Source organism: Bradyrhizobium sp. 2TAF36 (genome assembly GCF_052114925.1).
Lineage (GTDB): Bacteria > Pseudomonadota > Alphaproteobacteria > Rhizobiales > Xanthobacteraceae > Bradyrhizobium > Bradyrhizobium barranii.
Map to the genome: position 1 here is coordinate 1 of NZ_JBFRFR010000037.1, position 57,671 is coordinate 57,671.

Annotated in this window: 49 protein-coding genes and 1 tRNA gene (1 of these 50 running past the window's edge); 27 read left to right on the forward strand and 23 right to left on the reverse strand. The window is 64.3% G+C overall.

Annotation, left to right across the window (positions count from 1 at the left end):
- Positions 1-293 precede the first annotated feature (293 nt).
- Positions 294-827, forward strand: a complete 534-nt coding sequence (locus AB4Z51_RS21835) for a DUF2971 domain-containing protein (RefSeq protein WP_441497967.1) — start codon at positions 294-296, stop codon at positions 825-827.
- Positions 828-893: 66 nt separating this feature from the next.
- Here AB4Z51_RS21835 and AB4Z51_RS21840 read toward each other — a convergent pair whose 3' ends face one another.
- The 3 genes from AB4Z51_RS21840 to AB4Z51_RS21850 form a co-directional block, all read right to left on the reverse strand.
- Positions 894-1,658, reverse strand: coding sequence for an 8-oxoguanine DNA glycosylase OGG fold protein (locus AB4Z51_RS21840; RefSeq protein WP_441497953.1), 765 nt, complete (start codon positions 1,656-1,658; stop codon positions 894-896).
- Between the two features lie 165 nt (positions 1,659-1,823).
- Entirely contained in the window at positions 1,824-2,933 is a 1,110-nt protein-coding gene (locus AB4Z51_RS21845) for a hypothetical protein (RefSeq protein ID WP_441497954.1), read from the reverse strand.
- 762 nt (positions 2,934-3,695) lie between these two features.
- Positions 3,696-3,785, reverse strand: a tRNA-Ser gene (locus AB4Z51_RS21850).
- A gap of 196 nt (positions 3,786-3,981) precedes the next feature.
- Between AB4Z51_RS21850 and AB4Z51_RS21855 the strand changes: the two genes are divergently transcribed.
- Positions 3,982-4,323: a hypothetical protein gene (locus AB4Z51_RS21855; protein ID WP_071908548.1), complete on the forward strand. Its 342-nt coding sequence runs from the start codon at positions 3,982-3,984 to the stop codon at positions 4,321-4,323.
- A 37-nt stretch (positions 4,324-4,360) separates the two neighbouring features.
- Here AB4Z51_RS21855 and AB4Z51_RS21860 read toward each other — a convergent pair whose 3' ends face one another.
- The 5 genes from AB4Z51_RS21860 to AB4Z51_RS21880 form a co-directional block, all read right to left on the reverse strand.
- Positions 4,361-5,824, reverse strand: a complete 1,464-nt coding sequence (locus AB4Z51_RS21860) for a trehalose-6-phosphate synthase (protein ID WP_085403638.1) — start codon at positions 5,822-5,824, stop codon at positions 4,361-4,363.
- A gap of 235 nt (positions 5,825-6,059) precedes the next feature.
- Positions 6,060-6,881: a trehalose-phosphatase gene (otsB, locus tag AB4Z51_RS21865; RefSeq protein WP_063980508.1), complete on the reverse strand. Its 822-nt coding sequence runs from the start codon at positions 6,879-6,881 to the stop codon at positions 6,060-6,062.
- A gap of 3 nt (positions 6,882-6,884) precedes the next feature.
- On the reverse strand, positions 6,885-8,372 hold the full coding sequence (locus AB4Z51_RS21870) for an MFS transporter (protein ID WP_439035692.1): 1,488 nt from the start codon (positions 8,370-8,372) through the stop codon (positions 6,885-6,887).
- 502 nt (positions 8,373-8,874) lie between these two features.
- Entirely contained in the window at positions 8,875-10,908 is a 2,034-nt protein-coding gene (locus AB4Z51_RS21875) for a methyl-accepting chemotaxis protein (RefSeq protein WP_439033858.1), read from the reverse strand.
- A 237-nt stretch (positions 10,909-11,145) separates the two neighbouring features.
- Complete coding sequence (locus tag AB4Z51_RS21880; protein ID WP_439033857.1) at positions 11,146-13,185, reverse strand: methyl-accepting chemotaxis protein; 2,040 nt, start codon at positions 13,183-13,185, stop codon at positions 11,146-11,148.
- 341 nt (positions 13,186-13,526) lie between these two features.
- Here AB4Z51_RS21880 and AB4Z51_RS21885 point away from each other — a divergent pair, with 341 nt between their 5' ends.
- From AB4Z51_RS21885 to AB4Z51_RS21900, 4 genes are all read left to right on the forward strand, one after another.
- Positions 13,527-14,012, forward strand: a complete 486-nt coding sequence (locus AB4Z51_RS21885) for a (2Fe-2S)-binding protein (RefSeq protein ID WP_071908555.1) — start codon at positions 13,527-13,529, stop codon at positions 14,010-14,012.
- An 85-nt stretch (positions 14,013-14,097) separates the two neighbouring features.
- Positions 14,098-16,440 (forward strand): xanthine dehydrogenase family protein molybdopterin-binding subunit, encoded by a 2,343-nt coding sequence (locus AB4Z51_RS21890; protein ID WP_071908556.1) that lies wholly within the window; start codon positions 14,098-14,100, stop codon positions 16,438-16,440.
- A 13-nt stretch (positions 16,441-16,453) separates the two neighbouring features.
- Positions 16,454-17,254, forward strand: coding sequence for an FAD binding domain-containing protein (locus AB4Z51_RS21895; RefSeq protein ID WP_028149283.1), 801 nt, complete (start codon positions 16,454-16,456; stop codon positions 17,252-17,254).
- Positions 17,255-17,485: 231 nt separating this feature from the next.
- Positions 17,486-18,592 (forward strand): CaiB/BaiF CoA transferase family protein, encoded by a 1,107-nt coding sequence (locus AB4Z51_RS21900; RefSeq protein WP_441497955.1) that lies wholly within the window; start codon positions 17,486-17,488, stop codon positions 18,590-18,592.
- A 138-nt stretch (positions 18,593-18,730) separates the two neighbouring features.
- On the opposite strand, the gene hppD is transcribed toward AB4Z51_RS21900, so the two are convergent.
- Positions 18,731-19,849, reverse strand: coding sequence for a 4-hydroxyphenylpyruvate dioxygenase (hppD, locus tag AB4Z51_RS21905; protein WP_071908557.1), 1,119 nt, complete (start codon positions 19,847-19,849; stop codon positions 18,731-18,733).
- 119 nt (positions 19,850-19,968) lie between these two features.
- On the opposite strand from hppD, the gene AB4Z51_RS21910 reads away from it, so the two are divergent.
- Together AB4Z51_RS21910 and AB4Z51_RS21915 are read left to right on the forward strand one after the other, a co-directional pair.
- The gene (locus tag AB4Z51_RS21910) at positions 19,969-20,448 is read left to right on the forward strand and encodes an Lrp/AsnC family transcriptional regulator (RefSeq protein WP_071908558.1); all 480 of its coding nucleotides are present in this window, start codon (positions 19,969-19,971) and stop codon (positions 20,446-20,448) included.
- A gap of 73 nt (positions 20,449-20,521) precedes the next feature.
- Complete coding sequence (locus AB4Z51_RS21915) at positions 20,522-20,833, forward strand: DUF1272 domain-containing protein (RefSeq protein WP_071908559.1); 312 nt, start codon at positions 20,522-20,524, stop codon at positions 20,831-20,833.
- A 113-nt stretch (positions 20,834-20,946) separates the two neighbouring features.
- Here AB4Z51_RS21915 and fahA read toward each other — a convergent pair whose 3' ends face one another.
- From fahA to AB4Z51_RS21940, 5 genes are all read right to left on the reverse strand, one after another.
- A complete protein-coding gene (gene fahA / locus AB4Z51_RS21920; RefSeq protein ID WP_071916986.1) occupies positions 20,947-22,218 on the reverse strand; it encodes a fumarylacetoacetase in 1,272 nt (423 codons plus the stop codon).
- Between the two features lie 217 nt (positions 22,219-22,435).
- Entirely contained in the window at positions 22,436-23,782 is a 1,347-nt protein-coding gene (gene hmgA, locus AB4Z51_RS21925; RefSeq protein ID WP_259259876.1) for a homogentisate 1,2-dioxygenase, read from the reverse strand.
- 2 nt (positions 23,783-23,784) lie between these two features.
- On the reverse strand, positions 23,785-24,741 hold the full coding sequence (locus tag AB4Z51_RS21930; RefSeq protein ID WP_439033856.1) for an MBL fold metallo-hydrolase: 957 nt from the start codon (positions 24,739-24,741) through the stop codon (positions 23,785-23,787).
- A 23-nt stretch (positions 24,742-24,764) separates the two neighbouring features.
- Positions 24,765-24,989: a DUF2783 domain-containing protein gene (locus AB4Z51_RS21935; protein WP_071908562.1), complete on the reverse strand. Its 225-nt coding sequence runs from the start codon at positions 24,987-24,989 to the stop codon at positions 24,765-24,767.
- 8 nt (positions 24,990-24,997) lie between these two features.
- Positions 24,998-26,614: an FAD-dependent oxidoreductase gene (locus AB4Z51_RS21940; RefSeq protein WP_071908563.1), complete on the reverse strand. Its 1,617-nt coding sequence runs from the start codon at positions 26,612-26,614 to the stop codon at positions 24,998-25,000.
- Positions 26,615-26,724: 110 nt separating this feature from the next.
- Here AB4Z51_RS21940 and AB4Z51_RS21945 point away from each other — a divergent pair, with 110 nt between their 5' ends.
- Both AB4Z51_RS21945 and AB4Z51_RS21950 read left to right on the forward strand, forming a co-directional pair.
- Positions 26,725-27,267 carry a MarR family winged helix-turn-helix transcriptional regulator gene (locus tag AB4Z51_RS21945; protein WP_071908564.1) on the forward strand — a complete coding sequence of 181 codons (543 nt, stop codon included), beginning with the start codon at positions 26,725-26,727 and terminating at the stop codon, positions 27,265-27,267.
- A 45-nt stretch (positions 27,268-27,312) separates the two neighbouring features.
- Positions 27,313-28,077: a class I SAM-dependent methyltransferase gene (locus tag AB4Z51_RS21950; protein WP_439033855.1), complete on the forward strand. Its 765-nt coding sequence runs from the start codon at positions 27,313-27,315 to the stop codon at positions 28,075-28,077.
- A gap of 19 nt (positions 28,078-28,096) precedes the next feature.
- Here the strand turns inward: AB4Z51_RS21950 and AB4Z51_RS21955 are convergent, their stop codons facing one another.
- On the reverse strand, positions 28,097-28,903 hold the full coding sequence (locus AB4Z51_RS21955) for an N-acyl homoserine lactonase family protein (protein ID WP_085403652.1): 807 nt from the start codon (positions 28,901-28,903) through the stop codon (positions 28,097-28,099).
- Between the two features lie 367 nt (positions 28,904-29,270).
- On the opposite strand from AB4Z51_RS21955, the gene AB4Z51_RS21960 reads away from it, so the two are divergent.
- The 4 genes from AB4Z51_RS21960 to AB4Z51_RS21975 all read left to right on the forward strand — a co-directional run bounded on the left by AB4Z51_RS21960 (position 29,271) and on the right by AB4Z51_RS21975 (position 35,838).
- Positions 29,271-30,779: a caspase family protein gene (locus AB4Z51_RS21960; RefSeq protein ID WP_085403653.1), complete on the forward strand. Its 1,509-nt coding sequence runs from the start codon at positions 29,271-29,273 to the stop codon at positions 30,777-30,779.
- Positions 30,780-30,925: 146 nt separating this feature from the next.
- Positions 30,926-31,597 carry an OmpA family protein gene (locus AB4Z51_RS21965; RefSeq protein WP_085403654.1) on the forward strand — a complete coding sequence of 224 codons (672 nt, stop codon included), beginning with the start codon at positions 30,926-30,928 and terminating at the stop codon, positions 31,595-31,597.
- Between the two features lie 177 nt (positions 31,598-31,774).
- The gene (locus AB4Z51_RS21970) at positions 31,775-32,704 is read left to right on the forward strand and encodes an efflux RND transporter periplasmic adaptor subunit (RefSeq protein ID WP_085403655.1); all 930 of its coding nucleotides are present in this window, start codon (positions 31,775-31,777) and stop codon (positions 32,702-32,704) included.
- Positions 32,704-35,838, forward strand: a complete 3,135-nt coding sequence (locus AB4Z51_RS21975) for an efflux RND transporter permease subunit (protein WP_208084007.1) — start codon at positions 32,704-32,706, stop codon at positions 35,836-35,838. The genes AB4Z51_RS21970 and AB4Z51_RS21975 overlap by 1 nt, the downstream gene beginning before the upstream one ends.
- Positions 35,839-35,979: 141 nt before the next feature.
- On the opposite strand, the gene AB4Z51_RS21980 is transcribed toward AB4Z51_RS21975, so the two are convergent.
- The gene (locus AB4Z51_RS21980; protein ID WP_028149299.1) at positions 35,980-36,654 is read right to left on the reverse strand and encodes a Crp/Fnr family transcriptional regulator; all 675 of its coding nucleotides are present in this window, start codon (positions 36,652-36,654) and stop codon (positions 35,980-35,982) included.
- 247 nt (positions 36,655-36,901) lie between these two features.
- Between AB4Z51_RS21980 and AB4Z51_RS21985 the strand changes: the two genes are divergently transcribed.
- The 3 genes from AB4Z51_RS21985 to AB4Z51_RS21995 all read left to right on the forward strand — a co-directional run bounded on the left by AB4Z51_RS21985 (position 36,902) and on the right by AB4Z51_RS21995 (position 42,716).
- Positions 36,902-38,944: an AsmA family protein gene (locus tag AB4Z51_RS21985; protein WP_085403657.1), complete on the forward strand. Its 2,043-nt coding sequence runs from the start codon at positions 36,902-36,904 to the stop codon at positions 38,942-38,944.
- A gap of 247 nt (positions 38,945-39,191) precedes the next feature.
- A complete protein-coding gene (locus AB4Z51_RS21990; RefSeq protein WP_441497956.1) occupies positions 39,192-41,639 on the forward strand; it encodes an adenylate/guanylate cyclase domain-containing protein in 2,448 nt (815 codons plus the stop codon).
- A 210-nt stretch (positions 41,640-41,849) separates the two neighbouring features.
- Entirely contained in the window at positions 41,850-42,716 is an 867-nt protein-coding gene (locus AB4Z51_RS21995; protein WP_085403707.1) for a hypothetical protein, read from the forward strand.
- Here the strand turns inward: AB4Z51_RS21995 and AB4Z51_RS22000 are convergent, their stop codons facing one another.
- Both AB4Z51_RS22000 and AB4Z51_RS22005 read right to left on the reverse strand, forming a co-directional pair.
- Positions 42,717-43,985: a Spy/CpxP family protein refolding chaperone gene (locus AB4Z51_RS22000; RefSeq protein ID WP_085403659.1), complete on the reverse strand. Its 1,269-nt coding sequence runs from the start codon at positions 43,983-43,985 to the stop codon at positions 42,717-42,719.
- 142 nt (positions 43,986-44,127) lie between these two features.
- Entirely contained in the window at positions 44,128-45,141 is a 1,014-nt protein-coding gene (locus AB4Z51_RS22005; RefSeq protein WP_085403660.1) for a LysM peptidoglycan-binding domain-containing protein, read from the reverse strand.
- Positions 45,142-45,328: 187 nt separating this feature from the next.
- Between AB4Z51_RS22005 and AB4Z51_RS22010 the strand changes: the two genes are divergently transcribed.
- Positions 45,329-46,024 (forward strand): hypothetical protein, encoded by a 696-nt coding sequence (locus tag AB4Z51_RS22010; protein WP_085403661.1) that lies wholly within the window; start codon positions 45,329-45,331, stop codon positions 46,022-46,024.
- Between the two features lie 158 nt (positions 46,025-46,182).
- Positions 46,183-48,846 carry a bifunctional diguanylate cyclase/phosphodiesterase gene (locus AB4Z51_RS22015; protein WP_085403662.1) on the forward strand — a complete coding sequence of 888 codons (2,664 nt, stop codon included), beginning with the start codon at positions 46,183-46,185 and terminating at the stop codon, positions 48,844-48,846.
- Positions 48,847-48,881: 35 nt separating this feature from the next.
- On the opposite strand, the gene AB4Z51_RS22020 is transcribed toward AB4Z51_RS22015, so the two are convergent.
- Positions 48,882-49,205, reverse strand: a complete 324-nt coding sequence (locus AB4Z51_RS22020) for a hypothetical protein (protein WP_085403663.1) — start codon at positions 49,203-49,205, stop codon at positions 48,882-48,884.
- 370 nt (positions 49,206-49,575) lie between these two features.
- Between AB4Z51_RS22020 and AB4Z51_RS22025 the strand changes: the two genes are divergently transcribed.
- From AB4Z51_RS22025 to AB4Z51_RS22035, 3 genes are all read left to right on the forward strand, one after another.
- Positions 49,576-49,842: a hypothetical protein gene (locus AB4Z51_RS22025; protein ID WP_085403708.1), complete on the forward strand. Its 267-nt coding sequence runs from the start codon at positions 49,576-49,578 to the stop codon at positions 49,840-49,842.
- Positions 49,835-50,131: a hypothetical protein gene (locus AB4Z51_RS22030; protein ID WP_028149307.1), complete on the forward strand. Its 297-nt coding sequence runs from the start codon at positions 49,835-49,837 to the stop codon at positions 50,129-50,131. The genes AB4Z51_RS22025 and AB4Z51_RS22030 overlap by 8 nt, the downstream gene beginning before the upstream one ends.
- Positions 50,132-50,248: 117 nt before the next feature.
- On the forward strand, positions 50,249-50,527 hold the full coding sequence (locus tag AB4Z51_RS22035) for a DUF1488 domain-containing protein (protein ID WP_028149308.1): 279 nt from the start codon (positions 50,249-50,251) through the stop codon (positions 50,525-50,527).
- Here AB4Z51_RS22035 and rpsU read toward each other — a convergent pair.
- The gene (rpsU, locus tag AB4Z51_RS22040; RefSeq protein WP_063980487.1) at positions 50,517-50,798 is read right to left on the reverse strand and encodes a 30S ribosomal protein S21; all 282 of its coding nucleotides are present in this window, start codon (positions 50,796-50,798) and stop codon (positions 50,517-50,519) included. The genes AB4Z51_RS22035 and rpsU overlap by 11 nt on opposite strands.
- A gap of 472 nt (positions 50,799-51,270) precedes the next feature.
- On the opposite strand from rpsU, the gene AB4Z51_RS22045 reads away from it, so the two are divergent.
- Complete coding sequence (locus AB4Z51_RS22045; protein WP_085403665.1) at positions 51,271-51,567, forward strand: transcriptional regulator; 297 nt, start codon at positions 51,271-51,273, stop codon at positions 51,565-51,567.
- Between the two features lie 30 nt (positions 51,568-51,597).
- On the opposite strand, the gene AB4Z51_RS22050 is transcribed toward AB4Z51_RS22045, so the two are convergent.
- Positions 51,598-51,720 carry a hypothetical protein gene (locus AB4Z51_RS22050; RefSeq protein ID WP_256376446.1) on the reverse strand — a complete coding sequence of 41 codons (123 nt, stop codon included), beginning with the start codon at positions 51,718-51,720 and terminating at the stop codon, positions 51,598-51,600.
- 86 nt (positions 51,721-51,806) lie between these two features.
- Positions 51,807-51,983 carry a hypothetical protein gene (locus tag AB4Z51_RS22055; RefSeq protein WP_155794778.1) on the reverse strand — a complete coding sequence of 59 codons (177 nt, stop codon included), beginning with the start codon at positions 51,981-51,983 and terminating at the stop codon, positions 51,807-51,809.
- Positions 51,984-52,126: 143 nt separating this feature from the next.
- Here AB4Z51_RS22055 and AB4Z51_RS22060 point away from each other — a divergent pair, with 143 nt between their 5' ends.
- From AB4Z51_RS22060 to AB4Z51_RS22070, 3 genes are all read left to right on the forward strand, one after another.
- A complete protein-coding gene (locus tag AB4Z51_RS22060) occupies positions 52,127-52,264 on the forward strand; it encodes a hypothetical protein (protein ID WP_175627410.1) in 138 nt (45 codons plus the stop codon).
- Between the two features lie 123 nt (positions 52,265-52,387).
- Complete coding sequence (locus AB4Z51_RS22065) at positions 52,388-53,503, forward strand: lactonase family protein (protein ID WP_085403667.1); 1,116 nt, start codon at positions 52,388-52,390, stop codon at positions 53,501-53,503.
- Between the two features lie 273 nt (positions 53,504-53,776).
- Positions 53,777-54,664, forward strand: a complete 888-nt coding sequence (locus AB4Z51_RS22070; protein WP_441497957.1) for an efflux RND transporter periplasmic adaptor subunit — start codon at positions 53,777-53,779, stop codon at positions 54,662-54,664.
- A 260-nt stretch (positions 54,665-54,924) separates the two neighbouring features.
- Here AB4Z51_RS22070 and AB4Z51_RS22075 read toward each other — a convergent pair whose 3' ends face one another.
- Positions 54,925-55,776, reverse strand: coding sequence for a caspase family protein (locus AB4Z51_RS22075; protein WP_063980483.1), 852 nt, complete (start codon positions 55,774-55,776; stop codon positions 54,925-54,927).
- Between the two features lie 421 nt (positions 55,777-56,197).
- Between AB4Z51_RS22075 and AB4Z51_RS22080 the strand changes: the two genes are divergently transcribed.
- Positions 56,198-57,671 carry the 5' portion of a hypothetical protein gene (locus AB4Z51_RS22080; RefSeq protein ID WP_085403670.1) on the forward strand. It continues 254 nt past the right edge of the window, so only the first 1,474 of its 1,728 coding nucleotides appear in the window; it begins with the start codon at positions 56,198-56,200; its stop codon lies beyond the right edge, outside the window.

Consider the following 57,671-nt stretch of genomic DNA (forward strand, 5'->3'; position numbering starts at 1 on the left):
GCTCCCCGTCTCCGCAACCTGACCAGCTCCGACGGAGCAATCGCTACCGGCGTGTCACTGGAGAGAGGAAGAATGGTAGCTTGACAACAAACCGCAATTAAAGGGCCGATTGACAGATATGCAAGGAGGACTCGAAAGACATTCTTCTCGGGAGACGAGACTTCGAGCCGAGCATCGGGCTCGGCAATGTGCTGGCTCGATTGCAGAGGCTATCCCCCAACCTTCCGGCGTCGGTACTTGACCAAGTCTTGGAGCAAGCATTTCGCACAGCAATAGATAATTTGCCCGTGAACATGCCGCAGATGCATTCAAACCTTCGCGATCACTTTAAAAAATACAATGTACTATGCCTCTCGGCAGTGAATGACAGCCTGCTAATGTGGTCGCACTATGCGGACAGTCATCGCGGCATCGTGATACGCTTAGCCTGCCTCGAGGAAACGGACAGCTCTTGGTCTGTTGCTGAGCCAATTGTTTACTCGGAGATGATGCCGCGATTTTGCAACCAAGAGGATCTTCGGGGCTTGTTTACAGGGACGACCGATTTGGCTCGCGACAGTATTGTCAAGCGCACCATTCTGTCGAAGGCGGTCGATTGGAGCTATGAGCAAGAGTGGCGCGTTTATAATTTCTCGCAAACTCACGCAGCCCAATTCTTGAAATTTAACGTTCCCGAGCTTTCCGCCATCTATTTCGGCTGCCGTGCTAACCAAGAAGATCGAGAAACGATCATGGAGGCCGCGAGCGCCATCAATCCAAAAGTAGAATTCTATATCGCAGCAAAAGCGGAGCGCGCGTTCGCCCTCGAATTCCGGCGTTTTGATTGAGCGATGTCGCCGCATCTTCGGAGTTCTGACGGGCCATTCATCGCGCAGCCACACGGTCAGGCCTGGTCAGCGGCCGAGCGCATAGAAGGCTCTCTCTGCGTCAACCGCGCGCCACGCATTGTCAGCCCCATTCCAATCTCGCCATAGTGCCCCTGCCGCATTGAGAGCACGAGCCTTCTCGAGACACCAACCACACCATTCTGCGTAGAGATTTGCTTGATCTACTTTGCGTGTAAGTTTCACACCGTTGGCCAGCCTGCTCAGCGCTCCGTTGGAGTGCTCCTCCAGTCGCAAGCTGATAACTTCGTCGTATACTGCTGCAACCTTACTGTTCATGAACGCCAGGACTTTCGACCCGAACGCCATTCCTAGAAACTTAATGCGCATCGCTTCAATGAGCGCATCGCCTATCTGGTTTTTTTCCAATAGAGCGCGAGCGTTCTTTAGGTGAAAGATGATTTCCTGCGGCATTTGAGGAGACGAATTGGCCCTTCCACGAAGGTGCCACCAAGTTCGCTTCAAAGCCCTCGCTTCACGTATATTGCCGTCTGTTCCAGAAACGTAGCCCCAGAAGACAACCGATAGTAGCCCATGAAGAAGCTCCAGAGGGGCATCGCTTGCCAGCAACGCAGAGTGGAAGTTGTCCAGCTCCAAGGATGAAAAGCTCTGTCTTTTCGTCACGTCCGAGTACCAGTTTGACGGCGGGACGCTAGGCGAAAGCCGGAGGTCTTCCCATCGTATGTCGCTATCTCCGCCCTCACGGGCTCGGGTCAGTTTGGCCGGGATGTAGGCGTAAGCCTCCCGTGCGCGTTTCAATTCAGCATCATTCATCGCAGTCCCCGCTCCTGTCTTCAACGGCGCCATCAAGTGGCCTCCCCTGCCTAAATTCGGCTCCGACCTCGCACCCACTGCCGCATGCCATAGCCGAATCGGAGCCACCTTTCCTGTACGCAAAGGGCTTGCTGACATCGTTGCCAAGGCGCACCCCAGACAGCATCAATCTTGGAAGCAGTTGCCGAAAGCCAAGCGAACCGTCGGCTCAAAATTGGTTTTGCTTCCTTCATATTGATCGGACATGCATGCAGATGGGTAGGCTGGCGAACCGAAGCTGAATAGCGCAGGAGACGTTAGACTCGGCGCGGCGGTTGAGAGACGGAATCGTATAATGGCACCGCCTTCTTTTCTTTTGAGCACCTGAACGTGAGTAGGATCAACTTGAGCGCCGAACACCGGATGAGCGCCGCCAAAGAGATTTGTTTGACACTGCCCAAACCAATAAGCGACATCCCATGAAGCATCAAAATTGGTTAGCACTACTTGTGGTCCGAGGYGGCGAGTGCACGATGCGACCATGCGCTTAGTGCCGTCATTCGTTTCGGAGATAGCAATTGCACCTCCGTGGAATGGCTCAAGTCGCCAAGGCTTCCACGCTCGAGGCTCATATGTCACGCGGAGATCACGAGCTTCTTCGAGGTTAATCCAGTACATTTCTTCGGGGCCAGCGGTCGCAGCGAGGCTCACCACTTTTGCGTCGACGCCCATGTTTACGAGATACAGAACGAGTGCAGCCGTAATTTTTTGCGTATCGTCGAGGTCGTGACCGGAAAAAATCTTCTCTGCTGGCTGGGCTAGGGCATTTTTGCTATAGAAACGATGGACTCCGAGCTTCGAGCCCTCATCAAGAACGCGCTCAATGCCACCCAAGAATGCATAGGCGCAAGCCGACGCGCAAACTCCGGGAGTTCTCAGCGATGCGCGGCCCCCAAAATATGGCCTCCCTTCGGGATCGGCTCTGTCGGAACCAACCTCTGTCGTAAAACCGCGTGCGCGAAACATCTCACCCAATCTAATTCCGGCCTGCAGACTGCCACCGAGTGAGTTCAGCCGAATCCGCTTCGGAACGTAGTCTGGCGCTGAATCAAGAAAGCGCTCAAACGCTTGCGGCGTACCATCTGCAATCTCCCCTGAAGCTTCTATGAAGCCGCATTCGCGACAGCGCGTGTCGTTTCCGCCTGGTTGAAACTTCATCGGCTCCGCAGAGGCAACTGCCGTGGCAAACGAGAATATCGCGAGCAATATCCCCGTCGTCGTCCCGCCCTTAATCATTTTCGTTGAACCAGTTCCGGATGCTCAAAATTGAAGATCGGTAGCGGACATACGCGGCCTTTCTAGTTCACTCAAGGTCGTGGCGCGTTTGGATGGCCTTCAGACCGTCTTTCAAGACAGGCAGTTGCCTTCGGGTCTGATGCGAAAGGCAAACCGCGCCCCTAACCGGCACTCGCATTGAACGAGCCGCGATATGCAAAACGGAATCCCTGTGATTCCAAAACGCGCGTTGTATATACCCTAAATGGACTATTGGGCTCTTGCGCCGCTGGTCTGCTTGGCTTGCCCCTGCAGCCTAGCCTCGTGCTTTCCCGGTAGCTCCGTGCAGAAATGAATCCTGGGCTTCCATAAGCGGCGTTTTCCTGGCGGGCCGTATCTAATACTGAAGGAAGGGCCTCTCGGAGAGTGCGGAAGCGATGCGACACCCAGAGAAATCTGTGGGCGCCCAGTCGCGCTGACGCCATCATTGGACAGAATCTGTTGATATATTTCGCTTCGACCACAGGCTGTAGAGCTAGATCGAGACCTTCTTGCTTGAGCGAGAGGGATCCAAACCGCCTCGCAGCCAAGCCATTGATTTTCTAAGAAATGCCGTACTAGACCAATTTTGCGGGTTCAAAGATTCGGAGAAAATTCGGTTCTCCGGCTTTATTCGGGCCCTTGTTGGATGACCGCCGGGAGTTCTCCGCCCGCGGAAATGCAGGAAAACGGCCGAGTTTCTGGCCTGTCTGCAGCTCCAAGTACGGAATAATATCGATGGGGTGGCGGAGAGAGTGGGATTCGAACCCACGGTACGGTTTCCCGCACACACGCTTTCCAAGCGTGCGCCTTAAGCCACTCGGCCATCTCTCCGGAGCGCCCTCTCTTGAAGGGGAGCCGATGATTTTGCAAGAGACCGCGGGTAAATCGGGTGAATTTTCCGTAAGATATTGTATTTGAAAGACAATATCTGGCGCCGGCTGGCGCCTCGGAACCGCCCAATGGCTGAACCGGAAGCGGGTTTGGCGCGACGATTCACTCAAGACCGCCAAACACGACCGGGGACGCCATGACCATCCAAAAGACCATCGTCGCGCTGGGCCTGATTTCGGCCCTTGGCTCCGCCTTCGCCGTGCCGGCCGCCGCACAGGTCTGCACCCGGCAGGGCGTCGACGTGAGTTGCGACGACGGGCGGCGCGGCGTGCTTTCGGGCGATGCCATCATCTGGCCGGACGGGACGCGCTCGAGCGCCTCGCCGCATCCGAGCGTGATCATCGGCAACAAGAGCTCGGTGCATGTCGGACCCGGCGTGTTCGTCGGCCAGGGCAAGGGCATGGTGCCGCTGGACGATCCCAACGCGCCGAACAAGCGGCAATGCGCGATTCTGGACGGGGTGTCGTATTGTTATTGAGCGCCTCTCCCCGCGAGAACGGGGAGAGCAAGAGAGCTTAAATCAACCTTACACCTGATATCGCCGACTTCAGCCAGCGTAGCGCCTGCGGCGGCTGGGTCTCGAGCGGCGCGACGACGGCCTTCTCGGTCCGGCACTTCTCCAGCTCGGCAACGAAGTCGGCGGACCACTGCTGGATGGTGTGGCCGCGCAGCGTCTTCATCATCGCGTCCCAGCGCATCTTGCGCTCGGTGAGCGACATCGCGGCCGCGACCGCGATCGCGCGGGCCATGCCGTCGATATCGTGCGGATTGACCAGCAGCGCCGTTTCGAGCTCGTTGGCGGCGCCGGCGAACTTCGACAGCACCAGCACGCCGGGATCGGCCGGGTTCTGCGCGGCGACATATTCCTTGGCGACGAGATTCATGCCGTCATGCAGCGGCGTCACCACGCCGATCTGCGCGGTGCGGTAGAGACCCGCAAGCACGGCCTGGCTGAAACCCTTGTTCAGGTAGCGGATCGGCGTCCAGTCGACCTCGCCGTGGCGGCCGTTGACGTCGCTGACGAGACGCGCGACCTCGTTCTGGAGATTGCCATAGGCCTCGATCGCACCGCGCGAGGGGTTGGCGATCTGGAGCAGCGAGATGCTGCGCGCAAACTGCGGATGCTCGGTCCAGAGCCGGTCGAACGCGCTGATGCGATTGACGAGACCCTTGGAATAGTCGAGCCGGTCGACGCCGATCGCGAGCCGCTCGCCGTTGAGACTGCGGCGCAGCCGCGACACGTCGGGATGCGAGGCCGATTTCGCCGCGTAAGCCGCGAACTTTTCCGCATCGATGCCGATCGGAAAGACCTCGCAACGCGTACGGCCATGCTGCGAGATCGCGACGCCGTCTTCGACGGCGAGACCGAGTTCACTCGCGACATAGCCGAGGAAATTCTGGCAATCCTCATTGGTCTGGAAGCCGAGCAGATCGTAGGCCAGCATCGCCGTGATCAGTTCGCGATGATTGGGCACGCCCTGCATCACCGCGACGACCGGCCACGGCGTGTGCAGGAAGAAGCCGATCGGATCATCGACGCCGAGATCGCGCAGCTCCGCGCCGAGCGCGAGGAAATGATAATCCTGCACCCAGAACGCCGTTTTCGCTTTCCGGAAGCGCATCAAGGCGCGCGCCATGAAGGCGTTGACCTCGCGATAGCTGACATAGTCGTCGCGCGAGACGCGGATCAGATCGCTGCGCGAATGCAGCGCCGGCCACAGCGCCGAATTGGCAAAACCTTCGTAATAGCCGCCGTAATGCGCCGCCGGCAGATCCAGCGTCGCTATCGCACCCGACCCAAGCGCTTCGATCTCGGCGAACGGTTCCTTCTGATGGCCGTCGCGCACACGGCCCGACGAACCCACCCAGATAGCACCCGAATGTTCCACCACGGGAAGCAATGCCGCAGCCAAGCCGCCCGTCATCGGCTCGTTGGGTTTACCGCGCGCAACTCGATTTGAAACGACGACTAAATTCACAGGTCGTCCCCTCCTTCATTCCAACCCGTTTAACTGCTGTTCATCAATATGGTTCCTGTCCATCATTTGTACGAAATGAAACCAAAATCAGGCACATGCGTTGGAACCAGTTTTTCTGCTGGGAACCCGGCGGTTTCGCTCAACAAAGTCAGTTTTCGTGACTGTGTTGCCCAGCATGAATTGCGCGCGCAAGCGAACGACGCGAGCGACAATGTGGCCCCGAGGTGTCGGTGCCTTATTCCAACCTTGTGTCGTCGAGCAGACGCGCGAGGAACGCGCGCACATCCTTCGGCTCATCGAAATGGCCGTTGACGCCGATGGCGCGGCGACCGACCGAGAAGGACAGCCCGTTCATGTCGGGCATGATCGCGAACACGGTCTCATCGGTAACGTCGTCGCCAATGAAGATCGGACGGCGCCCTTTGAAGGGCTCATGCTTCATCAATTCGCGCACGCCGGTGGCCTTGGTGAAGCCGGAATGCTTGATCTCGCAAACGAACTTGCCGGGCAGCACCTCGATCGGCGCATTGGGCAGATCGGCGCGGATCAGCGAGACGGCTTCGAAGATCGCCTTCTCCGCATGCGGCGCGAGACGATAATGCAGCGCCAGCGAATAGCCCTTGTCCTCGAGTAGAATGCCGGGGCTGAGCTTTGCAATCGCAGCCAGGCGACGCTTCAGCTCCTTGTCCATCGGCGGCGCATGCACGTCGTCGGCCTCATTGCCCACCGACAGGCGCATTTCCGCGCCGTGACCGGCGACCGCGCGAAACACGTCGGGTGCGAAGATCAGGTCGATGTCGTTGAGCGAACGGCCGCTGACCATCGCCAGCGCGCCGGACGTGCGCTCGGTCAACAGGTTCAGCGTTTCCGACAGGCCCGGCGGCACCCACACCTCGCGCGGCGTCGGCATCAGGTCGAGCAGCGTGCCGTCGATGTCGAGCAGGATCGCGGTCTCGCCGAGATGCGGCACGAGCGCATGCGGCACCGGCACCGCGTCGGGCGCTTCTTCGTCAACCATGGGGCGCTTCTGATCCAATTCCGCGAGCTCCGATTTCATAGTCTACTCCATAAAGGCAAGCGGCCGCGCGATTTGTTCGAGCGATTTGCGTTCCGCGGCGACGGCGTAGCGCCACGCCACGATCGCAGCCACGATCATCAGGAAGGCCCCCAGCAAATAGCCCGCGAACACGCTGGTGCGTGATCCCGTGTCGATCAGCGCGCCGAACAGCGCGGGCCCGATCACGCCGCCGATGCCGGTGCCGATTGCGTAGAACACCGCAATCGCCAGCGCGCGCACTTCCAGAGGGAACGTCTCGCTGACGGTCAGGTAGGCGGCGCTCGCGGCGGGCGAGGCAAAGAAGAAGATCACCATCCAGGCAATGGTCTGCCCCTGCGCGCTCAGCGCGCCGATCGAGAACAGATAGCCCGAGAGCGCCAGCAGCACGCCCGATACGCCGTAGGTAAACGTGATCATGACGCGGCGGCCGAGCGTGTCGAACAGGCGGCCGAGCAGCAGCGGCCCGAGGAAGTTGCCGGCGGCGAACGGCAGGAGATACCAGCCGACATGCTCGGCGCTGATGCCGTAGAAGTCGGTCAGCACCAGCGCGAAGGTGAAGAAGATCGCGTTGTAGAAGAACGCCTGCGCGCTCATCAGCACGAGGCCGACCAGGGAGCGCTGACGATAGACGAAGAACAGCGTGTGCACGACCTCCCTGATCGGAGTGTGGTCGCGCATCTTCAGGCGTATTTTCGTGAAGCGGCCATCGCTCGCATGCCGGTCATGCCCGATCACAGAGCGCTCGATCTCGTCCACGATGGCGTGGGCCTGGTCGGGCCGGCCGTGGATCATCAGCCAGCGCGGGCTCTCCGGAATCCACATCCGCATCAACAGCACGACGAGGCCAAGGGTCGCGCCGATGAGATAGGCGAGGCGCCAGCCGAGATCGGGACCGATCAATGCGGGATCGAGCAGCACGATGGCCGCCACCGCGCCCATCGCCGCGCCGATCCAGAAACTGCCGTTGATGACGAGGTCGGTCCAGCCGCGATAGCGCGCCGGCACCAGTTCCTGGATCGTCGAGTTGATCGCAGTGTATTCGCCGCCGATGCCGGCGCCGGTGAGAAAACGAAACAGCGCGTAACTCGCGACATTCCACGACAAGGCGGTCGCGGCGGTCGCGGAGAGATAAAGCGCCAGTGTGATGAAGAACAGCTTCTTGCGGCCGATGCGGTCGGTGAGCCAGCCGAAGCCGAGCGCGCCGAGCACCGCACCGGCAAGATACGCGGAATTGGCGATACCGAGATCGAGATTGGAGAATTGCAGCGACGGACTCTGCTTCAACGCGCCGGAGAGCGCGCCGGCCAGCGTCACCTCGAGCCCGTCGAGGATCCAGGTGATCCCGAGCGCCAGCACGACGCGGGTATGAAAGCCGCTCCACGGCAGCGCATCGAGCCGCGCGGGAATGCTGGTCTCGATGATGCGGTCATCCGCGACCGCCGCAGAGACTGCAGGTCCATAATTCAGCGCTGGGCTTTGCTGCAATTCCATCGCGTTGCTGGGTCTAACCAATGGAAGCGGCCCCGGTTCACATGGTGTGGACGGGGGCGTTCCGATCATGGAGGTGCGGCATTCCGCCTGCCACCTGCGACAACGCCTGCGGCAAAGGCGGGTTCCCGCGGGAACAGCGCTTGGGATCGTCCGTTTCCGATGGAGCCGCTGGGAGTTGACGCATGGCTCACGTCAGAAAGACGACACATTCGCGCAAAACCTGGAGCGCGCGAAGGTGGAGTTGAAGCGGACGTTCGGGAGGGAGTGAGACTCGCGCTCTTTACCCCCCGTCGTCCCGGACAAGCGAAGCGCAGATCCGGGACCATAACCACAGGGAGTGGTTTGGCGAAGACTTGGAGTTACCACCGTCCGTCTCAACTATCCGCTGGGAGTATGGATCCCGGATCGGCGCGCGCCTAAGGGCGCGCTTGTCCGGGACGACAGCGGAGTATGAGGCGATAGCGAGGTCTTCAAGCGCCAAGCGCCTGACGCGCGGCGAGCCTTACGCGGCCCTGATATTGCCCATGAAGCGATCGAGCTCGGCGCGCAGGCGCGTGCTTTCGGATGACAGCGTTTTGGCCGAGTTCAGCACCTCTTCCGAGGCTGAACCGGTTTCGGCGGCGCCGCGGTTGACCTGGCCGATGTCGGTGGCTGCGGTCTGGGTGCCCTGCGCAACGGTCTGGACGCTGCGCGCGATTTCCTGCGTTGCGGCGCCCTGCTGCTCGACGGCGCTCGCAATCGACGTCGAGATCGACGAGATCTGGCCGATGGTCGCGCCGATCTCCTTGATCGCGGCGACCGACTCGGCGGTCGCGCCCTGCATCCCCGTAATGTGGGAGGAGATTTCGTCGGTCGCCTTCGCGGTCTGGCTGGCCAGCGACTTCACTTCGCTGGCGACCACTGCGAAGCCGCGGCCGGCCTCACCCGCGCGCGCCGCCTCGATGGTGGCGTTGAGCGCAAGAAGATTGGTCTGCTCGGCAATCGCCGTGATCAGCTTGACGACTTCGCCGATCTGCTGCGCGGCATGGGAGAGTTTTCCGATGCGGCCGTCGGTTTCCTTCGCCTGCACCACGGCATTTTCTGCGATTCGGCTGGAATCGCGGACTTGGCGGCCGATCTCCTCGACCGAGGCCGAGAGCTCTTCGGTGGCGGTTGCGACCGACTGCATGTTGCTGGAGGCCTGCTCGGAGACACCGGCGACCTGGCTCGACAGGCTCTGCGTGGTCTCGGCGGTGCGGGTCAGCGTGGAGGCCGCCGATTCGAGCTGCACGGCCGAGGCCGAGACGTTGGAGACGATGGCGCCGACGGCGCTCTCGAAATCGTCGGCAAAGCGAATCAGCTCGGAGCGGCGGCTTGCGGCCTGCTCCCGGTTCTGGGCTTCGCTGGCGGCGGCGTCGCGCTCGGCTTTCGCGACGGCCTGAACCTTGAATTCCTCGACCGCGCCAGCCATCTCGCCGATCTCGTCCTTGCGGCCCAGGCCCGGCAGCACGACGTCGAAATTGCCGGACGCAAGCTCGCGCATCGCCTTGCACATCGCGATCATCGGACGCGAGATGCCGTTGCCGAGCATCAGGGCCAGCACGGCGCCAATGGCGAGGCCGCCGAGCGCCATCATCAGCATCAGCCGTTCGGTCTCGGTGATGGTGGAGTTGGCGCTCGCTTCGATGCGCTGCTGATCCGAGGTCAGATCGGACCGCAACTCGGCCGAGAGCTTGAGAATGCCCGCCGCCGTCTTGGTCATCTCGCCGTTCAACTTGACGATGATCTTCACGTTCTCAGTCAGCTTCGAGAAAGAGGTGCGGTACTGCTTCAGCAGGTTGCCGATCTCGGTGACGCGGTCGGTGATCTTCTGGTCATTGGCATAGATCGAGACCAGCAGGGTCTCCAAAAACTTGATGCGGGCGATCACGCCGTCGGCGGTCTTCGGCTCCGGCTTGGCGACGAAGGCGCTGACCGAGGTGGAGACCGCGAGATATTGCGAGGTGACGTCCTTGGCGGTGGTCTGAACCGAGTTCAGGCCCGCCAGCGCGGCCGTATCGGCGAGATCGTCGAACTTGAAACGGATCTTGTTGCCGACGCTGTTGAGCTCGTCGGCGGCGATCTTGTTGTTCTCGCGCGTCAGCGTGATGATCTCACCGAACACCTTGGTGAAGCGCTGGAATTCGGCCTCGAGCTTGCCGACCTGCTCGCGGCGCGCCGCGCTGGTCGTGGCCGCCACCGACTTGGCGATCGCGCCCTTCAGATTCTCTTCGGCGGCCTTGGCCGCGGTCTCGTCATCGGTCGCGCCCGTCAGCGTATAGGCCCGCGCCAGTCCCTGATAGGCGATCAGCTCGCGGTCCACGGTCCGCGCGAGGTCCGCTTCCGACACGCTGGCCCGGTAGGAGGCCACGGCGGCCTGGATCCGCTCGAAGCCGAAATAGGCGAAAGCCATGCTGACGGCGAGGATGGCCAGCACCGCCACGAAGCCGAGGATGATTTTTGCACGAAAACGCAGGGTGAAGAGCTTCGATGTGTTCGGCGTCGACTTGACGGGCATTCCCCACCCCATTCCATTCGCGGAAAACTAGGCGCAGCCCGGAAGCAGCCCGCTTCCTGACTCGTGAGCACGGTAGAGTGCAAAGGATAAGCGGCGGTAAATGTGGGGCACCGCAACTTGCGGTTCGGTGACGCGGGCCCAGGTCCTCTCCGCTCGTCATCCCGCACAAGCGTAGCGAGGTTCGCCGGGACGACAGCGGAGGATGGCGCGGCCGCGAGGGCCTCAGGCGTAGCGCAGCTACGCCGCCCGGATATTCCCCATGAAGCGATCGAGCTCGGCGCGCAGGCGGGTGCTTTCGCTGGACAGGGTTTTGGCCGAATTCAGGACCTCCTCCGAGGCCGAGCCGGTTTCGGCGGCGCCACGGTTGACCTGGCCGATGTCGGTGGCGGCGGTCTGGGTGCCCTGCGCGACGGTCTGGACGCTGCGGGCAATCTCCTGCGTCGCGGCGCCCTGCTCTTCCACCGCGCTCGCGATCGAGGTCGAGATCGACGAGATCTTGCCGATGGTGGCGCCGATCTCCTTGATCGCGGCGACCGACTCGGCCGTCGCACCCTGCATGCCCGCGATGTGCGAGGAAATCTCGTCGGTGGCCTTCGCGGTCTGGCTGGCCAGCGACTTCACTTCGCTGGCGACCACGGCAAAGCCGCGGCCGGCCTCGCCCGCGCGCGCCGCCTCGATGGTGGCGTTGAGCGCCAGAAGATTGGTCTGCTCGGCGATCGCGGTGATCAGCTTAACCACTTCGCCGATCTGCTGGGCGGCGTGCGAGAGCTTGCCGATCCGGCCGTCGGTTTCCTTGGCCTGGACCACCGCAGCTTCGGCAATGCGGCTGGAATCGCGGACCTGGCGGCCGATCTCCTCGACGGAGGCCGAAAGCTCTTCCGTCGCGGTTGCGACCGACTGCATGTTGCTGGAGGCCTGCTCGGACACGCCGGCAACCTGGCTCGACAGGGTCTGCGTGGTTTCGGCGGTTCGGGTCAGTGTGGAAGCCGCCGATTCGAGCTGCACGGCGGAAGCCGACACGTTCGACACGATGGCACCGACCGCGCTTTCAAAATCATCGGCGAAGCGAATCAGCTCGGAACGGCGTGCGGTGGCCAGTTCCTTGTTCTGGGCTTCGCTGGCGGCGGCGTCGCGCTCGGCCTTGGCCACGGCCTGAACCTTGAATTCCTCGACCGCGCCGGCCATCTCGCCGATCTCGTCCTTGCGGCCGAGGCCCGGCAGCACGACGTCGAAATTGCCCGACGCGAGCTCGCGCATCGCCTTGCACATCGCGATCATCGGACGCGAGATGCCGGTGCCGAGCAGGAAGGCGAGGATCGCGCCGAGCAGCGTGCCGCCGACGGCCAGCATCAGCACCAGATGCTCGGTCTGCCCGATGGTCGCTTCCGACTCCGATTCCAGCCGCTGCTGTTCGGCGACGAGGTCCGCCTTCATGGCGGTGGCGCCTTGCAGGATCGCGCCGGCCGAACCGCTCATCTCGGTGACGAGTTCGTCGACCATCTTGGCATTCGCGATCAGCTTCTCCAGCGCTTCGCGATAGGCCACGAGGATGGTCTTGGCGTCCTTCAGGCCGGCGACGATCTTGTCGTCCATGGAATAGACCGCGCCGAGCGAGTTCTCGACGAATTTCAGCCGCGCCAGCGCGCTGGTCGCGATCGCCTGGTCGGACGTCAGCACGAAATTGGTGGCTGCGGCGCTCGCGGTCTGGAACTGGGCGTTGACCTGCTTGGTGCCGAACTCGATCGACTGCGCCTCGGAATCGGAGGCGTTGTTGCCGATATCGTCAAGCTTGTACTTCAGGAGATTGGCTTGGCGCGTCAGCTGGTTCTGCACCAGCAGCGCGCTGTCGCGCTTGGCCTGGAGGACCTTTGCGAAGGTCGCAGAGAAGTTGGAGAATTCCTTGGCGAGCTTGTTGAGGCCCTCCTGCCGCGCCGGCTTCTGGGCACTCTTGACCGCCTGATCGATGGCGCTCTTCAGGCCGGTCTCGGCGTCCAGCGCTGCCTTGGCATCGTCCTCCTTGCCGGTGACGACGAAATAACGGACGGCCGAGCGGTAGGCGAGCAGCTCGCGGTCGATGTTGCGGGCGAGATCGGCCTCGGTGACGCTGCTGCGGTAGGACCCGACCCCGGCCGAGACCCGCTCGAAGCCGAAATAAGAGAAAGCCATGCTGCCGGCGGAGATCACCAGCACCGCGGCGAAGCCGAGGATGATCTTGGCGCGGAACCGGAGGGTCGGAAATATTGTACGCTTCGACGGCGACGCGATACGCCCGGACATTCCAACCCCCATTTTCTATTCAGCCGTGATCCGGAGGCGCCCCGCCTCCAGACCCGGATGCGCAAAACTAGGGCAGAATGGATAAAGGGCGGTAAATTCGCCGCACCTGCGCAATTTCCGGCTTTGTCGGCCAAAAGCCGGCCGGATGGGATGACGGCTGGCATCCCACTTGGGCCGACCATTTTGCGGCGGTCGACCCGCTTCGCCGGCCCAAGTCATTGCCCGCTCGTCAGGATCGATGACTTTTCCATGACCGGCGTGACCAAAATCCTAGTTGCAATGTCAGGGGGCGGCGGTCTCTAATTAGAAACAATCAAAATCAATCCGGGGAGGTATGTTCCGTGTCTACAGTCAAACTGACGGTGAACGGCAAGGCCGTTGCCGTCGACGTCGAGGACCGCACGCTGCTGGTCCAGCTCCTGCGGGATCACCTCAATCTCACCGGGACCCATGTCGGCTGCGACACCAGCCAGTGCGGCGCCTGCGTCGTACACGTGGACGGCCGGGCGGTGAAATCCTGCACCATGCTGGTGGGCCAGGCCGACGGCGCCAGCGTCACCACCATCGAAGGCATCGCCAAGGGCGACGAGCTGCACCCTATGCAGGCCGCCTTCCGCGACAATCACGGCCTGCAATGCGGCTATTGCACGCCGGGCATGATCATGTCGGCGATCGACATCGTGCACCGCCATGGCGGCCAGCTCGACGAGCCCACCGTGCGCCAAGAGCTCGAAGGCAATATCTGCCGCTGCACCGGCTACCACAACATCGTCAAGGCCGTGCTGGACGCAGCCGGGCGCATGAAGGTCTCGCAGGCGGCCGAGTAAATCGGCGCGCCTCGAATAAAGAACCACCGCTGCCGCTTTCGAGGGAAAGCGCAGTCAAAGAAACTTCCGGTCGGGAGGACCAGACATGGGTGTTGAAGGCATCGGTGCGCGCGTCGTGCGCAAGGAAGACAAGCGTTTCATTACCGGCAAAGGCCGTTACGTCGACGACATCAAATTGCAGGGCATGACCCATGCCCATTTCATCAGAAGCCCGCATGCGCATGCCAAGGTGAAGAAGATCGATTCATCCGCCGCGCTCAACATGCCGGGCGTGGTCGCCGTGCTCACGGGACAGCAGATCGTCGACGACAAGGTCGGCAATCTCATCTGCGGCTGGGCCATCACCTCCAAGGACGGCAGCCCGATGAAGATGGGCGCATGGCCGGCGATGGCGCCGGAAACCGTGCGCTTCGTCGGTCAGGCCGTCGCGGTCGTGATCGCCGACAGCAAGAACCTCGCGCGCGACGCGGCCGAAGCCGTGGTCGTGGATTATCAAGAGCTGCCGGCAGTCGCCGATATCCATGCCGCGATCAAGGCCGGCGCAGCCCAGCTTCACCCCGAAGCCCCCGGCAACCAGGTCTATGACTGGGTGATCGGCGACGAGGGCGCGACGGATGCCGCCTTCGCCAAGGCCGCCAATGTGGTCAAGCTCGACGTCACCAACAACCGCCTCGCCCCGAACGCGATGGAGCCGCGCGCGGCGATCGCCGACTATGACGCGGCGGAAGAGCACTTCACGCTCTATACGACCTCGCAGAACCCTCACGTCGCCCGCCTCGTGCTGTCGGCGTTCTACAACATCGCTCCCGAGCACAAGCTGCGCGTGATCGCCCCCGACGTCGGCGGCGGCTTCGGCTCAAAAATCTTCATCTATCCCGAGGAGATGGTGGCGCTGTGGGCCTCGAAGAAGGTCGGCCGTCCGGTAAAATGGACCGGCGACCGCACCGAGGCCTTCCTCACCGATGCGCATGGCCGCGACCACGTCACCCATGCTGAGATGGCGTTCGATGCCAACAACAAGATCACCGGCTTGAAGGTGAAGACCTACGCCAATTTCGGCGCCTACATGTCGCTGTTTTCCTCGTCGGTCCCGACCTATCTCTACGCCACGCTGCTGTCGGGCCAGTACAACATCCCGGCGATCCATGCCGAGGTGGTCGGGGTCTACACCAACACCACGCCGGTCGACGCCTATCGCGGCGCAGGCCGCCCCGAGGCGAGCTATTTGATCGAACGGTTGATGGAGACGGCGGCGCGGCAGCTCAAGGTCGATCCGGCAGCACTGCGCCGGAGCAACTTCATCACCCAGTTCCCGCACCAGACGCCTGTCATCATGGCCTATGACACCGGCGACTTTAACGCCTCGCTCGACGCCGCGATGAAGGCGATCGACTATGCCGGCTTCGCAGCCCGCAAGGCCAAGGCGAAGGCGGACGGCAAGCTGCGCGGCATCGGCGTGTCCTGCTACATCGAGGCCTGCGGCATCGCGCCGTCGAAGGCCGTCGGCAGCCTCGGCGCCGGCGTCGGCTTATGGGAATCCGCCGAAGTGCGGGTCAACCCGGTCGGCACCATCGAGATCCTGACGGGCTCGCACAGCCACGGCCAGGGTCACGAGACCACGTTCTGCCAGCTCGTCGCGGAGCGCCTGGGCGTTCCCATCAGCCAGGTCTCGATCGTCCATGGCGACACCGACAAGGTGCAGTTCGGCATGGGCACCTACGGCTCGCGCTCCGCGGCCGTCGGTCTCACCGCGATCCTGAAGGCGATGGAGAAGATGGAGTCCAAGGCCAAGAAGATTGCAGCGCATGCGCTCGAAGCGTCCGAGGGTGACATCGTCATCGAGAACGGCGAGTTCAAGGTCGCCGGCACCGACAAGGCGATCGCCTTCCCGATGGTCGCGCTCGCGGCCTACACCGCGCACAATCTGCCTGACGGGATGGAGCCGGGCCTGAAGGAAAGCGCCTTCTACGATCCGACCAACTTCACCTTCCCGGCCGGCGCCTACATCTGCGAGCTCGAGGTCGATCCCGGCACGGGCAAGACCTCCTTCATCAACTTCGTCGCGGCTGACGATTTCGGCCGGCTGATCAACCCGATGATCGTCGAGGGACAGGTCCATGGCGGCCTTGCCCAGGGCATCGGGCAGGCGCTGCTCGAGCACGCCATCTACGATGCCAACGGCCAGCCCGTCACGGCCTCGTTCATGGACTACTCCATGCCGCGCGCCGACGACCTGCCCTCGTTCAATCTCTCCCACACCACGACGCTGTGCCCGGGCAATCCCCTGGGCATCAAGGGCTGCGGTGAGGCCGGCGCGATCGGCGCCTCTGCGGCCGTGATCAATGCGATCACGGATGCGATCGGCAAGAACAACCTGGAAATGCCCGCAACCCCGGATCGGGTGTGGCGCACGATCCACGCGGCCTGAGAGGAGCAACAAGATGTACCAGACCACTTATCATCGCCCCTCCTCGGTCGACGAGGCCGTCGCCCTGTTCGGCAAGAGCAGTGAGGCGAAATTCCTCGCCGGCGGCCAGACCTTGCTGCCGGTCATGAAGCAGCGGCTCGCCAGCCCGTCCGACGTGATCGACCTCGGCAAGATCAAGGAGCTGCAGGGCGTCGAGCTCTCGGGCGACGTGCTGACCATCAAGGCCGGCACGACCTATTTCGACATCATGCAGAATGCCGATGTGAAGAAGGCGATCCCCGCGATCGCCTATCTCACCTCGGTGCTCGGCGATCCCGCCGTGCGTTATCGCGGCACGATCGGCGGCTCGATCGCCAACAACGATCCCGCCGCGGATTATCCGGCCGCGCTGCTGGCGCTCGGTGCCACCGTCAAGACCAACAAGCGGTCGATCTCGGCCGAGGACTTCTTCCAGGGCCTGTTCACGACGGCGCTGGAAGACGGCGAGATCATCACCGCAGTGTCGTTCCCGGTGCCGGCGAAGGCGGGCTACGAAAAGATGCGGCATCCGGCCTCACGCTTCGCGCTGACCGCCGTGTTCGTCGCGCAGACGAAGTCGGGCGAGATCCGTGTTGCCGCCACCGGCGCCTCGCAGAGCGGCGTGATGCGGGTCCCCGCGATCGAAGCCGCGCTGAAGGCGAACTGGTCGCCGTCGGCGCTCGACAATGTCAGCATTCCGGCGAGCGGATTGCTGGCCGATATCCACGGCACGGCCGAATACCGCGCCAACCTCGTCAAGGTGATGGCGCAGCGCGCGGTGGCCGCCGCGGGCTGATCGCGTCGATAAAGCGCGACAGCGCGTCGCGCCTTAGCGCCTCAACACAAATCTTCCGCGGCGCGCAGCAATGCGCGCCGCTTTTATTATGCGCCCATGCATGAAAACCGCTTGCCTCGCGGACATGAAGGCGAGAAAAGTTAATCAGCCAATTAACTCGCCCCCAAAGAGGAACGTCAAAGGCGATTGCCGGACCACCGGAATTCGCCGGCGACCCGAGGAAACAACAACGTGCTCGATAAACCAGCGCCCACCTCCTCCGTCCGCACCTCCGGCCCGCTCTCGGGTTTCCGTGTCGTCGAATTCGCCGGCATCGGACCCGGCCCATTCGCCTGCATGATGCTCGCCGACATGGGCGCCGATGTCGTCACGCTCGATCGCGTCGGTGCGAAGAAGAGCATGAAGTCGGTCGCGGGCCGCGGCCGCAAGGTGATCGAGCTCGACCTCAAGGACAAGGCGGCGATCGCAGAGGTGCTCGACCTGCTTGCCAGCGCCGACACGCTGGTCGAGGGCTTTCGTCCCGGCGTGATGGAGCGGCTTGGACTCGGGCCCGACGTCGTGCTCGCGCGCAATCCCAAACTCGTCTACGGCCGCATGACCGGCTGGGGCCAGGAAGGCCCGCTCGCCAACGCCGCCGGCCACGACATCAATTACATCTCGATCACCGGCGCGCTGGCCGCGATCGGCACCAAGGAAGCCCCGGTGCCGCCGCTCAATTTGGTCGGCGATTTCGGCGGTGGCGCGCTCTATCTCGTCGTCGGCGTTCTCGCCGCCCTCCTCGAAGCGCAAAGGTCCGGCAAGGGCCAGGTCGTGGACGCCGCGATGTGCGACGGCGCGGCATCGCTGATGTCGTTCTTCTTCGACATGAAGACGATCGGCCGCTGGAGCGAGGGGCGCAACCAGAACTTCCTCGACGGCGGCGCACATTTCTACGGCGTCTATGAATGTGCCTGCGGGCACTTCGTCTCGATCGGCTCGATCGAACCGCAGTTCTACGCGCTGCTGCGCGAGCACGCGGGCCTGACCGATGCCGACTTCGACGCGCAGATGAACCCCAAGGCCTGGCCCGCGCTGAAGCAGAAATTGCAGGCCGTGTTTAGGAGCAAGACCCGCGAGGACTGGTGCAGGATCATGGAAGGCACCGACATCTGCTTCGCGCCGGTGCTCACCATGTCGGAAGCGACCGAGCATCCGCACATGGTCGCCCGCAACGTCTTCCTCGAACGCCACGGCGTGAAGCAGCCCGCGCCCGCGCCGCGGTTCTCACGCACGCCGTCGGCGGTGCGGGAGCCGGAGGGCGCGGAGATTGGTGCGGTGATGGCTGCGTGGAAGAGGTAGATCTAGCCTCGGCAAAGATCGCGTAGGGTGGGCAAAGGCGCGAAGCGCCGTGCCCACCATCTCTCCACAATCCTGATAAAAGTGGTGGGCACGCTTGCGCTTTGCCCACCCTACGGCAGTGTGCCCGAACGCAGCGACCTACGCCGCCGTATCCACCTTCAACACGCCGCGCCGGATCTGATCCTCCTCGATCGATTCGAACAGGGCCTTGAAGTTGCCCTCGCCAAAACCATCGTCACCCTTGCGCTGGATGAACTCGAAGAAGATCGGGCCGATCGCGTTGGCGGAGAAGATCTGCAGCAGCACCTTGGTCTGACCGCCATCGACCACGCCCTCACCATCGATCAGGATGCCGTTGGTCCGGAGCCGCGCGACGTCCTCGCCGTGCTTCGGCAGGCGCGCATCGATCCGCTCGAAATAGGTCTCCGGCGGTGACGGCATGAAGGGCAGGCCGGCTTCGCGCAGGCCTTCGATGGCGGCGTGGATATCGCGGCAGCCGCAGGCGATGTGCTGGATGCCCTCGCCGCGATAGATATTGAGATATTCCTCGATCTGGCCGGACTCGCCGGCGTCCTCGTTGATCGGAATCCGGATCTTGCCGTCCGGGCTCGTCAGCGCGCGCGAGAACAGGCCGGAGGCGCGGCCCTCGATGTCGAAGAAGCGGATCTGGCGGAAGTTGAACAGCTTTTGGTAGAAGCCCGTCCACACATCCATGCGGCCGCGATGGACGTTGTGGGTGAGATGATCGAGATAGAACAGGCCGGCGCCGACCGGCTTGGGATCGCGTGCCCCCAACCACTCGAACTCGGCATCATAAGCCGAGCCCTTGGCGCCGTAGCAATCGACGAAATAGAGCAGGCTGCCGCCGATGCCCTTGATCGCGGGTACATCAAGCGTCTTCTGCACCGACGACACATCGGCAGGTTCGGCGCCGAGCGCGATCGCACGGTCATAGGCCGCCTTCGCATCGACCATGCGAAACGCCATCGACGGCGCGCAGGGGCCGTGCGCGGCGACGAAGTCGAAGCCGTGGGTGCCGGGCTCCTCGTTGACGAGATAGTTGATGTCGCCCTGGCGGTAGACCGTGATCTTCTTGCTCTTGTGGCGGGCGACGGGCGCATAGCCCATCAACTTGAACAACGCGTGCAGCTCTTCCGGATTGGGATGCGCATATTCGACGAACTCGAACCCGTCGGTGCCCATCGGATTGTCGGCGGTGACGGTGGCCGGCGGTGCATCGTGCGGAAACGGACCCATGGTGCTCTCCAATTGCTGCTGCCATGAACTATCCTTCATCGGGCGTGCAATGAGCGTGCAAACGGGGCGCATTTTGGCTATCATATGCACGGTCTGTGCATGAAATGGATAAATGACGCATGATCTCCGTAGACGCATTCGACCTCAAGATCCTGGACGCGCTCCAGGACGACGGCCGCCTCACCAACCAGGAGCTCGCCGATCTCGCGGGTCTCTCGGCCTCGCAATGCTCGCGGCGGCGGATGCGGCTGGAGGAGGAGAAGGTGATCTCGGGCTATCACGCCGATCTCTCCAGCGAAGCGCTGGGCTTCGGTGTGATCGCCTTTATCCAGGTGGGGCTCGCGACCCACTCGCCGGACAATTCGAAACGCTTCCGCGCCTTGGTCAACCGCATCGACGAGATCCAGGAAGCTTATTCGCTGACGGGCGACGCCGATTACGTGCTCAAAGCCGTGCTGCGCGATCTCAAGGGTCTCTCCAATCTCGTCAACGACGTGCTGATGCCGCACCAGAGCGTGGCGCATGTGCGCTCCTCGATCGTGCTCGACAGGCTCAAGGAAAGCTCGCGGCTGCCGCTGAAGGATTTGAAGGCTGGCTGAAATCGAGGGAACTACGGCATTCGCGCTTCACGCGCCGTCTGCGATGATCAAGCCAATCTGCGGAGATTCTGCCATGGCCCTCCAGCTTCGACCGAACTGCGAATATTGCGACCGCGACCTGCCGCCTAATGCAACGGACGCGCGGATCTGCTCCTATGAATGCACGTTCTGTGCGGATTGCGTCGAGACGAAACTCTCCAACGTCTGCCCGAATTGCGGCGGCGGCTTTGCGCCGCGCCCGATCAGGCCGACGCAGGAATGGCGGCCGGGCGTGTGCGTCACCAAACACGTGCCGTCCGACAAGCGGGTGCATTTGAAATACAGCCCGGAGGATGTCGCGGCGCATTGCGCGCGGGTGCGGGATGTGCCGCCGGAGAGGCGGTGACTTCGTAGGGTGGGCAAAGGCGCCCTTGCGCCGTGCCCACCATGTCTCCGCAAGCGCGATCGTGATGGTGGGCACGCTTCGCTTTGCCCACCCTACGACACCGGAACGCGCGGCTACTCCGCCGCCAAAATCGTCCCCTCGACCTCCCCGAACCCGACCCGGTAGCCACTGCCCTGGCACCAGCCGCGCATGACGAGGCTGTCGCCGTCTTCCAAAAACGAGCGCTTGGCGCCGCCGGGCAATTCCACCGGCTCGGTGCCGTTCCAGCTGATCTCCAACAGGCTGCCGCGCTGGTTCTTCTCCGGGCCGGAGATCGTGCCGGACCCAAGGAGATCGCCGACATTCATCGCGCAACCGCTGGAGGCGTGGTGCATGAGCTGCTGCACCGAGGACCAGTACATGTATTTGAAATTGGTGCGGCTGATGCCGGCGTGCGCATTGGCGCCGGCCGCGCGCAAGGAGACGTCGAGTTCGAGATCATAGTTCTGCGGCTTCGCCTGCTTGAGATAATCCAGCGGCACCGGCTCCTGCTCCGGCCCCCCCAGCCGGAACGGCTCCAGCGCCTCGCGCGTCACCACCCACGGGCTGATCGAGGTCGCGAACGCCTTTGCCAGGAACGGGCCGAGCGGCACATATTCCCATTGCTGGATGTCGCGCGCGCTCCAGTCGTTGAGCAGCACGAGACCGAAGATCATCTCCTCGGCCTGTTGCTCGGTCAGCATACCGCCCATCGGCGATGGCTGGCCGACCACGACGCCCATCTCCAGCTCGAAATCGAGCCGCTTGCACGGCCCGAAGCTCGGCAGCTCGACATTCGGCGGCTTCAACTGCCCGCGCGGCCGCTTCACCTTCGTTCCCGAGACCACGACGGTCGAGGCACGGCCGTTATAGGCGATCGGCATGTGCAGCCAGTTCGGCTGCAGCGCGTTGTCCTTGCCGCGGAACATCACGCCGACATTGGTAGCGTGCTCCTTCGACGAATAGAAATCGGTATAGCCGGACACTGCGAACGGCAGATGCAATTTTGCATCGCGCATCAGCACCAGGGCCTGCTTGCGCAGCTCCTCATTGTCACGCAGCTCCGGATGATCATGACGCAGTAGCTCGCTGATCCGCGCGCGTGTCTTCGTCCAGATCTTCGGTCCCAGCGTCATGAACGGATTGAGCGAGGGGCCGGAGAACACCCCGAGCGGGCCGACGTCGAGACGGCAATCCTGCTCGAGCGCCCAGAGATCGAACACGTAGTTACCGATCGCGACACCGACGCGCGGCGTCGGATTGGCCGAGGTCGAGAACACGCCATAGGGCAGGTTCTGGATCGGGAAGTCGGAGGCGGGATCGACCTCGATGAAGGAGCGGAGGCTGGGGTCGTTGGGGTGGGGCATGTTTCCTGCCATACGAATTCTGGTGCTGAACTTCTGTCACCCTCCCCTGGAGGGGGAGGGTCGGCTCATATTGAGCGCAGCGAAATATGAGACGGGGAGGGGTGATCTCTCAACACGGGCAGTGTTCCTTGCGGAGAGACCATCACCCCACCCCGCTACGCATTCCGCTTCGCTGCATGCGTAGCGACCCTCCCCCTCCAGGGGAGGGTAAGCAAGACTACCGCTTGTTCGGATCGAACCGCTTCTCCAGTCCCGTCCAGCAATCCGCGTAATTGTCCTGCAGCGTCGACGACTTCGCGGCGTGCGCTGTCACGCGCTGCGGGTAGCGGGTCTCGAACATGAAGGCCATGGTGCCGGTCAGCTTCACCGGCTTCAGCTCGCCGTTGCTGGCATGCTCGAAGGCATCGCGGTCGGGGCCGTGCGGCAGCATGCAATTGTGCAGGCTGATTCCGCCCGGGACAAAACCCTGCGGCTTGGCATCGTAGACGCCGTAGATCAGGCCCATGAACTCGCTCATGATGTTCATGTGATACCAGGGCGGGCGGAAGGTGTTGTCGGCCACCATCCAGCGCTCGGGGAAGATCACGAAGTCGATGTTCGCGGTGCCCGCGGTCTCCGACGGCGAGGTCAGCACTGTGAAGATCGAGGGATCGGGATGATCGAAGCCGATCGCGCCGACCGGAGAGAAGGTGCGCAGATCGTATTTGTAAGGCGCGTAATTGCCGTGCCACGCCACGACGTCGATCGGCGAATGTGGCAACGTGGTCTTGAACAGCGATCCGCCCCATTTCACGTAGAGTTCGGTCGGCGTGTCCTTGTCCTCGTAATGCGCGACCGGGGTGAGAAAGTCGCGCGCGTTGGCGAGGCAATTGGCGCCGATCGGCCCGCGCTCCGGCAGCGTGAAGGCGCCGCCGTAATTTTCGCAGAGATAGCCGCGCGCAGGACCGTTCGGAATCTCGACGCGGAATTTGACGCCGCGCGGGATCACCACGATCTCGCCGGGCTCGGCGTCGATACGGCCAAACTCGGTGACGACGCGCAGGTTGCCCTGCTGGAGCACGAACATCAGCTCGCCGTCGGCATTGTAGAAGTGCTGGTCCACCATCGAACTGGTGATGAGGTAGACATGCGCGGCCATGCCGGCCTGCGTGTTGACGTCGCCGGCGGTCGTCATGGTCTGCACGCCCTGAAGGAAGGTCATGTCCTCCTTCGGGATCGGCGCCGGGTCCCAGCGCAGCTGCGCGATCGGTAAATCGTATTCATGGCAGGGCGCCGAGCGCCACAGGCCGGCATCGGCCTTCTCGAACCGGCCGGAATGCTTCACCGAGGGACGGATGCGATAGAGCCAGGAGCGCTCATTGGTGCCGCGCGGCGCGGTGAATGGCGAGCCGGAAAGCTGCTCGGCATAGAGCCCGTAGGCGCAGCGCTGCGGCGAGTTGCGCCCGATCGGCAGCGCGCCCGGCAGCGCCTCGGTCTCGAAGCTGTTGCCGAAGCCGGACATGTAGCCCGGCGTGACCTGCGCCGAGCTGCGAATGATCTGATCAGGCGAGGTGTTGACGTTCATGACTATCCTCCTCCTTGCAGGGCGGCCCACATTTCCTGGTCGCGCTTATCGGTCCAGATCACGGGGTCGTCGATCCCCGACGCCTCGTCATAGGCGCGCGAGACGTTGAACGGCAGGCAGTGCTCGTAGATGGCGAAGCTGTGGAATTTCGGATCCATGACTTCGCGCGTCGCCGCCATCGATTCCTTCAGCGTGCGCCCCCTGGCGACGGAGATTTCGGCCGCGCCGTAGAGCGAGGTGACGAAGTCGCGCGTCATCGCGATGGCTTCGCGCACCGTGGCTGTGCCCTTCAGCGCATCGCCGCGGCCCGGCGCGATCGCCTTGGGATTGAAGTTGCGGATCTCGTTCAGCGTCAGCGGCCATTCGCGCAAATGCGCGTCACCGCAATAGCAGGCCGAGTGATATTCGATGAGGTCGCCGGAGAACATCACTTCGGCATCCGGCACCCAGGCGACGATGTCGCCGGAGGTGTGGCCGGCCCCTAACTGCATCAGGCGCACTTCGCGTTTTCCCAGATAGATCGACATCTCGCCTTCGAAGGTCAGCGTCGGCCAGGTCAGGCCGGGAATGCTCGCGGCATCCTGGAACAGGCGCGGGAAGCGGCCATATTCGGAATCCCAATCCTGCTGGCCGCGTTCCTCGATGAGGCGATAGGTCTCCTGCGAGGCCACGATGCCCTGCGCCTTGTAGGCGGAGGCGCCCAGCACGCGCACGGCGTGATAGTGCGACAGCACGACATATTTGACCGGCTTGTCGGTGACGGTCTTGACGCGCTCGATCACCTTGTTGGCCATCGCCGGCGTCGACTGCGCGTCGAACACCAGACAGCCGTCGTCACCGACGATGATCGCGGTGTTCGGATCGCCCTCCGCGGTGAAGGCATAGAGATCGGTGCCGATCTCGGAGAAGGTGATCTTCTTTTCGGAGAGATCGCCGGTGGATGCGAAGTTCTTCGCCATCAATTCATCCTCAGGTCTTTGGGTTATTGTTGTTGCTGTTGTTGCTGCTGGCCGTCGGTCATGCGCCGCTTCGCGAGCACGATCGCTTCCCGCAACACGTCGATGTCGCCGATATGGTTGGCGAGGATCAGGACCAGTGCCGCGTCGAAATCGGCGCTCTGCTCCTCGGTGAAGCCGCGGTGCGCCTCGACGATGGCGCGAAAGGCATCGTCGGGCCGCGCGAAGTTGGAGCTGGTTGAAAGCGGCATGCGAATCCTCAATTCAAACCTTCGGCCCGCGACAGCGCGGCGGCAATGGCCTTGCGCGTCGGGTGGCGGAAGCGCGCCGCGACGTAGCCGTCGGGCCTGAGCAGATAAGCCGCACCGGGCTCGGCGTCATAGCGCTTTGCGACGAGGCCCGAGGGATCGGCAAGCCCGCCCTCGCCACCGATGCGGATATCCTTCACGCCATCGGGCGCGTCGATCGCCGCGCCATTGCTGAACGACAGCAAGGTGAAGCCTGTTCCACCGCGGCGGAATGCATCCGTCAGATAGGCCTGCTCGCCAGCGGGGGCGTCGAGCATTGAACAGCCGGGCGCCGGTCCGCCGCGCCACGCATCCGCATCGGGCGATGACAGCGGCGAGTCGTAGCTGCACGGCACCGAGAGCCGGCCGCCATTGACCATGCGCTTGCCGAACTCCGTCTCCTTGGCCAACGACAGCACCGCCTTGCGCAGCCGCGCCTCCTGATGCGAGTTCGGCGCCATGAAGTCCGTCGAGCGGGTCGACTCGCGAATGTTCTCGTCGGCAGCCCCGCTGCGCTCGACATGGTAGCTTTCGAGCAGGCTCGCGGGCGAGGCGCCGCGCAGCACGCGATCGAGCTTCCAGGACAGGTTCTCGGCGTCTTCGAGGCCCGAGTTCGCACCACGCGCACCGAAGGGCGAGACCTGATGCGCGGAATCGCCCGCAAAAATCACCCGGCCGTGGAGGAAGCGATCCATCCGCCGGCACTGGAATTTGTAGAGCGAGATCCACTCGAACTCGAACTTGTCGTGACCGAGCATGCGCGCGATCCGCGGCCGCACGTTCTCCGGCTTCTTCTCGACGACGGGATCGGCATAGCGATTGAGCTGGAGATCGATGCGCCAGACGTCGTCGGGCTGACGGTGCAGCAGCGCGGAGCGGCCGGCATGAAACGGCGGATCGAACCAGAACCAGCGCTCGGTCGGGAACTCCGCGGTCATCTTGACGTCGGCGATCAGGAACTGGTCCTCGAACACCTGGCCGGCGAAGTCGGCGCCAACCATCTGCCGCAGCGAGGAGCGCGCGCCGTCGCAGGCGACGACATATTGCGCGTGCAGGCGATAGGCGCCCTCCGGCGTTTCGATTGTCAGCGCGACGGAATCGTTGCGACTCTCCAGCGCCGTCACCTTGTTGCGCCAGCGGAGGTCGATCGCAGGCAGATCGCTGATGCGATCGACCAGATAGGCCTCGGCGTAATATTGCTGGAGGTTGATGAAGGCCGGCCGCTTGTGACCGTCTTCCGGCAGCAGGTTAAACTGGTAAAGCTGCGACTCGCCATGAAAAATGCGGCCGACGCTCCAGACCACGCCCTTGTCGACCATGCGGTCGCCGACGCCGAGCCGGTCCCAATATTCGAGCGACCGCTTGGAGAAGCAGATCGCGCGCGAGCCTTCGCCGATCCGGTCGGCATCATCCAGAAGGACGACGCGCTGGCCGCGCTGGGCAAGGTCAATCGCGAGCGACAGCCCCACCGGCCCCGCGCCGACGACCACCACGGGATGCTCGGCCGCACTCTGGCCGGGACGATCCTGGTCGGGGTGGCGGCGATAGCCGAACTGGGTTTTGGCCTGCTGCGTATTGGCCTGCGCCATGCGCTAACCTCGGCTCTGGTCAAGAGAGGACTGATCTGCTAGATAGTCTCACGTGCAACTATTTTGGACCGGAGCCGGCCGGCCGTCAACTGGAATTCGGAGCGCAAGCCTTGGCGAGGACATCCAGCGACATCGCGCTGAAGGCACGTGAGGCTGACGAGGCTTCATTGCGGCCGAAGGCGCGGCTCGATTTGTTCAAGTTCGTGCCGTTCCGCCTCAACCGGCTAGCGGCTGAGGTGAGTTCCGCGCTTGCGGTCGAATATCAGGAGCGTCACGGCCTCGACATTCCGGCCTGGCGCGTGATCGCCACGCTCGGCTTCCGCAACGATGCCTGTAGCGCGCAGTACGTCTCGCAATGCACCCGCACGCACAAATCCACCATCAGCCGCGCCGTGACCACGCTGCTGCACCAGGGGCTGATCGAGCGGGTCGAGAACGAAGCCGACCGCCGCGAATTCCGCCTGCAACTGACGAAGAAAGGTCGCGCGCTGTACGAAGAGCTGTTCCCGCAATTGCTGCGGCGGGAAGACGAGATCCTCGCCTGCCTCTCCGCGCAGGAGCGCAAGCAGCTCTCGGCCCTGCTCGGCAAGATCGAACAGAGCCTCGACCTGATCCAGACCAGCGAAGAGGCCGACGCGAAAGAGGCGTATTAGGGCGCGTACTCATAGAGGTGCAGACGTCGGCTTTTGGGAGGCCGATTGAGAAAGCTTGGCAGGTCCGTGACGGCACTGGCTTATATAACGGCGCTACTTGCGGCGTTTGCCGCAACTCGCGCATACGCCGCTGACATAGGTTATCTGGCTTCCCCCGGAGTCGCTGCAAACGAGTTTCCCTCACCACAGCGCCCTGTTGCACGGATCGTCAGCCCGCGCCGCGCCGCCGAAGAGCGCCGAGACGCCCTCAATGAGGCCGGTCAAATCGCACGTGCTCTTGAACTGAAACCAGGTATGACAGTGGGCGACATTGGAGCAGGCAGCGGCTACCACACGGTCAGGCTCTCGCACCTCGTCGGCCCCGCCGGCTCTGTCGTTGCCCAGGACGTCACGCGGGATTACCTCATCGAGCTCGCCAGGCGAACAGAACGTCTGAAGTTGACGAACGTGCAATTCGCGCTCGGCGAACCACACGACCCGCGTCTGCCCGCTTCCTCGCTGGATGCCGCAATCCTCGTGCACATGTATCACGAGATAGCCCAACCCTATGCCTTCCTCTACAATCTCGCGCCCGCCTTGAAGCAGGGTGCGCGGGTCGGAATTGTCGATCTTGAGCTTCCGACGTCGAAGCATGGCACGCCAATTGAGCTCTTGCGCTGCGAATTGACCGCCGTCGGCTATCGCGAGGTTGCCACATATAAGCTCGCAGGGGACGGAGGATACCTGGCGGTATTCTCTCCGCCGGAGGCAGCGGCTCTAGAATCTCCCCGCGATATCGTTGCTTGTGCGGATCCTGCCGGCACTCGCTGACACCACGCCCCGGATTCCGTCACTTCGCAAACGACCGCGACGGCGGCAAATGCAGCGCCCAGGCATCGACCTTGTCGCTGGCACGCGGATAGATCTCCGTCACGATCGGATCGTGGCCGGGAATGAACCTGTCAGGATGACCGGCGAGGCGTTCGATCGTCTCCCAGCCCTGCGCCATGTCGCCGATATTGTAGACGATGGGGAACGGACTCCTGCGCTGCAGATTGGCGTAGTAGTGTGCGGCATCGGACGCCAGCACCACCGGCCCGCGCGCGGTCTCGACCTTGACCACCTGCAAGCCATCGGAATGGCCGCCGACACGATGCACGGTGACGCCGGGCGCCACCTCGCCGTCGCCGGAATAGAAATTGACGCGCTCGCCATAGACATGACGCACCATCTGCGTGACGTGCTCGACCGAGAACGGATGTCGCAGCAGTCCGTTACACATGCAGCGTCCCGTCGCGTAAGCCATCTCGCGCTCCTGGAGATGGAAGCGCGCGTTCGGGAAGCGATCGAGATTGCCGGCGTGGTCGTAATGCAGATGCGTCACGATAATGTCGCGAACGCTCGACGCCGCGACGCCAAAGCGCTCCAGCGCATCGACCGGATTGAGCGTCAGCTTGCGCGCCCGCGCGCTCGCCTCCTCGGCGTTGAAACCGGTGTCCACCAGGATGTCGCGGCCGCCGCCGCGGATCAGCCAGACGAAATAGTCGAGATCCTGTGCCGCGCTGTCATGCGGGTCGGGCTGAAGGAAGTTCATGTTGGGGGTGCGTGGCGACATCGTCGCATAACGCAGGGCGTAGATTTCGTAGGCGTTTCCCATGGTTTTCTTTTCTGAGTTGGACCTTCGGGGACGATCAAGCGCACCAAGCCATTGTCGGCCGCAAAGGTCAAACACCGGAGGGCTGCGACAGCGTCCAGCCTGCTATGTGAGACCCCTCACATCTTCTTTGTCGCGGCTGCTCCAGCATCCTGCCGCAGAGTCGAACCAGATGGCGCCGAGCACAACCGTGATAGTCCGTTTATTCCCCTCCCGGCGCGCCCATGCATCGCGGTCAATTGTCGCGATAATGCCGAATCTCCAAGCGGTTGACGCCCCCCTTCCGCGGTTTGATAATGCACATTGCGTAAGTTAAGGTCGCCGCGGCGCAAGCTGGGAACGGCGCCTTTTTGGCTGGACCGCGCTGATTATGAAAATTCGCTTCCTTTTTCTTCTGCCCYTGCTCGTTTCGCTCGTCCCGGTTGCGCCATCCCTGGCCGCCGGCGACCGTTATGCGTTGGTCATCGGCAACGCCAAATATCCGGACGCGGACGCCCCGCTGAAGGAACCGCTCAACGACGCGCGCGACGTCGCCGACGAGCTAAAGCGCGACGGCTTTTCCGTTGAAATCGGCGAGAACCTGACCGGCGACGGCATGCGCCGCGCCTTCGACAAGCTCTATGGCAAGATCAAGCCGGGCTCGGTGGCGCTGATCTTCTTCAGCGGTTTCGGCATCCAGTCAGCGCGCCAGAGCTACATGCTGCCGATCGACGCGCAGATCTGGACCGAATCCGACGTGCGCCGCGACGGTTTCAGCCTGGAGACCGTGCTCGGCGAGCTCAATACCCGCGGCGCGGGCGTCAAGATCGCGCTGGTCGACGCCTCCAGGCGCAATCCCTTCGAGCGCCGGTTCCGCAGCTTCTCGGCCGGCCTGACGCCGGTCATCGCGCCGAACGGCACGCTGGTGATGTACTCGGCGGCACTGGCCTCGGTGGTCTCGGACGCGGGCGGCGATCACAGCCTGTTCGTCCAGGAGCTCCTGAAGGAGATCCGCGTCCCCGACCTGATGGCCGAGGAGACGCTGAACCGCACCAAGATGGGCGTCACCCGCGCCTCGCGCGGCGAACAGGTGCCGTGGATCTCCTCTTCCCTCGCCGAGGATTTTTCCTTCATTCCGGGCGCCGGCGGATCGCGTCCGTCGATGACGGCACCACCGCCATCGCCGCCGGTCGTCGCCAACAACCCGCCGCCGGCTCCGCCCGCACCGCCTCCGCCGCCGAAGCCGGCGGACACGGCAGCGGCACCTGCTCCGGCACCAGCACCGGCGCCCTCACCGAAACCGCAGGTCGAGGCCGCCTTGCCGCCGGCGCCACCGCCGGTGAAACCAGCCGAGACCACCCCCGCACCGAGCATGGATAGCGGGCCGAGCGCGGCCGCGCTGGCGGAGGATCCGACCATCAAGGGCCTGACGGCCAAGATCGCCGCCAATCCTGATGACGTGAACGCGCTGTACCGGCGCGGTCAGGTCTATGCCAGCAAGGGCGCCTACAATTTGGCCATCAAGGATTTCGACGAGACGCTTCGGATCAACGCGAAGGACGTCGAGGCGTTGAACAACCGCTGCTGGACCCGCACCGTGGTCGGCGACCTCCAGGGCGCGCTGAAGGATTGCAACGAGGCGCTGCGGCTGAGGCCGAATTTCGTCGATGCGCTGGACAGCCGGGGGCTCGTCAATCTGAAATCGGGAGCGGTCAAGAACGCCATCGCCGATTTCGACGCAGCCCTGAAGATCAACCCGCGCCTGACCTCCTCGCTCTTTGGCCGCGGGATTGCCAAGCAGCGCAACGGCTCGGCGCAGGAAGGCGCGCTCGACATCGCCAATGCCAAGGCGATGGACCCGAACATTGTTCAAGAGTTCGCAAGCTACGGAGTACGCTAGTATTTTTTTGAATTGAGGCGGCAGACGCCTCGAACCCTCGGCGGCCCAGGGAAGACTAACGGACGGATGCCGCAGGYGGCCTTTCCCGGGGGCCCATTGCAGGAATTTTTGGAACCGCGCGGTCAGCTGCGCAGGAGGGACTGGCAATGAGATTGGCTGCAAAGGGATTTACCGCGATCCTGTCCATCATCACGGTCGGCGCCGCTCTGTCGCTGACGACTCCGCTCGCATTCGCGGGCGACGACGGCAACAGCAAGAACGTTACCGAGGACGAGATCGTCCGCGCACTCGCGCCGCCGCCGAAGAAGCCGTTGACCCGCGGCCTCTCGATCGCCCCGCAGGCCGATCCCGCACCCAGTGCGGCGGAAACCAAGCTGATCCAGTCCGTGCGCGGCCGCTCGACGCGCTCGCTTTCGTCGACCGAGCGCGAAGAGATCGCGTCGGTGGCCAAGGACAAGCCGAATATCGATCTTGAAATCACGTTCGACTACAACTCGGCCAATATCAGCGCCAAGTCGCTCGGCTCGGTACAGGCGCTCGGTCGCGCGCTGACCAGCCCCGACCTGAAGGGCTCGACCTTCGTGGTTGCCGGCCACACCGACGCCGCCGGCGGCGAGGGCTATAATCAGGACCTGTCGGAGCGCCGCGCGGATTCGATCAAGCGCTACCTCGTCGACAAGTACGGCATCTCTGCGACCGATCTCGTCACCGTCGGCTACGGCAAGAGCAAGCTGAAGGACCCGGCCCAGCCGATGGCGGAGGTCAATCGTCGCGTCCAGGTCGTCAACATGGAAAACAAGACCACCGCATCGAAGTGAGAGCACGACGTAATCCTTTGAAGTGCCAAATCCTTTGAAGTGCCAAGTCGTGATGTGGTGTAAAGTCTTGCTTCAAAAGCGCGTCCCGCAGCCTTGTGGGACGCCGCTTTATTTCAGGGAAACGCTCTCAGCAGGCCTCGTGCGGATGGCCGTGAGCCAGGCCAGGACAATCCGGCGATGAACGCCTCCGAATATCTCAAGCCTGCCGGAACCGTGGTGTTCGTCGTTGCGCTCGGCGTCGGCTATTATCTGTTCGAGCATCGGCATCGCCCCGAGGCGAAGGAAACGCCGAGCGAGGCGCTCGTCATCGTGACGAAGTCGACCAACGCCTGCTTCTCCGACCTCGTGCGGGTGACCGGCTTCTTCGTGCCGCGCCGCGAGGCCGTGGTCGTCGCCGACCAGGAAGGCTCCAGGGTCACCGACCTCTTTGTCACCGAAGGCGCCATGGTCACCGACAATCAGGAGCTGGCGCGCCTGACGGCGCCGCCGCAGATCCCCGGCCAGCCACAAAGACCCGGCACGCAAGGCCCGATCTCGCTGAAGGCGCCCGCGCCGGGCCTCGTTACCGAAGTACGCACCATCGTCGGCGCGCCCGCCTCGCCGCAGGCCGGCCCGATGTTCCGCATCGCCGTCAACAACGAGATCGAGCTCGACGCCCAGGTCCCGGCGGTGCACATGCCCAAGCTCAATCCCGGCGCGACCGTGCGCATCAGCCGCGATGACGCGCCCGATTTGATCGGCCGGGTCCGGCTGGTCGCGCCCGAAATCGACCGCACCACGCAGCTCGGCCGCGTCCGCATCAGCGTCACCAACAATCCTTCGCTCAAGGTCGGCGTGTTTGCCCGCGCCTCGATCGACGCCAAGCGAAGCTGCGGCGTCTCGATCCCCAAGACCGCGATCGACCATCTCACCATTCAGGTCGTCAAAAACAATATTGTCGAGACGCGCAAGGTACGGGTCGGGCTGTCGTCCGACAGCGCGACGGAAATTCTGGAAGGCCTCGAGGTCGGCGAAATCGTCGTGGCCGACGCCGGCTCTTCGCTCCATGACGGCGACCAGATCAAGACCATGTTCGCCGATGAACTCGATCGCACGCGGGTACGCTGATGGCTCTCAATATCTCGGCTTGGTCGATCCGCAATCCGCTGCCGTCGGTCGTCTTCTCGATCATCCTCCTGGTCCTCGGCTGGGTGTCCTTCACCAAGCTCGCGGTGACGCGGCTGCCTTCGGCCGACATTCCCGTGATCTCGGTCGTGGTGTCGCAGTTCGGCGCAGCACCCGCTGAGCTCGAATCCCAGGTCACCAAGACGGTTGAAGATGCCGTCTCCGGCGTCGAGGGGGTCAGGCACATCACCTCCTCGATCACCGACGGCGTGTCAGTGACCACCATCCAGTTCGCGCTGGAAACCAACACCGACCGCGCGCTCAACGACGTCAAGGACGCGGTGACGCGCGTGCGCTCCAACCTGCCGCAGAACGTCACCGAGCCGCTGATCCAGCGCGTCGACGTCATCGGCCTGCCGATCGTCACCTATGCCGCGATCTCGCCCGGCAAGACGCCCGAGCAGCTCTCCTATTTCGTCGACGACGTCGTCAAGCGCGCGCTGCAGGGCGTGCGCGGCGTTGCCCAGGTCGAGCGCATCGGCGGTGTCGAGCGCGAGATCCTGGTCTCGCTCGATCCGGACCGGATGCAGGCGATGGGGCTGACCGCGGTCAATGTCAGCCAAAGCCTGCGCGGCACCAATGTCGACGTCGCCGGCGGCCGCGCCGAGATCGGCAAGAACGACCAGGCGATCCGCACGCTTGCGGGCGCGAAGACACTGGGCGATCTCGCCGGCACCATGATCCCGCTGTTCGGCGGCGGTGAGGTCCGGCTCGACGATCTCGGCACCGTCACCGACACCATCGCCGACCGCCGCACCTTCGCCCGCTTCAACGGCGAGCCGGTGGTCGCGCTCGGCATCAAGCGATCCAAGGGCGCCAGCGATGTGAAGGTGGCCGAGGCCGTGCAGAAGCGCATCGACGCGCTGAAGGCCGCCTATCCCGACGTCGACCTGAAGGTGATCGACACCTCGGTCGAATATACCAACGGCAATTACCACGCGGCGATCTCGACCCTGTTCGAAGGCGCCATCCTTGCCGTCATCATCGTGCTCCTGTTCCTGCGGGACCTGCGCGCCACCATCATTGCCGCGATCTCGCTCCCGCTGTCGATCTTCCCGGCGTTCTGGGCGATGGACCTTCTCGGCTTCTCGCTGAACCTCGTCAGCTTCCTCGCCATCACGCTGTCGACAGGTATTCTCGTCGACGACGCCATCGTCGAGATCGAGAACATCGTCCGGCACATGAACATGGGCAAATCGCCCTATCGTGCCGCACTTGAAGCCGCAGACGAGATCGGCCTTGCGGTGATCGCGATCTCGCTGACCATCATTGCGATCTTCGCGCCAGCGAGCTTCATGTCGGGCATCGCCGGACAGTTCTTCAAGCAGTTCGGCATCACCGTCTCGGTGCAAGTGTTCTTCTCGCTGCTCGCGGCGCGCTTCGTCACGCCGGTGCTGGCCGCCTACTTCCTCAAGCACCATGCGCACGAAGAGCCGCCGCCCGGCCGCGTGCTGCGGGCCTATCACAGGATCGTGGCCTGGTCGGTGAAGCACCATTTCATCACCGTGCTGATCGGCTTCGGGGTGTTCGCCGCCTCAATCTGGAGCATCACGCTGCTGCCGCAGGGCTTCCTGCCGGCGCAGGACAGCGCGCGCTCGCTGCTGGCGCTCGAGCTGCCGCCGGGCACCCAGCTTGCCTACACCGAGAAGGTCACCGAGGACATCGTCGCACGCCTGCGCAAGCGGCCGGAGGTGAAGAGCATCTTCGTCGATGGCGGGCGCGTCCCGCCGGGCACCCAGGAAGTCCGGCGCGCCTCTCTGATCATCAACTACACGCCCAAGGACAGCCGCGACATCACCCAGCGCGAGCTCGAATTCTCGATCAGCCAGGAGCTGGAGAACGTTCCCGACATCCGCTTCTGGTTCCTCGACGAGAACGGCCTGCGCGCCATCTCGCTGGTCGTGACCGGCGTCGACGCCAACATCGTCAACAACGTCGCCAGCGAGCTCGCGACGCAGATGAAGCGGATTCCGACGATCTCCAACGTGATCTCGGAAACCACGCTCGAGCGGCCCGAGCTGCGCATCGAGCCGCGCGCAGATCTCGCCGCGCGCCTCGGCGTCTCCACGGAAAGCCTGTCGCAGACCATCCGCGTCGCCACCATCGGCGATGTCGGGCCCGCGCTCGCCAAGTTCGACGTCGGCGACCGCCTGGTGCCGATCCGCGTCCAGCTCGAGGACGCCGCGCGCGGTAATCTGAGGACGCTCGAACAGCTGCGCGTGCCGCTCGGCGAGCGCGGCGAGAAGGGCGGCGTGCCGCTCTCGGTCATCGCCGACGTCAAGCTCGACCAGGGTCCGACCAGCATCAACCGCTACGATCGTGAGCGGCAGGCAACCGTCGCCGCCGACCTCGTCGGCTCCGCCGCACTCGGCGACGCGACCAAGAAGATCTACGACCTGCCGGTGATGAAGAGCCGGCCGAAGGGCGTGAAGGTCTCGCCCTCCGGCGACGCCGAAAGCCTGAACGAGCTGTCCGACGGCTTCGCCACTGCGATCACCGCGGGCCTGATGATGGTCTACGCCGTGCTGGTGCTGCTGTTCGGCACCTTCCTGCAGCCGATCACCATCCTGTTCTCGCTGCCGCTCTCGATCGGCGGCGCCATCGCCGCCCTGCTCATCACCGGCAAGCAGCTCACCACGCCGGTCTGGATCGGCATTCTGATGCTGATGGGTATCGTCACCAAGAACGCGATCATGCTGGTGGAATTCGCCATCGAGGCAATCCGCGCCGGCAAGCCGCGCGAGGAAGCGATGATCGACGCCGGCATGAAGCGCGCGCGCCCGATCGTGATGACCACGATCGCGATGGCCGCGGGCATGACGCCGAGCGCGCTCGCGGTCGGCGCCGGCGGCGAGTTCCGCTCGCCGATGGCGCTCGCGGTGATCGGCGGCCTGATCTTCTCGACCATCCTGTCGCTGGTGTTCGTGCCCGCGATGTTCATGGTGATGGACGATCTCGGCGCCCTGATCTGGCGATTCGCCAAGCGGCTGATCGTGCACAGCGAGGATGCCGAGACCGCCGATCATCACGGCGCGGCGCCGGATAAAAAGGGCATGGTACACCCCGCGGCGGAGTAGCCGTGATACGGACGTCGACGGCTCAAGCTGGTTCAGCGAGCGGCGTCAGCGAACTCGACGTCGCAGGAGATCGTCTTCGCTACCAAGCGTTCAAGCGCACCGGTCGCGCCGCCCGAACGACGGAGCGGTTTGGCCGATCCCCTACTCGTTCCGCGCGATCGCCGTCAGCTTGGTCATGTTCCGCAGCAGGATGCGGCCGCGCTGGAGATCGAGAATCGCCTCCTTGCGCCAGGCCTGAAGCTGGCGGTTGACGCTCTCGCGGGCCGCGCCGACGAAGATGCCGAGCTGCTCCTGCGAGATGTGGACCTCCGAGCCGAAATCGGCGGCGAGCGCGCAGAGCCGCCGCGCCAGCCGCACCGGCAGCGGTTGCAGCATGGATTCTTCCATGCGCTCGCTCTGCCAGCGGATGCGCTGGCACAACAGCGCGATGATTTTGATTGCGACCTTCGGCTCGCGTTCGAGGAAGCTGAGAAAATCTTCGCGCCGCAGCACGAACAATTCACTGGCTTCGCCTGCGGTCGCATCCGCAGTGCGGCTCTGGCCGTCCAGCACCGCGACCTCGCCGAACAGGTCGCCCGGCCCCATGAAGTTCAGGGTCAGACGGCTGCCGTCGGAGACGCCGGTCTCGATACGGACCTGGCCCCGGCGCACGCCGAACAGCGCGTCCCCCGCATCGCCCTTCTGGAATAGCACCTCGCCATTCCCCAGATGCTGGGTGTGGCAGAGATTCGACAGCCGCTGGAGCTCGTCTGCGCCGAGATCGGCGAACATCGCGTTCATCTTCAGGATGACCGCAAATTCGGCCTGCTTGCTCATTTCAATGTCCTTGTGAATTTCCTTAGCCAGTTTCCCTGGCAAATCGCTTGGAACCATCAAATCAGGATCGCGTAATACCGCGCCGGCGAAGTGTGTCATAAGTCACATAACTTTGCAGCACCCCCTGACTATTTTTACGTGCTTGGAGCCGCTTCCCGTCCGGGGATAAACTCAGGTGCAAAGGACGGATGCATAGGACGGTCATCTGCGGGATTCGCCGCCGATTGTCCGTCGTTGGAAAGTTGACATGAGAGCAGTGAAATTCGCCGGCGCGGCGATCGCCGCCGTCATCATCGTGATCGGGCTTCTCCTCGTGGTCGGGATTCCCTCGGGATTCCTGACCACGACGATTGCCTCGCGGGTCGAGAGCGCGACCGGTTATCGCCTGTCCATCGACGGCACCACGAAGATCAGCCTGTGGCCGACGCTGAACGTCACGCTCAACGATCTCACGCTTCAGGACCCGAAGGACCGCAGCGGCATCACGCGCCTGACGGTCGACAGCGTGCAGGCCGACATGTCGCTCTCGAGCGTATGGTCGGGCAGCCCGAAGATCAGCGAACTCGTCGTCACCCATCCCGTGCTCCACCAGCCGCTGCTGCGTGAGCGACTGCCGAATGCCGGCACCGCGTCGAAGCCGCTGGCGCTCGACACCGGTGGTGCGACCATCGACCGCGTCAAGGTCATCGACGGTGAAGTCGCATTCGCGCGCGTGCGCGACCGTGTCGAGGGCCGCATCAGCGCCATCAACGCCGACGCAGTCGTTGGCCGCGACCGCAAGGTCGACATCGCCGGCACCGCGCGGGTCGGCGATCACCCGACCAAGTTCGACATCAAGGCGTCGACGCCGGCGCCGCCGGCCGACCGACCGACCATTCCGGTGGATTTCGCCATCGACATGCCCGATGTGCTGAAATCCCAGCTCACCGGTCATGCCGAGATGCGGCTGAGCGGCGATGTCGTGATGATCAACGGCGTGAACGGCAGGCTCGGCGACGGCGCCTTCAACGGCTGGGCCTCGGTCGATATTGCGAGCAAGCCTCTGGTCAAGGTCGATCTCGACTTCCAGCGGCTCGCGATTCCGGTCGCGAAATCGCCGGAGGGCACGTCGGGACAGCCCTGGAGCAATGCACCGATCGACGTGTCCGGGCTCAATTATGTCGACGCACAAATCAGGATCTCCGCGAACGAGGCCGTGATCGGCGATACGCGCATCGCGCCGCTGGCGCTCGATGCGAAGCTCGCCGGCGGCGTGCTGAAGGCCGGCACCGCCAATCTCGGCGCCTATGACGGCCAGGTCTCGGGCGAGGTGATCCTGGATGCCACAAGCGGCGCACCGAGCTTTGCCATGCATTCCGATCTCGTCGGCGTGCGCGCATTGCCGCTGCTCCAGGGCCTTGCCGAGTTCGACCGGATCGACGGCAAGCTGCAGGCCAAGCTCGCGTTGCGCAGCGCCGGCACCAGCCAGCGCGCGCTGATGGCGAACATGCAGGGCACGGCCTTCGTCAATTTCCAGGACGGCGCCATCCGCGGCATCAATATCGCGCAGATGATCCGCTCGCTGACATCGGGTACGCTGTCGGGCTGGCAGGACAGCGAGGCCCAGAGCACGGATCTGTCGCAGCTCTCGGCGTCCTTCCGCATCGACAAGGGTCAGGCAGTGACGACCGATCTCAACCTGATCGGACCGCTGGTGCGCGTGACCGGCGCCGGCACCATCGCGCTCGACACCAAGATGATGGGTTTTCGCGTCGAGCCGAAGCTCGTGATGACCACCGAAGGCCAGGGCCGCGCGTCGGAGCCGGTCGGCTTCGGCATTCCCGTGATGATCCAAGGCAGTTGGTCGCAGCCGCGGATCTACCCAGACATGGCCGGCATGCTGGACAATCCGGACGCCGCCTATGCCAAGCTGCGCGAGATGGGCAAGGGCCTGTTCGGCCCTGACGGCGCCGGGCTCGGCAATATTCTGGGCAGCCTCGGATTGGGCGGCGCCGCAGCGCCGGGCAGCGGCAACGCGGCCGGCAATGCCAATCCGCAAACCCAGCAACCGGGACAGAACAACCCGCTCGGCGGCCCGCTGGGCGAGGCGATCGGCAATTTGATCCAGCAAGGGCTTTCCGGCGGCGCGGGGACCAGCACTGGCACCGGCCGCAGCCGCGGCCTGCCGGCAACACCGTCCACCCCCGCTCCGCAAGCCTCTCCCGCGCCCCCGGCCCAGGACGACCCGGCGGTGGTGCAGCAGGACAGCCAGCCGATGAACGACGTGCTGCGACAGCTCTTTAATCGATGATTGGCCGACCAACGCACTGGACTCCACGCCAATCCCTACATCGGCCTCCCCGTCCGCCGCTTCATCCGAAGGGATGAGGCCGCGACAATTCACGACCCTTTCGGCCTAGCCCGGCGTCGACAGCGGGTAACCACGCTGGGCGGTCGACCGGTCGCAGGACCGTCTCCTGGCCCGAATTGTGGTAGAAGGGCGCCTGGACCGGTACGGCCCGTAGCGCCGGCGTCGATGACGGCGCGAGAGGATCTGGATGGCGGGAGCGAAAGACAAGACACGGTTTCTGCGCGAGGGCCTGTTCGCCAAATACGTCGTCTCCCTCGTCGGCCTCGTCGTGTTTGTCCTCGCCGTCAACGGCGCGATGGAGACCTGGATCTCCTATCGCGCCACCAAGACCCAGCTGACCGACGGGCTCGACGACAAGGCGCAAGGAGCCGCCCGGCGGATCGAGCAGTCGATCTCCGAGCTCGAGCGCCAGATCAGCTGGGTGACGCGGGCAAGCCAGGACACGCTCGAGAAGCGCCGCGCCGACTACGCATCGCTCCTGCACCAGGTCTCGGTCGTCAATCAGCTGTTCCAGCTCAACGGCGAGGGACGCGAGGTGCTGCGCGTCTCGCGCCAATCGACCACGACCGGTGGCAATGCCGACCTCTCCCGCGACATGCGCTTCACCGACACGGTTGCCCGCGGCGTCAGCTACGCGCCGGCCTGGTTCTCCGACCGGACGCCGATGATGTCGATCTCGGTGGCGCATTCCGGCTTCAATGCCGGCGTCACCGTGGCCGAGATCGATCTCAGCTTCCTCTCCGACTTCCTGTCCGACGCCCAGGTCGGCAAGGCCGCGTTCGCCTATGTGGTCGATCCGCGCGGCCGCGTGCTGGCGACGTCGTCGAAAGGGCCCGATGTCGGCAAGGATCTGTCGAAGCTGCCGCAGGTGGCGGCGGCGATTGCGCCCGGCCGCGAGCCCGACACGTCGGGTACCGACTTCAACGGCCATGCGGTGATGAGCGCCGCCAGCACCGTGCCGAAGCTCGGCTGGAACGTGATGTTCGAGCAGCCGACGACGCAGGCGTTGATGCCGATCCGCGACCAGCTCGTGCGCATCGCGCTGTTGATCGGCATGGGCCTGATGGTCGCGATCCTCGCCGGCACGCTGCTCGCCCGCCGCATGATCATCCCGATCACGGCGCTGCGCGACGGCGCGCACAAGCTCGGCGAAGGCGATTTCAGCCACCGCATCGACGTCCACACTTCCGACGAGCTGGAAGACCTCGCCGGCCAGTTCAACCGCATGGCGGGCCAGCTCCAGGAAACCTATTCGGACCTGGAGACCAAGGTCGAGGAGCGCACCCGCGATCTCGCGCAGTCGATCAACGAGCTCAAGGCGCTGGAAGAGGTCGGCCGCGCGGTCGCCTCCTCGCTCGATCTCAACGCCGTGCTACCGACCATCGCCGCGCGCGCGATCGAGATTACCCATGCCGATGCGGTGCTGATCTACGGCTTCGATGCCGAGACGCGCCGCTTCAACCTGATCGAATCCAACGGCATCGACAAATCGGCCGACGGCGCGCATGTCACGATCCAGCAAGGCGCGAACATCCTGAGCGATGCCGCCGAGAGCGGCGAGCCGATCGCGATTGCCGATCTCGACCGGGCCTCCGAGCAACCGCTGCGCGACGTCGCGATCGATGCCGGCTTCCACTCCGTGCTGGTGGTGCCGCTGGTGGACCAGCAGGGCACGCTCGGCTCGCTCGTGGTGCTGCGCCGGGCCGGCGGCGAGTTCGGCGGAAGCCTCACCGGCCTGATGCGCACCTTTGCCAACCAGGCCGTGCTGGCGATGCGCAACGCGCGGCTGTTCACCGAGGTCGATCACARGGGCCGCGAGCTCGCCGCGGCACATAACACCGTGCAGCAGCAGGCGGCAAAGCTCCAGGAGCAGACCGAGCAGCTTCGCAACTGGAACCGCTCCCTGGAAGAGCGCGTCGAGAAGCAGCTCGGCGAGATTAGCCGCATCAAGCGGCTCGAACGTTTTCTCGCGCCGCAGGTCGCCCAGCTCATCGCTTCGTCGGATGGTCATGACTCGCTGCTCGACAGCCATCGCCGCGAGGTCACCGTGCTGTTCTGCGATTTGCGCGGCTTCACCGCCTTCACCGAGGCGACCGAGCCGGAAGAGGCGATGAACGTGCTGCGCGAATATCACGCAGCGCTCGGCAAGCTGATCTTCAAATACGAGGGCACGCTCGACAAATATGCCGGCGACGGCGTGATGATCCTGTTCAACGCGCCGATCCAATTCGAGGACCACACGCGGCGCGCGGTGCAGATGGCGGTGGAGATGCGCGACACGATCGGCCCGCTGACCGAGAAGTGGCGCAACCGCGGGCACACGCTCGGCTTCGGCATCGGCATCGCGCTCGGCTATGCCACGCTCGGCCAGGTCGGCTTCGAGCAGCGGCTGGAATATGCCGCGATCGGCAGCGTCACCAACCTCGCCTCGCGGCTCTGCGACGAAGCCAAGGCCAACCAGATCGTGGTCAGCCGCCGCGTCTACGGCATCGTCGAGCCCTGGGTCGAAGCCCGCGCGCTCGACGACCTCGTGCTCAAGGGGTTCAATCACCCGGTGCTGGCGATGGAGATTTTGTCCTGGCGCGAGGAAGTGGAGAACGTAGTGGATGCCGCGGCGGCGCGCCGGCGAGGGTAGCCAACAACAAAAACGCGAAAACAACCCCATGCACAGTAGACGGGGGCTGTCGGATCAATGACTTACGCGGGTGCCGGAGCGGTTTGACACGTCGGGCAAAACACCGGCAGGATGGTATCATCTCCCACACCGCGCCCACGAACCACATCCCTCCTCCCCGCGACTAACCATCGCCTCGATGGCGAGGCGAGAATCCGGATGGAGACGATCGTGGCGTTTGCCTTGCCTTCGCGCGCGTATGATTTGCAGATGCTGGACCGTCCCGCGGATCGTGCGCGCGATCACGGTTGGGTCTTTGGCCTGCCGCCGGGCATCAGCAGCGAGCAATGGCCGCTCGATCCCGTCACCGGCTTTCCGCTGATGCACGGCTTCACCTTGAAGCTGCCGGACGATTATCGCGTGCATGGCGAGGACATCGTCGCGGTCTCGTTCTTCGCCACCGCGCCCGATCACAATGACGGCGGGGCGCCCGATGATCCCGAGATTCGCGAGGCCGTGGCGGCGCGACCCGCGCATCCGCGGCTTTCGCGCATGACCGACATTCTCGACTACGAATATGCCGCGTTGCTGCTGACCAAAGCCGAATATGAGGGCGCATTCGCGGCGCCGCCGGCGCCGCTTCCGCTTGCGACAGCAGATCGGCCGCGCTGGCTCGACGTCGGCGGCGCCAGTGCCTTCTTCGAGGCCGCCGCGCCTTACGCAAAGAAGATGTTTGCCGCGCAGCCGCGCGCCGATCTCAGCGAGACCCGCGCGATCGCGCTTGTGCCGCGCGCGACCGATCCCAATGCCGGCAAGGGCCCGCAGGACGAGCACACAAGACAAAACCCGCCGACCGGTTATCAGCCCTACTATTACTATGTCGGCGGCGTGCCGAGCCGCGACAATTTCCGCCTGCACGACTGGGGCAAGGATCACGCGCACAACCATCTCGGCGGCACCATGCGGCCGTGCCAGGCGGTGCCGGAGATGAGCCCGTTCTACATCGAGTTCGAGGAATATTTCGGCGGCTACAATTTCGGCGGCGGCAACGCGCAGCTCGACTTCAAGGACATGAAGTTCGACTGGGCGTGCGGCTGATCACGCCCCTCGCTTCGGCCCGATCGCCTCGAAGCCGGCCTTCTGCTCGTTGCTCAAGTCTGCCTCGAAATCGTCGAGCGCGTCGCCGACGCCCTTCACCGCCTGCAGCATCGTCTCCAGCCGCGCCTTCACGGCCGTGAGGCGGGCCTGCGGCGTAGGCTCGGCCTTGGACGGGCAGGCGCTGAGTGTCTCCATGGTGCGGAGCGTGGTGTCCTGGAGCACCTCAAGCCGGGCGCGAGCGGTGTCGTCAAGCCTCAGCGTGGACGCGATCTCGCCGGCGGGCCATTGCTGCTGCACGAGCTGCTCGTATTGCCGCTGCGCCTGCACATCATAGCGGGGATCGTAGCCGGCCTCGCAGGCGGCTGGCGCCTGCGCGTCCTTGCGCTGGCCGGCCGCAAGCGCGGCACGGCGCTCATTGGCCAGCGCGTCGAGCTTTGCCTTCTGGCCGGCATCGAGGAGATCGACGAACTTTGCGAGCGGCGGTGCGATAGCGTCCGTCGCCTTGATCATGGCCGCGAGGCGCGTCTGCATCAGGCCGAGGCGCTCCGCGGCGGTCGCGGGGGCCTGCGTCGGGCAGGCCGTGCGGATGGTGTCGCGCGCAACGACCCAGGCGGTCGCGAGCTCATCGAGCGCGGCGCGCTGCAATTCGTTCGGCTGCACCAGGGCGGCGATACGGTCGACCGGCAGGCCGCCGGTGTCGCTGGCATCGCAAACGGCCTCGACCGAAGGGACCTTTCGCGCGCGCCTGCCTTGCGGCGCTGTGTAGGCGGCGAACTCCGTGGCCGCATAGGGCGCGAAGATCGCGGCATAGATGTCGCCATAGCCATAGAGCGAGAGACTGGTCGTATCGCCCAGGATGATTGCGGTGGTGAGGTCGTCATGCGCGAACGGCCAGAACACGGGGCCGGCCCAGCCATAGCTGCCATCGGGGTGGCGCCACCAGCCCTGCGGGCGGCGGCCACCGTGCCAGCCCGACAGCGCAGCTTGCGCCGTGAGCGCCGCACGCAGGATGTAGGGGTTGGCCGGCTGACCGCGTTCGGCGCCGCGAGGATCCTGCGACCTCAGCGCGGCGGAGCGGTATCGGCCGCCCCGTACCGCCATGCGCGCATGGCGCAGGCGTGTCATGCCGATCACGTGGCCGACGGCAAAGCGCGCGACACCGAGCGGGCCGCCGCGCAATCCGAACTGTGCCTCGGCTTTATTCGGCAGCAGCACTGCCGCAATCATGAGAGCAGCGCCCGCCAGCGCCAGTCCCATGCGTCCGGACATGAAAGCGGACCTGACCACCTCGGCCTCCTCCCAGCGCCAAGCGCGCAGTGGGTCGCATCACAATGACGCGCTGGGGAACCGAATGTTCCGGAGAGACGGAGGGCAAAGCGTCGCAACGCGCACCGGCGTTGCCGATGCGACCTCAATCCGCCTTCCGCGGCACCACAAAAGTCTGGCCGGGATAGATCAGGTTGGGGTTGTGGATCTTGCCCCGGTTGGCGTTGTAGATCACCGCGTAGCGGGCGCCGTCACCGTAAGCGAGCCTGCTGAGCGCCCACAGGCTGTCGCCGCGGGAGATCACCCGGTTGCCGCCCGCTTCGGCCGGTGCGCCGCTGATGGCGTCCGCCGGCGACGCCGATGCAACGGTCGTGGCCGCGGGCGCTCGCGCCATCACCCTGGGTTTCGGTGCACCGATAAATCTCGGCTGAACCGTGGGCCTGTCATGCGCCGATGCCTGGCGCGCCGATGCCGACGGCAGGGATGCCACGACATCAGACTTGTCGTCGGACTTCTCGGCCTGCTTCAGCTCCTGCTTCGCGGCCGGTGCCGGGCGCGCGGGCGGCGGCGCGGCTTCGGCGATGGTCACCGGCATGCTGCGGCCCGACTGCGTCACGGTACCGTCAGGCGCTTTCGCCCGCAGGGTCAGCTCATAGGAGCCGGCGGGAAGCTGCGGCGGGGTCATCACGAACTGGCCCGAGGCATCGGCGACAACCGTATCGAGCGGCTTGCCGTCGCGCAGCAGCTCGACCTGTGCACCCGGCGCGGCCCGACCCGCGATCACCGCCGCCTCGCCGTGATCGTCGACGCGCGCGACGTCGAACCGCGGGCCAGCATCGGTCGTGGCCGCCGGCGGCTTGGCCGGCACGAGATCGGCCAGCGCCGTGGCCTGCTTCTGCGTCTCGGCCAGCGCATCGACCTTCGGCGCGGAGGCCGGGGGCGCCGATGGCGCGGCGGCGAGCTTTGGCTCGTCCAGCTTCGGCTCTGGCTTGGTCTCCGCTTTGGCTTCGGGCTTTGCCTCCGGCTTGGCGGCGACGGCGATCTCGGTCTGCGCGCCGCCCGGCAGCAGGCGGCGCAGCTCGGTGGGACCGATCACCAGCAGGGTGCCGCCCACCGCGAGCAGGCAGAATGCAATGAAGGCCTTGGAAGCGGTGATCATCAGACAATGAACCCTTGGGTCGCAAATCAACCGAGGCCGGCAAATTGCGCCGATTTGGCTGCGTCAGCAAGTCGATCATTGGGATGATGCACCTTTCGTTCCGGCACGCCCGGCATGAACCGGCGGGGCACCGACGGCGTCAAATCACCGAGGCCGCATCGCGGTCATTTCTCGAGGATTTTTTTCCGTGACCGCATTTTGCCGTCCCGCACCATGGCTGGCGCTTGTCCTGACACTGGCCGCCTCTCCGGCGCTCGCCGCATCCGGCCCGCCGCCGGACTACATCCTCACCAACAATGCCGGCCTCGCCTTCACCTCGCCCGATGGCGCCACCAGGATCGAGCAGTACATGAAGGACGACGGGGATTGGGACGTCAAATGGCAGGTCTGGGCTCGCCGCGGCGAGCAGATGACGGAGCTGAAGCCCGAGCAGGGCTACGGGGCCGGCTTCCGCTTCACCGGCGACTCGCAATGGCTGGTGCGGATGCAGAAGACCGGCTCGGGCGAGCAGGACCTCTATCTCTACCATGTCGAGAAGGGCGCCTTCGCGAGCGCGACGAAGAAGCCGCTCAGCGATCTCGCCTGGGCCTATTTCTACGGCCGGCCGGAGACGAAGAGGTTCGCCAAGCTCGACTTCCATATCTCGGCCAATCTCATGGAGGGTACGGAAGAGGCCTATCGCTCGCTCGGCATGGACTGGCCCAACAACCGCTACCTCGTGATCTCGCTGTCGGGCGAATATGACAACCATCCCAAGAACGTCGCCATGAAGGGACTGGGCGGCTGGCGTTGCCGCTATGATCTCGAGACCGGAAAGTTTGACGTGCCCGAGACGTTCGCCAAGAAGAATGCGGAAGCCTTGAAGTGGGAAATCCGCCGGTGATCCCCGGAATCGCGTCAGCGTAAATCCAGCCTGCGGAACTCCCGCCGACCGAGGGAAAACCAACCCTCTGATTCCGTTCCGATTCATGTTTTCCTAACCCTTACTGGTAACGGGCTCTTGTCGGTTTTGCTGCATCTTGCATCCCACGGGAGGGCTGGATGGGCACATCAATCCGATGGACCACGCGCATGCGCGCGTTGCTCCGCCGTTGGCAGGGCGCGCCGCTGACGTGGCTGATCGCCGGCGGCTTCGTGCTGATGGTCGCGATGGCCATCGGCACCGCGCTCACCGTCGATCGTTTCCGGCAAAATGCAATCGAGAGTGGCCGCGACAGCCTGGAAAACTCCGTGCGCATGCTCGCCCGGCATTTCGACCGCGAATTCGCCGACTTTGCGGTGCTCCAGAAGAGCGTCATCGCCGAGCTCGAGAGCCACGGCATCACATCCGCCGATATCTTCCGCAGCGAGATGGCCACGCTGGCCATGCACGAGGTGCTGCGCGCCAAAGCCAGCGGCTGGTCCGACGTTGCCGGCGCCAACGTGTTCGATTCCAACGGCGTGCTGATCAACTCGTCGCGGCGCTGGCCGGTCGCCGATATTTCGGTCGCCGACCGCGGCTATTTCAATCGCCTCAGGAACGATCCGGCCTCGCAGGAAGAGATCGAGGTCGTGCCCGGCCGGTTCGGCAACGGAGCTGCGATCGTGTTCGCGCGGCGCGTCTCCGGTCCCCACGGCGAATTCCTCGGCATGGTGTCGCGGGCCATTTCGCCGGAGCAGCTCGAATCCTTCTTCGCCTCGGCGGGGCTCGGCGAGGAATCCTCGATCGCGATGCACCACCAGAATGGCCAGCTGCTCGCGCGCGTTCCGCATGTCGACGCGATGATCGGACAGAATTTTCGCAACGGCACGCGCGAGCAGATGGCGGTGTTCGAGCGCACCTTCGTCACGACGCAGCTCGCCAGCCCGATCGACGGCAAGGACCGCATCGTCGCCGCGCGCCTCCTGACCGGCGAGCCGCTGGTCGTGGTCGCGACCAAATCGCTGGACGCGACGCTGGCGACCTGGCGGACGCAGACAAAATTCTTCGTCGCCGTCGCCGTGCTGTCGATCGGCCTGCTCGTGCTCACGCTGTTCCTGATCTTCCGCCAGATGACGCGCAGGCTCGCCGCGGAGAAGCAGCAGCTCGACACCGCGATGAACACCATGACGCAAGGCCTGTTGATGTTCGACCAGGACGAGCGGCTGATCGTCTGCAACCGGCGCTACATCGAGATGTACGGGCTGTCGGCCGACGTGGTGAAGCCCGGCGCCTATTTCCGCGACGTGATCCAGCATCGCCATGACACCGGCTCGTTCCACGGTGACGTCGCGTCCTATTGCGACGACATTCTGAGCAATACCGGGCGAACCCAGAGCGCCGTCGTCGAGACCGCGGACGGCCGCCTGATCGAGATCAAGAACCAGCCCGGTGCTGCCGGCGGCTGGCTCGCGACCCACGACGACGTCACCGAACGCATCCGCGCCGACGAGCGCATCGCGCATATGGCGCATTACGACGCGCTGACCGACCTGCCCAACCGCGTGCTGATGCGCGGCCATCTGGAGCGCCGCATCGCGGAGCTTGCCCAGGGCCAGCCGTTCGCGATCCTTTACATCGACGTCGACGAGTTCAAGGGCGTCAACGATTCGCTCGGCCACGAGGTCGGCGACGAGCTGCTCCGCCAGGTCGCCAACCGCCTGCGCGCCTGCGTCAGCGGCAACGACCTCGTTGCGCGGCTCGGCGGCGACGAATTCGCCATCGTCAAGGCCGGCACCAGCGACCGGGCCGAGCTGACGGCGCTGGCGGAAAACATCCTCAAAGCGCTGCGTACGCCCGTGGACTGCAAGGGCCAGGAGATCCCGACCGATGCCAGCATCGGCATCGCGATCGCGCCGGATCACGGCGACAATCTCGACGACCTGCTCAAGCGCGCCGATCTCGCGATGTATGCAGCGAAGTCCGAGGGCCGCCGCACCTTCCGCCTCTTCGTGCCCGAATACGACGCCAAGGCGCGGCTGCGCCGCCAGCTCGAGCTCGACCTGCGCCAGGCCCTCGCCCGCGGCGAGTTCGAGGTGCATTACCAGCCGCTGGTCGATCTCGCGGCCAATGTGGTCAACGGCTGCGAGGCGCTTCTGCGCTGGCGCCATCCCGAGCGCGGCATGATCTCGCCCGCCGACTTCATTCCGGTCGCGGAAGAGACCGGGCTGATCGGCGAGATCGGCGAATGGGTGCTGAAGCAGGCCTGCACCGAGGCGGCGAGCTGGCCCGGCGATATCCATGTCGCGGTCAACGTCTCGCCGGTGCAGTTCCGCGCCAGGACGCTGGCGCTCAAGGTTGCAGCCGCGCTCGCGGAGTCAGGACTTGCGCCCGGACGRCTCGAGCTCGAGGTCACCGAGACCGTGCTCATCCGCGACGACGAGGAGGCGCTGACGATCCTCCAGCAGCTGCGCGAGCTCGGCGTGCGCATCGCGCTCGACGATTTCGGCACCGGCTATTCGTCGCTGAGCTATCTGCACCGCTTCCCGTTCGACAAGATCAAGATCGACCGCAGCTTCATCAGCGACATCGGCCAGTCCGAGGATTCCTCTCCGATCGTGCAGGCGGTGGTGCACATGGCGGCCGCCCGCCACATGGCGACGACGGCCGAAGGCGTCGAGACCGAGGCCCAGCGCGAGGTGCTGCGGCAGCTCGGATGCAGCCAGATGCAGGGCTGGCTGTTCAGCCCCGCCGTGCCGGCGGCGAAGCTGAGGCAGCTGTTGTCGGCGCAGGCGGTGGCCGCTTAGCGCGGCCAGTCACCCCATCCCTCGCCGACGCCTCGCTACTTCTTCTTCGCCGGTCCGAAATCCGGTTGCCAGGCGGCTTCCTTGCGGCTCGGCGCCGCCGCGATCACCTTGGATTTTTCCTTCTTCGGCTTCTTGGTTTCGCGATTACCGCGTTGCTGGCCCTTTGCCATGTCGCTCTCCGTTGGTTCGAGCTCGTCGAGCTCATCCGATTGCAGCAGCCGTCCACGAGGGGTGCAGACCCTGATGTCCATGTAGCCTTCGCGCAGCAGTTTTCGAGCGAGGCGCAGCGCGAACGTCGCCTTGCCGCGACCGAGATTGGAGCTGCCGTATTCGTTGGTCCCGCTGACCAGATACGGCACAATTGTTGCCCTAGCCATTGAAGATGGCGGCCGCGCCGACGAGAAGCAGAAGAAACCGCGGAACCATCACCGGCGGCACGATCCGATCCGCGATGCGAACGCACGCCATCGAACGCTCCTGCGAAGCCTTCGGCGGGAGCACACGTGCCCCTCAGTCACCGGTCGAAGCCGTTGAGACGTGCGGTGATGGCAGCGACCCTACGCCCGCACCGAGCCAATAGCGAGGGTTAAAATGCTGCGGAAACAATGGCTGCTGTGACATCGTCGCTTGCCGGCCCGGCGACGATAGTACTGGCTATTGCTGCGGCGAGCGCGCATGGTCGTGACGGCCGGCACCGGTTGGGGCTTCACTTGCGAAAGGCAGGCGTGCATGACCATCCGCTCGCGGCGTGAAACCGTCACCTTCAGGCATCCGTTCCGCATCCGCGGCGTCGAGCGCATGTTGCCAGCCGGCGCCTATGAGGTCGTCACTGACGAGGAGGCGATCGAGGGCCTGACCTTCGCGGCCTATCGCCGCGTTGCCACGATGATCACCGTGCCCGCCGAAGGCCCCCGCGGAACCATGGAGATGCTGTCGATCGGCTCGGTCGATCTTGCGAACGCGCAGGCCGCAGACGCGAGCGTGGCGAATGACTGACCGCACCGTCGATCTCGACAAGCACCGCGGCATGGCTGCGCAGAAGGCGACCGACCTGCGCCGCGCGCTGGCGGAGGTCGAGGCCAATGTCAGGGAGCTGCGCGAGCGCGAGGCCGATCTCGAGAACCGCATGATGACGGTGCCCGCCACGTCCTGGCCGGAAGCGGCGGTGAAGGCGCGCCATCTGCTCAACCTCTATGCTGCGAGCCTGCCCGCCGAGGACACACGCCACCGCGCGCTGGTGGCGGCGCTGTTGGACGATTTCGTCCGGCTGTCGGGGGATGACTGAGGCAAACGACGACCGCCTGCAGTCTCGACGCGCGCCTTGCTCCGGCCAACCGGGAATCGGGCGGCGATGATTTGAGGGACAATCATGCCAAGAAGCAATCAGGTGACGGAGTAAGCCATGACATTGACCAGCGGCCGCTTTATCGGCCACGAATACGATCGGATGATCGTTCGGTTCTCGATGCATGACGGCGCCAGGGAGATTCCTTGCGCAATCTCGACCTCGGCGATGGACTACCTCGAGCCCAGCCCGCAGGTCAGGCCCGAGCAACGTGAAGCCCAGTTCACGCGCCTGCGGGATCGCATCGAAGCACGCGCGGCAAGCAAATATCGCGCGACGGAGTTCGAAGGCACGCCGCCCGGCATCGTGCTGCGAGGCATCGACTTCAGGCTATAGGGACCCGGGCCTTGACATCCGGCAGGGGCGGCTTGCGCTCAAACGGCTTCTTCTTCGGCGGCGCGGGCAGCAATCCTTCGCGGATTGCCTGCTTTCGCGCGAGCTTGCGGGCGCGTCGAACGGCCTCGGATTTCTCGCGAGTCTTTCTCTCCGAGGGCTTTTCGTAGGAACGCCGCTGTTTCATTTCGCGGAAGACGCCCTCGCGTTGCATCTTCTTCTTGAGAACACGGAGTGCCTGCTCGATATTGTTGTCTCTGACGAGTACCTGCAATCGATCTTCCTCCTCGCTTGGGGCTGCAAATGCGACACGCCCTGCATGGCAGCCAATTGCGCAGGAGCTTCATTGCGAATTTTGAGGATAGCGCTGCGACATTCGTCGCCAGCTTCGGACAAGTCGATGCGCTTGTCACAGCGATGCAACTTCGCGCTGGCACGTGACCACTCCAGTGCAGCCCTGTCAATCGATAAAGCCTTGGCTGCACCTCGACCGGATCGTGTGAAGCCTCTCGATCGAGGCGCCGGAGCTGCCTGGCCGAGCCAAATCGGCCTTGCCGTCCTTGCAGAAAATCGAACGAGACATATATCGAGGGCGTTCGATCAACCGCTGTGCCTTGTTGAATGCGCCCGCGGGCACCTTTTCCAAAGACATCGACCGAGTTGAAGGCGTTCGCGCGATTGTCGCGCGCCAGCCCGTTCGATCCCCGGATCGAGCGGGTTTTGCCGGTTGCACAACGGAGTGAAGCATGAGTGCCAGGAAACCCGCCGAGCTGTCACCCGAAAGCATCGCGCGCTCCAATCGCAGGCGCCTCGCCGCCGAAGAGGGAGCACTTGCACTGGCAGACGTCGAAAGGCAGTCGATCGAGATTCGCAAGAACATGGCGCGGCTTCGAGAGGCGCGCGAAGCCAAACAAGCGGCTGACGCAGCCCTTCAGGCGACCTTGCCGGCGCCCACGGTTAGGAAGCGCGCGAGCAGAGCGGCGCGAAAGCCGTCTTCGACGCCGCCGGCGGACCAGCCATCGCTGCCCGCGAACGGTTCATAGCCCCGGAGGTCGGGCCTCAGGCGCGCGGGCTCACTTCGCCTGCTTTGCCGCCCGGATCTCGGCGAACTCGGCGTCGGGATGGGTGACGATGGTGGTGAACATGATGCCGCTGATGATGAGCGACCAAGCGGTGTTCCAATAGATCCAAAACACGTGCCAGCCTCCGGTTCGACCTCGTCCGCTTGCGGGATCAGCATAACGGCAAGGCGAGGCTGATGTTCCCGGCGCGAAATACAGCGCTATTTTTGTTTGGTCGGCGGCGGCGTGCGATCGGTTTGGCCGGTGTGGCGCTTTGCCACGACGTCCTCATCGCGCGGACCCTCGCGCGGGCGCGGCGGCGGCTTGGGCTGGCCTTTCTGGCCGCCATGCTTGCCGCCCATGTCGGGCTTGCCTTCGAGGTCGTTTTCACGCGGCATATGGGTCAATGCACTCCCGCGGCATTGGTTCGCAATGCCGATGCGATGTTGTGCCTGTGAACGAGTTCATAGGATCGTCGCCGTTTGCAGTGCACGATCATGTGCGGGCCCCGGGGTTTCAAACAACGGATGGACTTGGCTTGATGCGGAAACGATTGGTCGCCTGGACCATTTTGACCTGCGCGCTGCTGGCGGTGGCCGTGTGGGGCCTGCTCGGGGCACCCAACACTGCGTCCGGCCCGCATCTGCCCTCCCGCAGCCAGACGGCCGCAGTGCGGTAGCCACCGCGCGACCGATACAATTTCGGCATCGATCGATCTTCAACCGGAACTTGGTACGGCGGCACGGCTCCCGCTATCCTCCGGACAAAACGACAAGGCCGTAACGCTGTAAGGAGGAGCCCCATGCCGAGACCGACACGCCGCATCGCGCCACGCGCTGCGATCGCCACCACCCTCGCCTTCCTCACCCTCGTTTCAGGAGTCCGCCCCGGCATGGCCGAGACCTTCGCCTATGTCGGCAACGCCGACAGCAACGACATCAGCGTGTTCAAGCTGGCCGAGAGCGGCGAGATGACACCGGTGCAGACCGCCGCCTTCACCGGCGTCGACAAGCCCGGCTCCTCGACACCGCTCGCGATCACGCCCGACCACCGCGTGCTGATTGCCGGCGTGCGCTCGCAGCCATTCCTCGCGGTGAGCTTTGCGATCGATCCCAAAACGGGCCAGCTCAGCCCTATCGGCAACGGGCCGCTCGCCGACAGCATGGCGAACATCGCCGTCGACGGCACTGGCAAATTCCTGTTCAGCGCCTCCTATGGCGGCAACAAGGTCGCGCTGAATCCGCTCAGCCCGAACGGCGTCGCCGGCGAGCCGAAGCAGGTGATTCCGACCGGGCTGAATGCGCACGCCTTCCTGCCCTCGCCCGACAACCGCTTCGTGTTCGCGACCAATCTCGGTTCGGATCAGGTGCTGACCTTCGCGTTCGATGCAGTCGCGGGCACGCTGGCGCCGAGCGATCCGCCGGTGACCAAGGTGCCGGAGAAATCGGGACCGCGGCACTTCGTGTTCCATCCCAACGGCAAGTTCGTCTATCTCATCCATGAACTGAACGGCGACGTCGCGGCGTTCAGCTATGAGGCCAAGAGCGGCGCATGGGACGAGATCCAGCGCACCACCGCGCTGCCAGAAGGCTTTACTGGCAAGCCCTGGGCCGCCGACATCCACATCACCCCGGACGGCCGCTTCCTCTACGCCTCCGAGCGCACCACCCATACGCTCGCCGGCTACAAGGTCGACGCAACAAGCGGCAAGCTGACCTCGATCGGCAGCGTGCCGACGGAGAAGCAGCCGCGCGGCTTCCACATTGATCCGTCGGGGCGTTACCTCGTCGCGGTCGGCGAGCTCTCCGACAGCATGACGGTCTATGCGATCGACCAGAGCAGCGGCGCGCTCGCCAAGCTGAAATCCTATCCCACCGGCAAGAAGCCGAACTGGGTGGAGTTCTTGACGCTGCCGTGAGGGATCCAGTGCCTCCACAGCGTCATGGCCGGGCTTGACCCGGCCATCCACGCCTTGCCCGCGGCGCGAAGAACGTGGATGCCCGGGACAAGCCCGGGCATGACGAGTTTGTCGGGCGGCAACCACCGGCGAACCTCTTCGCTTATGCCACGACTAATCTACCAAGGGGCATCGCGCCGCCTGCGCTGTGGCATTCTCATCCGGCCGGCCCATGGTCCGCCGCGGCTGCTTCTGCTAACGATGAGGCCGTCAAGGCCCCAACCGGAATGACCGATGCGTCCATTGCCTGCGCGTTCCTTTTCCCAAAAACTCGTCGCTCTCGCCGGACTGGTTCTGCTGTCCGCTCCGCCCGCCCGCGCCGCCGATGACGACGCGCCCAAGGGGCCCGCGGTCACGGTGCTGAAGGTCGCAAAATCCTGCTTCTCCGACATCGTCGAGGCCACCGGCACGATCATCGCGCGCGAGGAGACCTCCGTACGGCCGGAACGTCCCGGCCTGAAGGTCACGGACGTGCTGGCGGAAGCCGGCGACACCACCACGGCCGGCCAGGTGCTGGCGCGGCTGGCGCTGCCCGAGGGCGGCACGCTTCAGGTCACCGCCCCCGTGGCGGGCGTGATCGCGACGTCGACCGCGCAGATCGGCAACCTCGCCTCGGCCAAGGGCGAGGCGCTGTTCACGATCGTGGCGCGCAGCGAATATGATCTCGTCGGCCTGGTCGCGACCACCGATATTCGGAAGCTCGCGGTCGGCCAGCAGGCGACCGTTCGCATTGCCGGCGCGGGCGACCTCGACGGCAAGGTGCGCCGCATCGGACCGACCGTCGAGCCGAACATCCAGCAGGGCATGGTCTATATCGGCATCTCCTCGCAGAAGCGGCTGCTGCTGAACGCGAGCGGGCGCGCGCTGATCAAGACCGGGCAGAGCTGCAACGTCGCGGTGCCCCTGACCTCGGTGCAGTATTCCACCGCCGGCACCGTGGTGCAGGTGATCCGCCGCAACCGCGTCGAGACCAAGCGGGTCGAGATCGGGCTGATGTCGGGCGGAAATATCGAGGTTCGCGATGGCCTCAACGAAGGCGATATCGTCGTCGCCCGCGCCGGCGCGATCCTGCGCGAAGGCGATCCGGTGCGCCCGGTGATGGCCACGGAAGCCGCGAAGTAAGTCTCGCCTCAACCGTCATTGCGAGCGAAGCGAAGCAATCCAGAATCTTTCCGCGGAGAGACCCTGGATTGCTTCGCTGCGCTCGCAATGACGATGTGGGGGCAGAGGTGCGTTACACACGCATACCGTAGGGCGGGCAAAGCGACTTGTCCGCCGTAGCTCGGCGAGCGAAGGCGGAAGCGTGCCCACGTCTTCTGTCGAAATCTCGGAAAGATGATGGGCACGGCGCTTTGCGCCTTTGCCCACCCTACGATTTGCGGCTAGCCGCCGGCTGCTTCGCCGAAATGGACGTCCTCGAGCAGCGAGGAGGAGATGGTCGGGACCTGGTCGCCTTCCGAGGCGCGGGAGATGGCGACGCGGGTCTTGTTGAAGACGCTTTCGGCGCTGCCCTGGGCATTGAGGTTGGTGAGGAACTCGCCGACCAGCACGCTGTACTCGCCCTTGCCGTCGTCGACGACCTTGCCGGGCGAAGCCGAGGAAAGGATCAACGCGTTGTCCGTCGCGCTGATCGGCGCGAGGCCGTGGCTATAGGAGCGGAAGCGGCGCTCGTAGGGGTTCCGGCGGGAGGCGTCGACGACGACGAGCTTGGCCTTGGCGCCCTGCTCCTTCATCATGTCGAGCACGCCGTCGATGGACACGCCCTGGCGGCGGACGTCGCTTTCCTTCCAGATCACCGCATCGACCGGCAGCATGTAGCTCTCGCGGCCGGCCTGCACGCCGTAGCCGCCGAAGAACAGCATGACGACGGTGTCGCGCTTGATCCGGGACTTCAGGCGGTTGACGGCGCGGACCATGTCGTCCTTGGTCGCGTCTTCCACCATATCGACGTCAAAGCCGTTCTTGCGGAGCGACGAGGACAGCGCGCGGGCGTCGTTGATCGACTGCGTCAGCGGCGCGCTGGCGTCGGGATAATGTCCATTGCCGATGACGAGGGCGAGGCGGGACGACTGGCCGATCGAGCCGGTGACCTCGTCGGTCGCCACGGCCTTGGCGGCATCGATCGCGCGCATGTTGAGGGCAGCATGGGCGCCGATCACGAGCGACACCGTGCCGATGAGGGCTGCGGCCACCGCAATCGTGCGTCTGGAAAGCTCGAGCTGCCTTACATTCATCTCGGTTCGTTCCTGTGCCAAAGACCAGCCAAGCGCGCGCACAATGTTTGAGTAGCGCGATGGTGGCTTCAGGTTTGAGGGATTGGCCGGGGATGTCCCCCCGAACTGCGCGCAATTTGCGGCGCCGCACCAAACAAAGCCTTAACCGGATATCTCCTCCCCGGCAATAGATCGCCCAAAATTTGAGCTAAGTGACTGAAGATATTAGTTAATCCTCCGAGCAGAATTTGCACGTTTTTTCGTCGCGAGCCCCTTGTAACGGCCTTAATCAAGCAGCTCCCGTGCCGGATTTTTCCGTGACCGCCATCACATTTGAATTTCCCGCGAATCCGGGTAGCTTTTTCAAAGGCTTGGAGGGGGTGGCGCGCAGATGGGAGCGCGCCGGCCGGCCCCCGGCCAAAGCCCCGCGACCAGGTATTTCATGAGCTTTCATTATTTTGCCGGCGCCGCCTGCCGGGCGCTGACGGCGCGAAAAGACGGCCCCTCGCTTTACGACGTCTGCGATCCCGTATTGTCGGGCCCAGCCAGCGGCGATCCGCATCTGGCCAAGTTCTACAAGACCGCGCTCGGCAATCCCGCATTGCGGATCCTGCTCCGCCGCGCCGGGCTGCCCGAGTTGCGCGACGAGGCGAAGCTGACCCGGCTTCGCACGGCACTGGTGCGGGCACGCGACGACGCCGAGCCCGACTGGGCGGCGGTCGGCCAGCCTGTCGCCGATCTCGTCGACAGCATCGCGCTCGACCATCCAAAGCCGCCGCCGGCGATATTCACCGGCCTGGCGCCGCAACAAGCGCAGATCGACGGCGTGATCCGCGACTGCGCGCAGCATCTGCTCGGCTCGTACCGCAAGAACGGCTTCCTGCCGACCTATGCCGCCTTCAACCTGATCGGCGACCCCGATGTCCGTGGGCGCGAGCTGACCATGGCGCTGACGGGGCTGAACGCGCGCGGCTACAAGAACTCCTCGCTGCTGTTCAACCTCGCCCGCGTCTTCATCGCGCGCTCACAGGCAGCGGCCGTCGTCAATCCGCCCTGGAGCGGCATTGCCGAGCCGATGTGGGAGCCGGTGCAGATCCGACACCGCTCGGCCTATTACGACGCGTTCTTCATCGAGGCGCTGCTGAGCTATGTCGAGACCGGGCTCGCCTCGCCGGCCGACAAGATTGCAACCGAGCGTGCGATCGCCGACATGGTCGATTTCTGCGTCAACATCAGCCGCGAAGAGGTCGAGGGTATCGACGGCACACGCTTCAACGTCATCACCGCGCTCGCGCCGGCGCCGCATCCGCGCTTCTCCCGCTTCTTCGCCCAGATCAAGCAGGACCTCGGCTTCGGCGTCTACGTGCCGGATTGCGACACCACGGCGTGCTCGATCTCGGCAGCGACGCAAGCCGGCTGCACCGATCCGATCATCGACCAGCCGCTGCTGGACTTCTATTCGGGCTATCAGGTGCTCGCCGGCGTCAACGAACCGCGCGTGACCGTGCCGCTCAACGACAACATCGACTACGAGGGCGGCGTCGCGACCTGGATCGACAATCTCAAAGGCGAGCGGCCCTACGGCAACGATCTCGATCCGACGCTCAATCTCGACATTCTCGAGGTCAGCTTCCGCAACCTCGCGCGCTGGAAGATTTTGGAGACGCCGGCGCGGCTGGCCACCGTGCATCGGATCATCGGCTTTCAGAAGCGGCTCGCCGCCAGCGGCGCCTTCGCCAATCCGCGCTCGCACATCTATTATCTGCCTGAGCTCTACAGCGCCTATTTCGGCCGGTGCTATGCGGCCTTCCTGGCGCTGCCGCTGGCGGCGCAGGCCGTGATCGACCCCGACGGCGATTTCGATTTCATCCGCCATCGCGTGCTCTCCTACGTCAAGGGCGAGCTGATGGCCGCGG

Bases quoted from the DNA above. Each gene is read 5' to 3' on its own strand.
- AB4Z51_RS21955 (WP_085403652.1), bottom strand. From the start codon at position 28,903: ATGGGAAACGCCTACGAAATCTACGCCCTGCGTTATGCGACGATGTCG.
- AB4Z51_RS21870 (WP_439035692.1), bottom strand. From the start codon at position 8,372: ATGGAATTGCAGCAAAGCCCAGCGCTGAATTATGGACCTGCAGTCTCT.
- AB4Z51_RS22060 (WP_175627410.1), top strand. From the start codon at position 52,127: ATGCGGAAACGATTGGTCGCCTGGACCATTTTGACCTGCGCGCTGCTG.
- AB4Z51_RS21875 (WP_439033858.1), bottom strand. From the start codon at position 10,908: ATGCCCGTCAAGTCGACGCCGAACACATCGAAGCTCTTCACCCTGCGT.
- AB4Z51_RS22045 (WP_085403665.1), top strand. From the start codon at position 51,271: ATGAGTGCCAGGAAACCCGCCGAGCTGTCACCCGAAAGCATCGCGCGC.
- AB4Z51_RS21940 (WP_071908563.1), bottom strand. From the start codon at position 26,614: ATGGCGCAGGCCAATACGCAGCAGGCCAAAACCCAGTTCGGCTATCGC.
- AB4Z51_RS21855 (WP_071908548.1), top strand. From the start codon at position 3,982: ATGACCATCCAAAAGACCATCGTCGCGCTGGGCCTGATTTCGGCCCTT.
- AB4Z51_RS21930 (WP_439033856.1), bottom strand. From the start codon at position 24,741: ATGGCGAAGAACTTCGCATCCACCGGCGATCTCTCCGAAAAGAAGATC.
- AB4Z51_RS22035 (WP_028149308.1), top strand. From the start codon at position 50,249: ATGACATTGACCAGCGGCCGCTTTATCGGCCACGAATACGATCGGATG.
- AB4Z51_RS22075 (WP_063980483.1), bottom strand. From the start codon at position 55,776: ATGAATGTAAGGCAGCTCGAGCTTTCCAGACGCACGATTGCGGTGGCC.
- AB4Z51_RS21965 (WP_085403654.1), top strand. From the start codon at position 30,926: ATGAGATTGGCTGCAAAGGGATTTACCGCGATCCTGTCCATCATCACG.
- AB4Z51_RS22070 (WP_441497957.1), top strand. From the start codon at position 53,777: ATGCGTCCATTGCCTGCGCGTTCCTTTTCCCAAAAACTCGTCGCTCTC.
- AB4Z51_RS21910 (WP_071908558.1), top strand. From the start codon at position 19,969: ATGATCTCCGTAGACGCATTCGACCTCAAGATCCTGGACGCGCTCCAG.
- AB4Z51_RS21915 (WP_071908559.1), top strand. From the start codon at position 20,522: ATGGCCCTCCAGCTTCGACCGAACTGCGAATATTGCGACCGCGACCTG.
- fahA (WP_071916986.1), bottom strand. From the start codon at position 22,218: ATGCCCCACCCCAACGACCCCAGCCTCCGCTCCTTCATCGAGGTCGAT.
- AB4Z51_RS22030 (WP_028149307.1), top strand. From the start codon at position 49,835: ATGACTGACCGCACCGTCGATCTCGACAAGCACCGCGGCATGGCTGCG.
- AB4Z51_RS22065 (WP_085403667.1), top strand. From the start codon at position 52,388: ATGCCGAGACCGACACGCCGCATCGCGCCACGCGCTGCGATCGCCACC.
- AB4Z51_RS21840 (WP_441497953.1), bottom strand. From the start codon at position 1,658: ATGAATGATGCTGAATTGAAACGCGCACGGGAGGCTTACGCCTACATC.
- AB4Z51_RS21975 (WP_208084007.1), top strand. From the start codon at position 32,704: ATGGCTCTCAATATCTCGGCTTGGTCGATCCGCAATCCGCTGCCGTCG.
- AB4Z51_RS22005 (WP_085403660.1), bottom strand. From the start codon at position 45,141: ATGATCACCGCTTCCAAGGCCTTCATTGCATTCTGCCTGCTCGCGGTG.
- AB4Z51_RS22000 (WP_085403659.1), bottom strand. From the start codon at position 43,985: ATGTCCGGACGCATGGGACTGGCGCTGGCGGGCGCTGCTCTCATGATT.
- AB4Z51_RS21880 (WP_439033857.1), bottom strand. From the start codon at position 13,185: ATGTCCGGGCGTATCGCGTCGCCGTCGAAGCGTACAATATTTCCGACC.
- AB4Z51_RS21835 (WP_441497967.1), top strand. From the start codon at position 294: ATGCCGCAGATGCATTCAAACCTTCGCGATCACTTTAAAAAATACAAT.
- AB4Z51_RS21895 (WP_028149283.1), top strand. From the start codon at position 16,454: ATGTACCAGACCACTTATCATCGCCCCTCCTCGGTCGACGAGGCCGTC.
- AB4Z51_RS21980 (WP_028149299.1), bottom strand. From the start codon at position 36,654: ATGAGCAAGCAGGCCGAATTTGCGGTCATCCTGAAGATGAACGCGATG.
- AB4Z51_RS21935 (WP_071908562.1), bottom strand. From the start codon at position 24,989: ATGCCGCTTTCAACCAGCTCCAACTTCGCGCGGCCCGACGATGCCTTT.
- AB4Z51_RS22055 (WP_155794778.1), bottom strand. From the start codon at position 51,983: ATGCCGCGTGAAAACGACCTCGAAGGCAAGCCCGACATGGGCGGCAAG.
- AB4Z51_RS21890 (WP_071908556.1), top strand. From the start codon at position 14,098: ATGGGTGTTGAAGGCATCGGTGCGCGCGTCGTGCGCAAGGAAGACAAG.
- AB4Z51_RS21985 (WP_085403657.1), top strand. From the start codon at position 36,902: ATGAGAGCAGTGAAATTCGCCGGCGCGGCGATCGCCGCCGTCATCATC.
- hmgA (WP_259259876.1), bottom strand. From the start codon at position 23,782: ATGAACGTCAACACCTCGCCTGATCAGATCATTCGCAGCTCGGCGCAG.
- AB4Z51_RS22025 (WP_085403708.1), top strand. From the start codon at position 49,576: ATGACCATCCGCTCGCGGCGTGAAACCGTCACCTTCAGGCATCCGTTC.
- otsB (WP_063980508.1), bottom strand. From the start codon at position 6,881: ATGAAATCGGAGCTCGCGGAATTGGATCAGAAGCGCCCCATGGTTGAC.
- AB4Z51_RS21970 (WP_085403655.1), top strand. From the start codon at position 31,775: ATGAACGCCTCCGAATATCTCAAGCCTGCCGGAACCGTGGTGTTCGTC.
- hppD (WP_071908557.1), bottom strand. From the start codon at position 19,849: ATGGGTCCGTTTCCGCACGATGCACCGCCGGCCACCGTCACCGCCGAC.